Annotated in this window: 53 protein-coding genes (1 of these 53 running past the window's edge); 16 read left to right on the forward strand and 37 right to left on the reverse strand. The window is 72.0% G+C overall.

Annotated features, from left to right (window positions below):
* On the reverse strand, positions 1-200 hold a 200-nt coding region (locus ABZ386_RS37385; protein WP_356505102.1), incomplete at its 3' end, for an ATP-binding cassette domain-containing protein.
* A 12-nt stretch (positions 201-212) separates the two neighbouring features.
* Positions 213-881, reverse strand: a complete 669-nt coding sequence (locus ABZ386_RS37390; protein WP_351347502.1) for a DUF4097 family beta strand repeat-containing protein — start codon at positions 879-881, stop codon at positions 213-215.
* Positions 882-1,108: 227 nt separating this feature from the next.
* Here ABZ386_RS37390 and ABZ386_RS37395 point away from each other — a divergent pair, with 227 nt between their 5' ends.
* The 5 genes from ABZ386_RS37395 to ABZ386_RS37415 all read left to right on the forward strand — a co-directional run bounded on the left by ABZ386_RS37395 (position 1,109) and on the right by ABZ386_RS37415 (position 4,989).
* Positions 1,109-1,855, forward strand: a complete 747-nt coding sequence (locus ABZ386_RS37395; RefSeq protein WP_356618135.1) for a helix-turn-helix domain-containing protein — start codon at positions 1,109-1,111, stop codon at positions 1,853-1,855.
* Positions 1,856-1,981: 126 nt separating this feature from the next.
* Complete coding sequence (locus tag ABZ386_RS37400) at positions 1,982-2,710, forward strand: response regulator transcription factor (RefSeq protein ID WP_351347498.1); 729 nt, start codon at positions 1,982-1,984, stop codon at positions 2,708-2,710.
* A 2-nt stretch (positions 2,711-2,712) separates the two neighbouring features.
* Complete coding sequence (locus ABZ386_RS37405; protein ID WP_356505106.1) at positions 2,713-3,825, forward strand: HAMP domain-containing sensor histidine kinase; 1,113 nt, start codon at positions 2,713-2,715, stop codon at positions 3,823-3,825.
* Between the two features lie 142 nt (positions 3,826-3,967).
* Positions 3,968-4,537 (forward strand): DM13 domain-containing protein, encoded by a 570-nt coding sequence (locus ABZ386_RS37410; RefSeq protein WP_356505108.1) that lies wholly within the window; start codon positions 3,968-3,970, stop codon positions 4,535-4,537.
* Between the two features lie 74 nt (positions 4,538-4,611).
* Positions 4,612-4,989, forward strand: a complete 378-nt coding sequence (locus ABZ386_RS37415) for a VOC family protein (protein ID WP_351347493.1) — start codon at positions 4,612-4,614, stop codon at positions 4,987-4,989.
* Positions 4,990-5,058: 69 nt separating this feature from the next.
* Here the strand turns inward: ABZ386_RS37415 and ABZ386_RS37420 are convergent, their stop codons facing one another.
* The 3 genes from ABZ386_RS37420 to ABZ386_RS37430 all read right to left on the reverse strand — a co-directional run bounded on the left by ABZ386_RS37420 (position 5,059) and on the right by ABZ386_RS37430 (position 8,701).
* Positions 5,059-6,828, reverse strand: coding sequence for a lysyl oxidase family protein (locus tag ABZ386_RS37420; RefSeq protein WP_351347491.1), 1,770 nt, complete (start codon positions 6,826-6,828; stop codon positions 5,059-5,061).
* A 213-nt stretch (positions 6,829-7,041) separates the two neighbouring features.
* The gene (locus ABZ386_RS37425) at positions 7,042-7,836 is read right to left on the reverse strand and encodes a 2-phosphosulfolactate phosphatase (RefSeq protein WP_358968055.1); all 795 of its coding nucleotides are present in this window, start codon (positions 7,834-7,836) and stop codon (positions 7,042-7,044) included.
* An 82-nt stretch (positions 7,837-7,918) separates the two neighbouring features.
* Positions 7,919-8,701 (reverse strand): alpha/beta fold hydrolase, encoded by a 783-nt coding sequence (locus ABZ386_RS37430; protein ID WP_356505114.1) that lies wholly within the window; start codon positions 8,699-8,701, stop codon positions 7,919-7,921.
* A gap of 131 nt (positions 8,702-8,832) precedes the next feature.
* Between ABZ386_RS37430 and ABZ386_RS37435 the strand changes: the two genes are divergently transcribed.
* Positions 8,833-9,486: a TetR/AcrR family transcriptional regulator gene (locus ABZ386_RS37435; RefSeq protein ID WP_351347485.1), complete on the forward strand. Its 654-nt coding sequence runs from the start codon at positions 8,833-8,835 to the stop codon at positions 9,484-9,486.
* A 145-nt stretch (positions 9,487-9,631) separates the two neighbouring features.
* Here ABZ386_RS37435 and ABZ386_RS37440 read toward each other — a convergent pair whose 3' ends face one another.
* Positions 9,632-10,876, reverse strand: coding sequence for an NADH:flavin oxidoreductase/NADH oxidase family protein (locus ABZ386_RS37440; protein ID WP_356505116.1), 1,245 nt, complete (start codon positions 10,874-10,876; stop codon positions 9,632-9,634).
* Between the two features lie 179 nt (positions 10,877-11,055).
* Complete coding sequence (locus tag ABZ386_RS37445) at positions 11,056-12,069, reverse strand: NADP-dependent oxidoreductase (RefSeq protein ID WP_355717451.1); 1,014 nt, start codon at positions 12,067-12,069, stop codon at positions 11,056-11,058.
* Positions 12,070-12,159: 90 nt separating this feature from the next.
* Here ABZ386_RS37445 and ABZ386_RS37450 point away from each other — a divergent pair, with 90 nt between their 5' ends.
* Positions 12,160-12,669 (forward strand): helix-turn-helix domain-containing protein, encoded by a 510-nt coding sequence (locus tag ABZ386_RS37450; RefSeq protein ID WP_358968059.1) that lies wholly within the window; start codon positions 12,160-12,162, stop codon positions 12,667-12,669.
* 113 nt (positions 12,670-12,782) lie between these two features.
* Here ABZ386_RS37450 and ABZ386_RS37455 read toward each other — a convergent pair whose 3' ends face one another.
* From ABZ386_RS37455 to ABZ386_RS37475, 5 genes are all read right to left on the reverse strand, one after another.
* Complete coding sequence (locus ABZ386_RS37455; protein ID WP_358968153.1) at positions 12,783-13,310, reverse strand: TetR/AcrR family transcriptional regulator; 528 nt, start codon at positions 13,308-13,310, stop codon at positions 12,783-12,785.
* 134 nt (positions 13,311-13,444) lie between these two features.
* Positions 13,445-14,506, reverse strand: coding sequence for a helix-turn-helix domain-containing protein (locus ABZ386_RS37460; RefSeq protein ID WP_351347475.1), 1,062 nt, complete (start codon positions 14,504-14,506; stop codon positions 13,445-13,447).
* Between the two features lie 92 nt (positions 14,507-14,598).
* Entirely contained in the window at positions 14,599-15,912 is a 1,314-nt protein-coding gene (locus ABZ386_RS37465; RefSeq protein ID WP_358968062.1) for a hypothetical protein, read from the reverse strand.
* Positions 15,913-16,041: 129 nt separating this feature from the next.
* Entirely contained in the window at positions 16,042-17,550 is a 1,509-nt protein-coding gene (locus ABZ386_RS37470) for an SPFH domain-containing protein (RefSeq protein ID WP_358968065.1), read from the reverse strand.
* A gap of 113 nt (positions 17,551-17,663) precedes the next feature.
* Entirely contained in the window at positions 17,664-18,179 is a 516-nt protein-coding gene (locus ABZ386_RS37475; protein WP_351347469.1) for a hypothetical protein, read from the reverse strand.
* A gap of 336 nt (positions 18,180-18,515) precedes the next feature.
* Here ABZ386_RS37475 and ABZ386_RS37480 point away from each other — a divergent pair, with 336 nt between their 5' ends.
* Entirely contained in the window at positions 18,516-20,438 is a 1,923-nt protein-coding gene (locus tag ABZ386_RS37480) for an NAD-binding protein (protein ID WP_358968156.1), read from the forward strand.
* A gap of 36 nt (positions 20,439-20,474) precedes the next feature.
* Here ABZ386_RS37480 and ABZ386_RS37485 read toward each other — a convergent pair whose 3' ends face one another.
* Positions 20,475-21,587 (reverse strand): SPFH domain-containing protein, encoded by a 1,113-nt coding sequence (locus ABZ386_RS37485; protein WP_355717440.1) that lies wholly within the window; start codon positions 21,585-21,587, stop codon positions 20,475-20,477.
* 29 nt (positions 21,588-21,616) lie between these two features.
* Positions 21,617-22,054: an NfeD family protein gene (locus ABZ386_RS37490; protein ID WP_351347465.1), complete on the reverse strand. Its 438-nt coding sequence runs from the start codon at positions 22,052-22,054 to the stop codon at positions 21,617-21,619.
* Between the two features lie 245 nt (positions 22,055-22,299).
* Here ABZ386_RS37490 and ABZ386_RS37495 point away from each other — a divergent pair, with 245 nt between their 5' ends.
* From ABZ386_RS37495 to ABZ386_RS37505, 3 genes are read left to right on the forward strand one after another with little or no spacing between them, the layout of a single operon-like run.
* Positions 22,300-22,755 carry a hypothetical protein gene (locus ABZ386_RS37495; RefSeq protein WP_351347463.1) on the forward strand — a complete coding sequence of 152 codons (456 nt, stop codon included), beginning with the start codon at positions 22,300-22,302 and terminating at the stop codon, positions 22,753-22,755.
* Between the two features lie 31 nt (positions 22,756-22,786).
* Positions 22,787-23,467 carry a two-component system response regulator CseB gene (gene cseB / locus ABZ386_RS37500; RefSeq protein WP_355724420.1) on the forward strand — a complete coding sequence of 227 codons (681 nt, stop codon included), beginning with the start codon at positions 22,787-22,789 and terminating at the stop codon, positions 23,465-23,467.
* Entirely contained in the window at positions 23,464-24,678 is a 1,215-nt protein-coding gene (locus tag ABZ386_RS37505) for a HAMP domain-containing sensor histidine kinase (protein WP_351347459.1), read from the forward strand. The genes cseB and ABZ386_RS37505 overlap by 4 nt, the downstream gene beginning before the upstream one ends.
* On the opposite strand, the gene ABZ386_RS37510 is transcribed toward ABZ386_RS37505, so the two are convergent.
* From ABZ386_RS37510 to ABZ386_RS37530, 5 genes are all read right to left on the reverse strand, one after another.
* Complete coding sequence (locus tag ABZ386_RS37510; protein ID WP_355724417.1) at positions 24,656-24,940, reverse strand: barstar family protein; 285 nt, start codon at positions 24,938-24,940, stop codon at positions 24,656-24,658. The genes ABZ386_RS37505 and ABZ386_RS37510 overlap by 23 nt on opposite strands.
* A gap of 9 nt (positions 24,941-24,949) precedes the next feature.
* Positions 24,950-25,648, reverse strand: coding sequence for a ribonuclease domain-containing protein (locus tag ABZ386_RS37515; protein ID WP_356505126.1), 699 nt, complete (start codon positions 25,646-25,648; stop codon positions 24,950-24,952).
* A gap of 212 nt (positions 25,649-25,860) precedes the next feature.
* Positions 25,861-27,054 (reverse strand): fructose-specific PTS transporter subunit EIIC, encoded by a 1,194-nt coding sequence (locus ABZ386_RS37520; protein ID WP_358968070.1) that lies wholly within the window; start codon positions 27,052-27,054, stop codon positions 25,861-25,863.
* Between the two features lie 128 nt (positions 27,055-27,182).
* Positions 27,183-28,451 (reverse strand): hypothetical protein, encoded by a 1,269-nt coding sequence (locus ABZ386_RS37525; RefSeq protein WP_351347451.1) that lies wholly within the window; start codon positions 28,449-28,451, stop codon positions 27,183-27,185.
* A gap of 111 nt (positions 28,452-28,562) precedes the next feature.
* Positions 28,563-28,961, reverse strand: a complete 399-nt coding sequence (locus ABZ386_RS37530) for a CorA family divalent cation transporter (RefSeq protein ID WP_351347449.1) — start codon at positions 28,959-28,961, stop codon at positions 28,563-28,565.
* Positions 28,962-29,283: 322 nt separating this feature from the next.
* Between ABZ386_RS37530 and ABZ386_RS37535 the strand changes: the two genes are divergently transcribed.
* Complete coding sequence (locus tag ABZ386_RS37535; protein ID WP_351347447.1) at positions 29,284-30,399, forward strand: winged helix DNA-binding domain-containing protein; 1,116 nt, start codon at positions 29,284-29,286, stop codon at positions 30,397-30,399.
* Positions 30,400-30,502: 103 nt separating this feature from the next.
* On the opposite strand, the gene ABZ386_RS37540 is transcribed toward ABZ386_RS37535, so the two are convergent.
* From ABZ386_RS37540 to ABZ386_RS37550, 3 genes are all read right to left on the reverse strand, one after another.
* Positions 30,503-31,294 carry a serine protease gene (locus ABZ386_RS37540; RefSeq protein ID WP_114256165.1) on the reverse strand — a complete coding sequence of 264 codons (792 nt, stop codon included), beginning with the start codon at positions 31,292-31,294 and terminating at the stop codon, positions 30,503-30,505.
* Between the two features lie 204 nt (positions 31,295-31,498).
* Positions 31,499-34,351 carry an AAA family ATPase gene (locus ABZ386_RS37545; protein WP_351347445.1) on the reverse strand — a complete coding sequence of 951 codons (2,853 nt, stop codon included), beginning with the start codon at positions 34,349-34,351 and terminating at the stop codon, positions 31,499-31,501.
* A gap of 204 nt (positions 34,352-34,555) precedes the next feature.
* Entirely contained in the window at positions 34,556-35,377 is an 822-nt protein-coding gene (locus ABZ386_RS37550; RefSeq protein WP_351347443.1) for a helix-turn-helix transcriptional regulator, read from the reverse strand.
* Between the two features lie 125 nt (positions 35,378-35,502).
* Here ABZ386_RS37550 and ABZ386_RS37555 point away from each other — a divergent pair, with 125 nt between their 5' ends.
* A complete protein-coding gene (locus tag ABZ386_RS37555; protein WP_351347441.1) occupies positions 35,503-37,182 on the forward strand; it encodes an AMP-binding protein in 1,680 nt (559 codons plus the stop codon).
* Positions 37,179-38,771 (forward strand): AMP-binding protein, encoded by a 1,593-nt coding sequence (locus ABZ386_RS37560; RefSeq protein WP_351347439.1) that lies wholly within the window; start codon positions 37,179-37,181, stop codon positions 38,769-38,771. Before ABZ386_RS37555 ends, ABZ386_RS37560 begins: the two co-directional genes overlap by 4 nt.
* 313 nt (positions 38,772-39,084) lie before the next feature.
* On the opposite strand, the gene ABZ386_RS37565 is transcribed toward ABZ386_RS37560, so the two are convergent.
* Together ABZ386_RS37565 and ABZ386_RS37570 are read right to left on the reverse strand one after the other, a co-directional pair.
* Entirely contained in the window at positions 39,085-40,713 is a 1,629-nt protein-coding gene (locus ABZ386_RS37565; RefSeq protein WP_358968072.1) for an MFS transporter, read from the reverse strand.
* Positions 40,714-40,808: 95 nt separating this feature from the next.
* A complete protein-coding gene (locus tag ABZ386_RS37570) occupies positions 40,809-41,831 on the reverse strand; it encodes an NAD(P)/FAD-dependent oxidoreductase (RefSeq protein WP_358968159.1) in 1,023 nt (340 codons plus the stop codon).
* Between the two features lie 200 nt (positions 41,832-42,031).
* On the opposite strand from ABZ386_RS37570, the gene ABZ386_RS37575 reads away from it, so the two are divergent.
* Positions 42,032-42,652: a TetR/AcrR family transcriptional regulator gene (locus tag ABZ386_RS37575; RefSeq protein WP_351347435.1), complete on the forward strand. Its 621-nt coding sequence runs from the start codon at positions 42,032-42,034 to the stop codon at positions 42,650-42,652.
* 166 nt (positions 42,653-42,818) lie between these two features.
* On the opposite strand, the gene ABZ386_RS37580 is transcribed toward ABZ386_RS37575, so the two are convergent.
* Both ABZ386_RS37580 and ABZ386_RS37585 read right to left on the reverse strand, forming a co-directional pair.
* Positions 42,819-43,325, reverse strand: a complete 507-nt coding sequence (locus ABZ386_RS37580) for a GNAT family N-acetyltransferase (RefSeq protein ID WP_351347514.1) — start codon at positions 43,323-43,325, stop codon at positions 42,819-42,821.
* 32 nt (positions 43,326-43,357) lie between these two features.
* Positions 43,358-44,080: a hypothetical protein gene (locus ABZ386_RS37585; RefSeq protein ID WP_358968075.1), complete on the reverse strand. Its 723-nt coding sequence runs from the start codon at positions 44,078-44,080 to the stop codon at positions 43,358-43,360.
* A 210-nt stretch (positions 44,081-44,290) separates the two neighbouring features.
* Between ABZ386_RS37585 and gcl the strand changes: the two genes are divergently transcribed.
* Positions 44,291-46,075, forward strand: coding sequence for a glyoxylate carboligase (gene gcl / locus ABZ386_RS37590; protein WP_358968077.1), 1,785 nt, complete (start codon positions 44,291-44,293; stop codon positions 46,073-46,075).
* A 55-nt stretch (positions 46,076-46,130) separates the two neighbouring features.
* Here gcl and ABZ386_RS37595 read toward each other — a convergent pair whose 3' ends face one another.
* The 11 genes from ABZ386_RS37595 to ABZ386_RS37645 all read right to left on the reverse strand — a co-directional run.
* Positions 46,131-46,748 carry a TIGR04222 domain-containing membrane protein gene (locus tag ABZ386_RS37595; protein WP_358968080.1) on the reverse strand — a complete coding sequence of 206 codons (618 nt, stop codon included), beginning with the start codon at positions 46,746-46,748 and terminating at the stop codon, positions 46,131-46,133.
* Between the two features lie 156 nt (positions 46,749-46,904).
* The gene (locus ABZ386_RS37600; RefSeq protein WP_351347427.1) at positions 46,905-47,141 is read right to left on the reverse strand and encodes a hypothetical protein; all 237 of its coding nucleotides are present in this window, start codon (positions 47,139-47,141) and stop codon (positions 46,905-46,907) included.
* A gap of 314 nt (positions 47,142-47,455) precedes the next feature.
* Positions 47,456-48,913: a catalase gene (locus ABZ386_RS37605; protein WP_358968082.1), complete on the reverse strand. Its 1,458-nt coding sequence runs from the start codon at positions 48,911-48,913 to the stop codon at positions 47,456-47,458.
* Positions 48,914-49,099: 186 nt separating this feature from the next.
* The gene (locus ABZ386_RS37610) at positions 49,100-49,993 is read right to left on the reverse strand and encodes a 2-hydroxy-3-oxopropionate reductase (protein ID WP_114256176.1); all 894 of its coding nucleotides are present in this window, start codon (positions 49,991-49,993) and stop codon (positions 49,100-49,102) included.
* A gap of 25 nt (positions 49,994-50,018) precedes the next feature.
* Complete coding sequence (locus tag ABZ386_RS37615; protein ID WP_351347423.1) at positions 50,019-50,840, reverse strand: TIM barrel protein; 822 nt, start codon at positions 50,838-50,840, stop codon at positions 50,019-50,021.
* Between the two features lie 168 nt (positions 50,841-51,008).
* Positions 51,009-51,827 (reverse strand): hypothetical protein, encoded by an 819-nt coding sequence (locus tag ABZ386_RS37620; RefSeq protein WP_356505146.1) that lies wholly within the window; start codon positions 51,825-51,827, stop codon positions 51,009-51,011.
* A 37-nt stretch (positions 51,828-51,864) separates the two neighbouring features.
* Positions 51,865-52,503 (reverse strand): hypothetical protein, encoded by a 639-nt coding sequence (locus tag ABZ386_RS37625; protein WP_358968085.1) that lies wholly within the window; start codon positions 52,501-52,503, stop codon positions 51,865-51,867.
* Complete coding sequence (locus ABZ386_RS37630) at positions 52,476-53,750, reverse strand: MlaD family protein (RefSeq protein WP_356618119.1); 1,275 nt, start codon at positions 53,748-53,750, stop codon at positions 52,476-52,478. The genes ABZ386_RS37625 and ABZ386_RS37630 overlap by 28 nt, the downstream gene beginning before the upstream one ends.
* Complete coding sequence (locus ABZ386_RS37635) at positions 53,747-55,054, reverse strand: MCE family protein (protein WP_358968088.1); 1,308 nt, start codon at positions 55,052-55,054, stop codon at positions 53,747-53,749. Before ABZ386_RS37635 ends, ABZ386_RS37630 begins: the two co-directional genes overlap by 4 nt.
* Positions 55,051-56,181, reverse strand: coding sequence for an MCE family protein (locus ABZ386_RS37640; RefSeq protein ID WP_358968091.1), 1,131 nt, complete (start codon positions 56,179-56,181; stop codon positions 55,051-55,053). Before ABZ386_RS37640 ends, ABZ386_RS37635 begins: the two co-directional genes overlap by 4 nt.
* Positions 56,178-56,399, reverse strand: partial view of an MCE family protein gene (locus ABZ386_RS37645; protein ID WP_358968093.1) — the final stretch only. Its footprint extends 873 nt past the window's final position; only the last 222 of its 1,095 coding nucleotides appear in the window; its start codon lies off the right edge, out of view; its stop codon occupies positions 56,178-56,180. The genes ABZ386_RS37640 and ABZ386_RS37645 overlap by 4 nt, the downstream gene beginning before the upstream one ends.

Here is a 56,399-nt window from a genome sequence, read left to right on the forward strand (position 1 = left end):
TGGCCCGCGACCCGGGCCTGTCCGGCGTCGGGGGTGATGAGGGTGGAGAGGATCTTCACGGCGGTGGTCTTGCCGGCCCCGTTCGGGCCCAGCAGCGCGAAGACCGTGCCTTCGGGGACGGCGAGGTCGATGCCGTCGAGGACGGTCTGGTCGCCGTAGGACTTGCGCAGCCCGTTCGCCGCGATGCCCGGATTCGTCATGGTGGGTGCTCCTCAGAGGCTGCTGGCGGTGATGTCGCCGTAGGCGGTGGTCGCGCGGATGGTCAGGTCGGCGGTGGCGCCCTCGGCGTTGCGGAGGGTGTTGCGGATCCGGCCGTAGGTGGTGCCGGCGTCCAGGGCGGCGGAGACTCCGGCGGCGGCGCCGACCGACACGTCGCCCGCCTGGGTGGTCAGCACGACCGTGCCGCGCACGGCCTCGGCGATCCGGATGTCGCCCTTCCCGGTGCTGATCTCCGCCGAGCCGCCCAGGCGGCCGACCGAGACGTCACCGGCGACGGTGGTGAGGCGGGCGCCCGCGGTCTCGTCGAGCTTGATCGCGCCGTGCGCGCTCTCGACGGTGACGTCACCGAGCCGTCCGACGCCCCGGAGTTCGGCACTGGCGGCCTTCGCCTCGACCCGGGATCCGGCGGGCAGTTGCACCGTCACATCGAGGGAGCCGGAGGGGCCGAGGTACTGGTTCTTCGCCGAGGCCTCGATCCGCAGGACGCCGTCGGCGTACGAGACCGTGGTCTGCTCCGCCACCTTCACGTCCCGGCTCTTCGAGGCGTCCGCGGGCAGGACCTCGACCGTGGTGTCGGCCCGGTCGGCGGCGATGAACCGGACGCGCCCGGCGGGGATGTCGAGGACGGCGGAGATCGGGGCGGGGGTGTCGAACGTCTGCATGGTGCTCTCCTGACTGCTCGTCGTTTCTGACACCGGAAACGCTACGTTGCGTTCAACAACTAGGCAACAAGCTCGTTGCATGCTTTCAAGGTATTAGCAGGTCACAGCGGCATAATCATTGCAATGATGATGCCGCCTAATGCAACATGCCAACTCCGTTCGTTGCAATGAAATGAAGTCGAACGCTACTCTCGACGAGTCGGGGGGAAGCGCGAAGGGAGATCGTGGTGCCGGGAGGCAGGCTCACACAGCAGGAACGTCAGCAGATCGCCATGGGACTGGCCGACGGACTGGCCTACGCGGAGATCGCCAGACGCCTCGACCGTCCGACGTCGACGATCACGCGTGAGGTGATGCGCAACGGCGGCCCCACGGCCTACCGCGCCGACCTGGCCCACCGTGCCACGGAACGCCGCGCCCACCGGCGCAGGCAGGCCACCCCCCGTGCGGCGGAGGCGCCCCCGCAGCCGCACGGACGTGACGCCGAGGCCGTGCGCGAGTACGAGGAGACGCTGACCACCGTCTTCATGCAGTCCGGCACGCCCAAGATGATGGCCCGGGTGATGGCCTGCCTCTGCATCAGCGACACGGGCAGCCTCACCGCGTCCGAACTCGTCCAGCGCCTCCAGGTCAGCCCGGCGTCCATCTCCAAGGCGGTCGCGTTCCTCGACGGTCAGGGCCTCGTCCGTCGGGAACGCGACGAACGCCGCCGCGAGCGCTACATCGTCGACGACGACGTCTGGTACCAGTCGATGATGGCCAGCGCCCGGGCCATCGCCCAGATCGTCGAGACCGCGCAGCAAGGTGTCGGCATCCTCGGCGCGGGCACGCCGGCCGGCGCGCGCCTCGAGAACATCGCCCGGTTCCTCGACTTCGTCTCCGAGAGCACCGCCCGCGCCGCCGACCAGGCCCGCGACATCCTCCACTCCAAGCCCGCGACGACCACGGGCGGCGCCGCCGAGCTCAGGCAGTGACGAAGCGCAACTCCGGGCGCTCCCACGCGGGCGAAAGCCGTCAGAGACCATTACTCGCGGGAGGTGTCGGAGGCCGGGGACGTCCTGGGGCGTCGCACCTCGGCGCGGGGGTGCCAGGCTGGAGGCATGCAGCAGCCGTACGAGCCCCTCAGGACGCCGGACACCTCCCCCCGCGTCCTGGTCGTCGACGACGATCCGACCGTCGCCGAGATCGTCGCCGGGTACCTGGACCGCGCCGGTTACGCCGTCGACCGCGCCGACGACGGCCCCACCGCCCTCACCCGCGCCGCGGCGCACCGGCCGGACCTGGTCGTGCTCGACCTGATGCTGCCCGGCATGGACGGCCTGGAGGTGTGCCGCCGGATCCGCGGCCAGGGCCCCGTGCCGGTCATCATGCTCACCGCCCGCGGTGACGAGGAGGACCGCATCCTCGGCCTGGAGGTCGGCGCCGACGACTACGTCACCAAGCCCTTCAGCCCCCGCGAGCTGGTCCTGCGCGTGGAGTCGGTCCTGCGCCGCAGCAGGCCCGCCGTCACCGGACGGCACCGGCTGGGCGCGGCCGGCCTCACCGTCGACCCGGAGGGCCGCCGCGCCACCAAGCACGACACCGAACTCGCCCTCACCCTCCGCGAGTTCGACCTGCTGTCCTTCTTCCTGCGGCACCCGGGGCGGGCGTTCAGCCGCGAGGACCTGATGCGCGAGGTGTGGGGCTGGGACTTCGGCGACCTGTCGACCGTCACGGTCCACGTCCGCCGCCTGCGCGGCAAGGTCGAGGACGACCCGGCCCGGCCCCGCCTGATCCAGACCGTGTGGGGCGTGGGCTACCGCTTCGACCCGACGGGAAGGGAGGACTGACCGTGCGCGACACCCTCCTCATCGCCCTGTACGCCTTCGCCGGTGCCGCCGCCACCGGCCTGGCCGGAGCGGGCGTACTGCGCCTGATCCGGCGCCGCTCGCTCACCGCCTCGCTCACCGTCGTCGCGGCGGTCGGGGTCGTCGCCATGCTCGCGGGCACGCTCGCCGTCGCCTGGGCGATGTTCCTCTCCCCGCACGACCTGACCGTCGTCACGACGGTCGTCGCGATGGCGGCCGTGGTCTCCCTGGCCACCGCGCTGCTGCTGGGCCGCTGGGTCGTCGCCCGCAGCCGCGCCCTCGCCCTGGCCGCGCGCTCCTTCGGCGACGGCGGTGACTTCGCCGCCCCCGACGGCCCGACGACCGCCGAACTGGAGTCGCTGAGCCGCGAGTTGGCGGCCACCAGCGCCCGACTCGCCGAATCCCGTGAGCGGGAACGCGCGCTGGAGACCTCCCGGCGCGAACTCGTCGCCTGGATCTCGCACGACCTGCGCACCCCGCTGGCCGGTCTGCGCGCCATGTCGGAGGCCCTGGAGGACGGTGTCGCCGCCGACCCCGACCGCTATCTGCGGCAGATCCGCACCGAGGTCGAACGCCTCAACGACATGGTCGGGGACCTCTTCGAACTCTCCCGCATCCACGCCGGCACGCTGTCCCTCGCGCCCACCCGGATGTCCCTGTACGACCTCGTCGGCGACGCGCTGGCGGGAGCCGATCCGCTCGCCCGGGAGCACGGGGTGCGGCTGGTGGGGGACCGGATCGAGCCGGTGCCGGTGGAGGTGGACGGCAGGGAGATGAGCCGCGTCCTGGGCAACCTGCTGGTCAACGCGATCCGCCGGACCCCGGCCGACGGCACGGTCGCCATCGCCGCCGAGCGGTCCGCCGAGGGCGTGGTGCTGTCGGTGACGGACGGCTGCGGCGGCATCCCCGAGGAGGACCTGCCGCGCGTCTTCGACACCGGCTGGCGCGGCACACACGCCCGGACGCCCCCGGCCGGGGCGGGCCTGGGCCTCGCCATCGTCCGGGGGATCGTGGAGGCACACCAGGGCCGGGCCACCGTGCGCAACATCCCCGGCGGCTGCCGCTTCGAGGTGGTACTGCCCGCCGCCGCGTCCTGACAGAGCCCGGGGCGGACAACGCCGAGCACCGCTGACCGGTCACCGGCGGACGTAAGGGTTTCGTCATCGGCCGGACGGCCCACGACACCGGCCGAGCCCGTTGAATGGGAGGGAGACGAAGAACTACCGGGAGGCGGGCGGTATGGGACGGGGACGAGCGGTGCGGATCGGGCCATGGCTGGTGGGCGTGCTCGTGCTGGTGGTCGCCGGAGCCGGCTTCGGGCTGTACTGGTTCCAGCCGTGGAAGCTGTGGCAGGACGAGACGGTGCGGGAAGCGCTGCCCGGGGCCGCGGCCTCCTCGACGCCGCCTGCGGGGACCCCGCCCGACGCCTCCTCCGCTCCGTCCCCGGCCGTGCCGGTGACGGTGGCGACCGGCGAGCTGATCAGCCACGAGCACGCGACGTCCGGCACCGTGAAGCTCGTACGGCTGGCCGACGGCAGCCATGTGGTGCGCCTGGAGGGGCTCGACACCAGCAACGGCCCCGACCTGCGCGTCTGGCTCACCGACGCGCCGGTCAAGGAGGGACGCGCCGGCTGGCACGTGTTCGACGACGGTGAGTACACCAGCCTCGGCGGGCTCAAGGGCAACAAGGGCAGTCAGAACTACACCGTGCCCGACGACGTCGACGTGACCCGGTACAGCAGCGTCAGCATCTGGTGCGACCGCTTCGACGTCTCCTTCGGCGCCGCGAAACTGGCCGCCCCCGCTTGAGGCGGGACCCACGTGTGCTGCCCCGAGGCACTGAATACGTGGCGGGCGTCCGGAGCCGCGCATAAGGTGATCGAATGCTGAAGTTCACCGATGTCATCCTTGACTGCCCCGACCCCTGGAAGCTGGCCGGGTTCTACGCCGAGCTGCTGGGCTGGGAGATCAACACCGACATCAGCACGGAGGACTGGGTCAACCTGCGCAACGACGGCGTAGAGCTGTCGTTCCAGCGGGTGGCGGACTACCAGCCGCCCAGCTGGCCGGGCCAGGAGCATCCGCAGCAGTTCCACCTCGACTTCGAAGTGGACGAGTTCGAGCCCGAGCACCGCCGGGTGACCGAGCTGGGTGCCACCTTCCAGAAGAGCTTCGTCGGCGAGAACGGCTACGGCTGGCAGGTCTACACCGACCCGGCCGGACACCCGTTCTGCCTGTGCCGCAACCCTTCCCAGTCCTAGCGCGACGGGGCGCTGGTGTCCCCGCCCCGGTCTCGGGCGGGGACACGGTCTCTCAGTCGCGCGGTGGGGTCAGTTGGCGTCGACCAGGTCGTGCGCCGGCACGGTGACCGTCCGCTTGCCCGGCTCGCCGCCGAGCACGATCTTCCGCAGGGCGCTGTTGTTGTCGACGTCGGTTTCCTGCAGCCGCTTGTCGGGGTTGGCCAGCACCTGGATGTAGTAGGTGCCGTTGGGCACGTCGGTGATGTCGAACGACTGGCCCGGCAGGTCCTGGGTGTAGGTGTCACCGGATCCGACGTCCAGCACCTCGCGCACGGAGATCGAGTTCTCCTCACCGCAGGCGGTGGACAGGTCGGTGTTGTTCGGGTGCCAGTTGGCGTTCTTCACCGTGTAGTCGATCGCGTCGGTGTTGGCCAGGCAGAACGCTTCCTTGCCGCTGCGCACGGCCTCCTTCTTGTCGGCCTTCAGCAGCCGGTAACTGGCGAAGTCGGTGAAGTGCCAGTGCTCGTGCCCCGGGCGCGGGTCCCACTCCATGGTGCCGGTCGGGGTGTAGCCGACCTGCTTGCCCTTGGCGTCGTAGAAGTACTGGAAGGCGTCCATCTTGTCCTTGCCGGGCGAGCGGAACCCGTCCACCACGAGCTGCGCCGGGCCGGCGTTCCAGACGTTGGCGCTGAACGCCAGGTAGTCCTTGCCGGGGATGTCCTCGGCGCCGTCGGTGACGGTGATGCCGTAGGCCGGCAGCGAGCGCAGGTCCGGCTTGGGGACGTCCGGGACGGAGGGCTTGCCGGTGGGCCGCTTCGACGGCGGTGCGAGAGCGGGCGCCTGACGCGAGCCGTCGGTCTGGCCGCCGCTGTCCCCGGCTCGCGGAGACGGTGCGGACTTCAGCTGCTTCTTCTTCAGCGCCCACGGCAGGGCCGGCGGCGCGGCCTTCAGCGGACCGTGGCCCACGTTGTACGAGGGACCCGCACCGCTCGTCACCGGCGCGGCCGCCTCGGCGGGGGACGGGGCATGCCCCGGGGCGTGACCGGCGTGGGCGGTCGGCGCCTGGTGACCGGCACCGTGCCCGGCGTGTCCGGCGTGCTCGCCGGCCTTCGCGGAGCGGGGCGCCGCCCCGGTGGAGCGCTCTTCGTCCTCGTAGCTTCGTTCCACCACGGTCACCTTGACCGTGGCCTTCTTGTCGGCGATGCCGAACAGGTCGCGGTACTTCTTGGCGACACCGACCTCGGCCGTGTACGTACCGGCCGGCAGCTGGACCGGCTCGGTGTAGGAGCCCCCGTAGGTGTTGGCCGCCCACCCCTTCTCGACGCCCCACACGGAGCCCAGGGTGAAGGGGTTGGTGGGGCAGCTCTCCGGATACTTGGAGGTGGAGGGCGCGTCGGGCCGCACGCGGCCGCTGGCGTTGTTCGGGCAGAAGCTCTCACTGCGGGTGAGGACCTTGTTGCCGGCTTCATCGGTGAAGGTGATCTCCGAGAAGCCGGGCAGCCCGGAGAAGTCCTTCACGGTGCCCGTGGGCAGCTTCTTCGTCTTGGTCTTGCCGCCCTGGAACACGGTCTGGGTGACGGTCACCGGGTCCTTGTAGGACTTCCGGGTCACCTTGAGCTCCAGCGGCGTCCCCTCGGCGATGAGGTAGGTGCCGAGGTCCAAGTACACACCCGGGTCCTCCTTCCAGGTGGTGAGCGTCACCGAGGTGGTCGCCGCGACGAGGCTCAGCTCGGGGCCGGTCGCGGCCTTCGCGGGCTCCTGCGCCGCGGCCACGATGCCGGCCGTAACGGCCGTCACGGCGACGGCCGTGGTGCCGGCGAGCAGCGTACGCCGCAGCCGGGCGGTGCGTCTTGTGGTCATGGATCCCTCGTCCTCCGGTGCTGTGAGAAGGAAGCAGGCGGCACGGCGCGTCCGCGAGGTCCGGGCCGGGGCCGTCACGTGAGGGGCACTTGCTCCGCCCGCGCTGTGAGAGGAACGGACCGGTTGCGCGGTTGTCCGAACGAGGAAAAGGGGGTGGAGGGTTGGCCGAATGCCGTCGTGGTGACGAGATCCGGCTGTCGGCGCGGGCACTCCTCACCCGGCTGAACCGGTCCTCGGTCGCGAACCCGTCCCGTCGGTGCTGTGGTTGAAGGCTCCGTCTGTCAGGACGGGCACGATCGCGCTGGCGTCGAGTTCGGTCGCGATGAGCACATCATCGGCGAACCCGCTCCGGACCAGTTCAAGGCCCGAAGAACAGGCAGCCACGGCATCCGCGACATCGAGAGTCCGGGTGAAGCATGCCTGTGCGGCGACCGCCTCGGGGGACAGCGGGCCAACGCCTCGCGACGTCAGTTCGTCGATGATCGCCCCGGCACCCAGCAAGTCCTCCACGGCAGGTCGCAGGCTTCCGTCCGGCCACCGCTCACCGGCAGCGATCACCGCGAGGGGACGTTCCACCGTTCCGTAGCCGCGCCGGGCCAGCCACCGCCCGACAGCTGTGGCATTACGCAGACAGCCCGCCACCACCGCGGAATCGCCTGCCGCCGCGGCGATGGCTGATCCGTTCGGTGAGGGCAGCACGAGGCGGGGAGTGAACGGGGCTTGCCGCAGTCGTGCCGGCGACAGCGACCACGGTGAAGCCGAAGTGACGGCGCGCCGCCCGACGGCCAGCGCCGCTGTCTTGTTCCGGGCGAAGGTGGACGCCGACTCGTCACGCCAGGCATAGGGAAAGACCTGGGTGCCTGCCTCGACGGCGACGGTCACGGATGTCGTGAAGGACAGCACGTCGACCACCACCAGGCACGCGACATCCGGCGCCAACTGTCGGGCACCGGTGGGGCCCCACTCGAATCGGACTCCGTACTCCTGCTGCAGGAACCAGTCGCTCATGGTGGTCGAGTGTCCACCTGCTGACGCTCGACCGCTCGGGGATCGAGGCGCAGCACCTGGGCGAGGGCTGGTACGTGGACCTTCAGCCGCGTGCGAGGAAGTCGCTGATGAGCTTCAGCCACTCCTCGGGGCGTTCGACGAAGGGCAGGTGTCCGGTCGGGAGTTCCGCGATCTCGGCGTCGGGGATGGCGGCGGCGAGCTGCCGCTGCAGGGCCGGGGAGATGAGCGGGTCGGCGGTGGTGACGACGACGAGCGTGGGGACGGCTATGCCGGCGAGGTCGGCGCGGACGTCGACCCTCCGCACCAGATCGACGTGGTCGCCGGTGCCGGAGGGGAGGGTGAGCGCGACCTGTTCCGCGGCGGCCTGGACCTGGGCGGGGGCGAGGAGGTTCAGGGCTGCTTCGCTCAGCGTCATCAGGTTCAGGTACTCCGCGAGAACGCTGTGCTGACCGGATTCGAACAGCTGTTGCCAGATGGATGCGACCAGGTCGGTACGGGTGTCGGTGTGCGCGAAGGTGGCGCTCAGCACGAGTGAGGTGACGCGCTCGGGGTGACGCGTGGCGAGGCGGATCGCGACGGGTCCCCCGAGTGAGAACCCGCTGACCGCGAACGTGTCGAGCCCCTCGGCATCGGCCGCCGCGACCAGCTGTCCGGCCAGCTCGTCGATGTCGAGGGGGCTCTGGGTTTTCGGCGTGGCGCCGGTGCCGGGGTAGTCGACTCCGACGACGGTGTGCCGTGCGGCGAGTCCCTCCATGATCGGCCCGTAGTTGGCCTCGATGCCGCCGCCCGCGCCGTGGGCCAGGAGGAGGCCGGGGCCGGTGCCGCGGACGGTGCGAGCGAAGGCGGCGGAGCTGGAAGCGGTCATCAGGAGTTCCTTCCGTGACGCCGGCCGGCTCTGTCCGGCCGACTTGCTTTAGCGATCGCTAAAGTTGCGAGGCCGTCGACGATAGCAGAGTGGCTTTAGCGGTCGCTACAGATTCGCGGTAGGCTGCGGTCATGAGCAGCGGAAACACCCCGGCCAAGGCCGCGCCCAGGCGGAGCCGGCGCGCCTTCGACCGCGACAAGGCCCTGGCCGTCGCGCTGCGGGAGTTCTGGACGCACGGTTACGAGACGACGTCCGTCGCCTCGCTCACCGAGGCGATGGGGATCAACCCGCCGAGCCTGTACGCCGCCTTCGGCGACAAGCGCCAACTGTTCGACGAGGCGGTCCAGCTGTACATGCGCCGCCACGGAGCCCGTCTGGAGCAGGGCGCGGACGCCCGCTCCGCCCTCGCCACGCTGCTGCGGAGCCTGGCCGCCGACTACACCGACCCCAGTCACCCGCCGGGCTGCCTCATCATCACCGGGGCGACCAACTGCGCGCCCGGCTCGCAGGACGTGAAGGCCAAGCTGCGGGCCATGCGTGAGGAGACGAAGGCTTCGATCGCCGCCCGCATCCGCGCCGACATCGACGCGGGGCTGCTCGCCGCCGACGTGGACGCCGACGGGTTGGCCGCCTTCTATGCGGCGGTCGTCCAGGGGATGAACCAGCAGGCGTGCGACGGAGCAGGGCGAGAGACGCTGGAGCGGGTGGTCGACGCGGCAATGGCGGCCTGGCCGGGCACGCCGGCCCGGTCAGGACCGGCATCGGTGCCCTCACCCACCGAATGACCACCTGATTCCCGCCGGTGGCCCCGCGCGGAGAACCCGCCCGCGCTCCTCGGTCCGGTTACGACGTCCCCTGGGCCATGTCCCCCGAAGACGTGGCCTCGGCACCTGGATGTCGCCCGTCCAGCCGGGTGAGCCTCGGCGGGCGTCAAGCACCGCGCTTGCGGCCGAAGGATGTTCTGCCGTTGCGCCGCACCATGGAGACGGTGGTGGCCAGACGCCCGCGCCGCAGGTCGGGTTCGAGCCCGGCTCCCAGTCGGTGCAGCTGATCGGCGTGCCAGTTGAGGTCGAGGACGCCGTCGAGTGTCTTGAGGTCGGCGATCTTGCCCAGTACGCGGCGCATCCCGTAGCGCATCCGGTGTGCGACGACCGCTTCGGCCCGCCCCGTGAGGATCACGTCGGCGGCGTCGGGCGTAGTGACGGCGGGGCGCCCGATGCCGACGACGTCGCATTCGCCCTCGGCGACGGCGTCCGCCATCGCGCCACGCGAGCGGAAGCCGCCCGTCACCGCCAACGGGATGTCGCCCACCAGACCGCGCACGGTGCGGGCGTACTCCAGGAAGTAGGCCTCGCGGGCACGCGTCGACGCCACCGAGACGCCCGTCATCGCCGGCGACTCGTAGTTGCCGCCGCTCACTTCGATCAGGTCGAGTCCCTCCTCGGCCAGAGCCGCGACGACCGCGCGGGACTCCGTCTCCGTGAAGCCGCCGCGTTGGAAGTCGGCCGAGTTGAGCTTGACGGAGACGGCGAAGTGCGGTGACACCCGTGCCCGTATGCGACGGACGATCTCCAGGACGAAGCGCATCCGCCGCTCGGCATCGCCGCCCCACTGGTCGTCACGCCGGTTCGACAGCGGGGACAGGAACTGGTTGATCAGGTAGCCGTGAGCTCCGTGGACCTGGACTCCGGCGAAGCCCGCCGCTTCGCACACTTCGGCCGCGGTCGCGAACCGCTCGATGATGTTCTCGATCTGCGCGGACGTCAGCTCGCGGGGCTTGGCGGCGCCGGGAAGTGCGAGCGGTATCGGGCTGGGCGCGACCGGCGTGTGCCCGAGTGCGAGCGGATTGGCCTGGCGTCCCGGGTGGTTGAGCTGCACCCAGGTCGGAATGCCGGCCTCCTTGGTCGTCGCCGCCCAGCGGGTGAGCAGGGCGAGGTCGCGGTCGTCCTCGATGACGACGTTGCCCGGCTCCCCGAGTTGGCCGCGGTCGACCATGACGTTGCCGGTGATGATCAGTCCGTACCCGCCCTTGCTCCACGTCCGGTAGAGCTGTTCGAGGCGAGGGCCCGGGGCGTTGCGCTTGTCGGCGAGCCCTTCGCTCAACGCGGCCTTCATGATCCGATTCGGCAGCACCTGGCCGTTGGGCAGGGTCAGGTGGTCGTGAAGAGAGGTCATGGGGGACATCTTTCGATCAGGCGGGTGTGTGGCACAGACAGGCGTGTGCGGGCCGGCGCTTGTGGCTGACTGGCATCGGCCGGCTCGGCTCGGTGCGGTGAACGGACGTGCCTGCGGGCACGCCTGATCGGCGCATCTCATCTGACCGTGCGGACGGAGGGTGTGCGGCCGGCTTGGTCTCAGCCGTTCTCGGGCGCCATCGAGACGACGACCTTGCCGGCCTTGGTGCGGCCCTGCTCGACGTACGCCATCGCCTCGAGCGTCTGGTCGAAGGGGAAGGTGCTGTCGATGACCGGGCGGAGCTTCCCGCTGTCGTAGAGGGCGCCGAGTTCGCGCAGCTGGGAGCCGTTGGCCTGCATGAAGAAGAACTCGTAGCGCACGCCCAGCGCCTTGGCCCGCTTGCGGATCTTGCGGCTGAGGGTGTTCATGACCACGCTCATGACGGAGGGGGCGCCGAGCTGCTCGGCGAAACCGGCGTCGGGCGGGCCGACGACACTGACGGCCAGGCCGCCGGGCTTCAGCACGGTGAGCGACTTCTCGAGGTTCGCCCCGCCCACGGAGTCGAGCACCAGGTCGTAGTCCGAGAGCACCGTGGAGAAGTCCTCTTGGGTGTAGTCGACGACGACGTCGGCGCCGAGGCTCCTGACCAACTCCTCGGACCTGCTGTTCGCGGTCGTCGCCACCGTGGCGCCGAGGTGCTTGGCGAGTTGGATGACCGTCGACCCGAGGCCGCCGGCGCCGGCGTGGACGAGCACCTTCTGCCCCGGCTTCACGTGCGCCCGCTCGACGAGGACCTGCCAGGCGGCCAGGGCCACCAGCGGCACCGCCGCTGCCTCCTGAAGCGTGAGGGAGGCCGGCTTGGGCGCGACATCGTCCGCGTCGATCGCGATGAACTCCGCGAAGCTTCCGATCCGTAGGTCGCGCGGCCGGGCGTAGACCTCGTCGCCGACCTCGAAGCCGCGTACGGCGGAGCCGACTCGCGTCACGACACCGGCCACGTCGTGGCCGAGCACGAACGGGCGCTTGTACTTCAGGAGCTGCTTGAACTCCCCGTTGCGGACCATCTTGTCCAGCGGGTTGATGCTGGCGGCGCGCACTCTGACCAGGACGTCGCGCTCTCCGACGGTGGGCTCGGGTACCTCTGCGGCGCGGGCGCCGTCCTTGCCGTACTTCTCGACGACGAATGCCTTCATGCCGGCCGCCTTGTCTGCGTGGGTGTCTCGGTGGTGACGCTAGTAGCTGAGTATAGGAAAGTAAACCCAGGTGGGGCTAGAATCGCCCTCATGGATGCGAGGACCGAAGCTCTGCAGGACGCCGGCGTGGACCCCCGTCTCGACCGGGACACGTCGAACTGCTCGATCGCCCGGACTCTGGAGGTCGTGGGCGAGAAGTGGACGATCCTGATCCTGCGCGAGGTCTGGTACGGCTCGTCCCGCTTCAACGAGTTCGAACGCGTCCTCGGCTGCCCTCGCAATCTCCTCGCGGCGCGGCTTCGGATGCTCGTGGAGGAAGGGATCCTGGCCACCGAGACCTACAAGGAGCCGGGGGCGCGGAGCCGGCCCAAGTACGTGATCACACCCAAGGGCATGGATCTGGTCCCGGCCGTGATGGGGCTCCTGCAGTGGGGCGACCGCTACCGCGCCGACCCGGAGGGCCCGGCCATGCTGACCCGGCACCGTGGATGCGGCGCGCACGTCGACGCCCAGGTCCGCTGCGGCCGGGGCCACGCCGTACAGCCGCAAGACATCGAGAGCATCCCCGGCCCCGCCTTTCGTCTGAAGCCCGCCGAGTGAACTGAGCACAGTGGCACCAGGAGCTCTTGGGCCTCAGCCTGCCGGGCTGCGCTCGCTCCGTCAGGCCCGGGCCAGGTTGGCCGGGACGCCGCGCCCCGGACCGCTCCGGCGTCTCACGAGAGTGCCCCGTGCAGGAAGACCTCCACCAGCTCCTGCGGGGTCAGGTCGGGCTCGTCGTCCGTGCGCGGCTGGGTGAAGAGCAGCCCGATGAAGAGGGCCGCGATCTGCTCCGGCGGCCGGCGCAGGCCGGCTTTGTCGGGCTCCAGCAGCTCCGCGAGGGCCGCGCGGATACGGGTCGTCGACTCGTTGCGGCCCGCGCCGCGCACCGTGCCGGGGTGCTTGCCGCCGCGATGCCCCAGCGAGCCGAGGATCGCGCCCATCCTGTCCATGTGTGCCTGCAGCGCCTCGGCCGCCTCCGCGAGCCGGCCGGGCAGCGGCTGGGGCACGTCGATCGCCTCGAGCTCGCGGACCGCGTGCTCGGGGGAGAGCGCCTCGGCCATGCAGGCCTGCAGCAGTTCGTCCTTGTCGGTGAAGACGCGGAAGATCGTGCCCTCGCCGATGCCGGCGGCGCGGGCGATCTTCGCGGTCGTCACGGCGGAGCCGTACTCGGTGATCAGCGGGATCGCGGTCTGGATGATCATTTCCCGGCGCTGCTCCGGCGACATGGCGGGGGCGCGGCGGCGGGCGGTCTGGTTTTCCTTGGGTGAGTGAGTCCTCACTCCGCTCAGTCATCCCTGTGGGTCGTCGTGCGGCGGCAAGGGCCGAATCCCTCGGGTCAGACCTCGTTGTCGGGCCAGCCGAGCAGCCGGGCGCCGATCACGGCGGTCTGCAGGGTGTAACGGTGGACGGGGTCGGCCGGGTTGCTGCCGGTGAGCTTGTGGATGCGCTCCAGGCGGTAGGTCAGGGCCCGCACGCTCAGCCGCAGCCGGCGTGCCGCCTCGGCGGCGGTGCACCCGGAGTCGAAATACGCGGTGAGGGTGTCGAGGAGGTGCTGCGCACCGCCCCGTGCTGCCTGAAGCGGGCCGAGGACGCTGCGCACGAGCTCGGCCATGGCCTGCCGGTCGCGGGTGAGGACGGGGTAGACGAGCAGGTCGGCGGAGCGCAGCACGGGTTCCTCCAGGTCCAGGCGGTCCGCGAGGTCGAGGGCGTTGAGGGCCTCCTCGTACGAGTGGACGACACCGCCGGCCCCGGGGTGGGCGCGGCCGATGGCGACCCGGCCGCCGTCGGTGGCCGCGTGGGCCTGTTTCGCGAAGAAGGCCAGGACGTCGTCCTGGTCGCCGGGTGCGATGCAGATCAGCCGGCCGTCCTTGGTGGTGAGCAGGATGTGGCGTTCGCCGAAGCGGGCGACCAGCGCGCTGTCGACGTGCCGGGTCGCCGGGTGGGTGTCGTCGACGGGCGTGCCGCTCTGGGCGACGGCGACCGCGTGGGCGCGGGAGAGGAGCAGGCCGAAGCGTTCGGCGCGCTCGGCCAGGCGGCCCAGGTCGCTGCGGCCGTAGAGCAGGTCGTCGACGAACTCCCGCCGGGCGGCCTCCTCCTGCCGTACGGCGAGTTTCTGCGCTCGCTCGTGTCCTTCGGCGAAGGCGTCGACCGCCTGCTCGACGGCGGCGAGTACGTGGTCGATTCCTGCGGGGGAGAGGGTGGGCGACAGTTCGCGGGCTGCGGACAGGTGCCGGCGGACCAGGGCGCGCAGCCCCAGGCCCGCTTCCGCGGCATGTTCCCCCCTGGCACGCAGGGACTCCAGCTCCTCCCGGGTCAGGCGTCGGCCGGTGGCGCAGACGTCGGCCAGGATCCGGGCGTACCCCTCCAGGTACTCGTCGGGTACCGCTGACCGTGCCACACGCCCTCCTGGGTCTTCACGCCGCCTGTGTTCTCCTGCCGCACAGCGGACCACAGTGACAGACGTCCGGCCGCGCCCGCGCTCCCGGGGCCTCACCGAACGCCGCCCGCACGTTCGGGCCGTCCGTGGCCCGTCAGAGCGGCGAAGCGGTCCCGCTGCCGCTGATCGTCCAGGTCCACGCTCTCGTACGGATACCGAGGCCACAGCGGGCGACCGTCGATCCAGGGGACGACAGTGGGAGCGTCGTCCAGCCAGCCCCGCAGTTCCAGGGTTCCGGCCGGCGGCGGCATGCCTTCCCACGGGTGTCTCGGAGCGCCGGGCGGATTGACCTCGACGCAGGCCTCCGGCAGGTCCCCGGGACCGCCGTGAACGGAGAACAGAACGAGGACCAGCCCGTCGTCGAGGCCCGGCAGCAGGACGTAGCGTTTGGGCACGGGAACCGGTGCTCGGGCAGCACGGTGCAAAGTCCTCACCACGGGCACCGCGCGGAGCGCCAGCCTCCCGGACCGAAGGGCGTTGAACGCCGACAGCGCCCCGACGAACAAGGGGACCGAGTTGCTGTTGAGCCCTCTTCCCCAGAGCCACCAGAGCAGCAGCATCGCGACGGCGAAGGCCGCGCTGACCGCGGTGGGCCGTACCTGCGAGATCTCCAGCAGAACCCGCACCCGCCACCAGGGAACGACGCGGACGTCGGGTTCCCGCCGGTCGCCAGGCCCATCCCTGCCGGGAAGGCGCAGACGGTGGGCGGCCTGGGCCAACGCCGCGTAGGACAGATCCAGGTCCTGCCCCCGAGCTGCCGCGTCAACGGGGAGCTGCGGCGGTGTGGGCCTGCTCAGCAGCCCGTGCCGTACGGCGGCTTCCGCGTCCCTGCGGCGCAGGCGCCTGGACCGCGTGGGACGTACCCGGAGCAGGTGCTCCCCGCCGGGCGGCGCGATGACCCCGCCGGTGCCGGGGTCTCCGGCCCACCACAGCACCCCACCCGGTCCGGGATCGGCCAGGTGATGACGCGGCGCCATCGTGCGGACGGACAGCGGGATCAGGGTGTCCGTCACCGGATGGCGCAGGACCACGCGTGGCGGGCCCTGGCCTGTGGGGATGGAGACCGCCCCGCAGGCCATCCACGGGTGCGCAGCCACGGCGTGCCGCATACGGCGTGAGGTGACGAGTGCCGCCACTCCGACAGCGGCCGCGGCAGGACCGCACACGACACAGAACCCGGCGAGTGCGGGGAGCCAGCCGACGCCGGCCTCGTCGACGCCGGGTCCGAAGGCCAGCCCGATGAGGGCGGCTGTGATCCCCGTCCCGACCCAGCGCCAGGCCCGCCGACGGTGGTCGGCGACTGCCCGCGCGGTCGCGGGGAGCGCGAGCGCGGTCGTCGTGTGCGTGCCGGGGTGTACTTCAGGCATATGGACCCCCCGTGTCTTCGTGCGTCCGCTGGTCGAAAGGTGTCGTGCCGGGCGTGCCCGGCAGGGCATCGGGGGTTCAGGAGCCCGGCGGCTCGATGCCGCAAGGCCCCTGAACCGGTCCTGTCGGCCTCAGCCGATCTGGATCTTCCCGTTGGCCTCGGCAGCCTGCGCCGTGGGCTGCGTTCCGCCGCCGCCTTGTGTGATGCCCTTCAGCAGCTCGGCGAGGTCGAGGAGTTCGACGCCCTGCGCGACGTTGTCGGCGACCGTGCGCGAGAGCTGGCTCGCGCCGTCCGTGGAGATGACGGTCATCTTGTCCACGGCGCTCAGCGGCTCGGACGCCTTGGCCACCACCTGCGGCAGCACCTCCACCAGCATCTGCAGCACAGCGGCGTCGCCGTACTGGGCGAAGGCGTCGGCCTTCTTCTGCATCGCCTCGGCCTCGGCCGCACCCTTGGCGCCGATCGCCGCCGCGTCGGCCTCGCCCTCCAGCCGGACCGCTTCGGCGATGGCCGCGCGCCGGGCCTTCTCGGCCTCGCCCTGCTTGAGCCCTTCGATGGCCTGGGCGTCGGCCAGCGCGCTGCGGCGCTGCTTCTCGCCCTCACCGGTCAGCCGGGCCCGCTCGGCCTCCGCCTGCGCGGCCGCGATGCCAGCGGCCTTTTCCGCTTCGGCCTGCTTGACCCGCGCCACGCGCTTGGCCTCGGCCTCCTGCTCGGCGGCGTAGCGCTGGGCATCGGCCGGCTTGCGGACCTGGGTGTCGAGCTGGCGGTCGGTCAGCGCGGCCTGCCGCTCGGCGACCTTCTCCTGCTGGGTGAGGATCTCCTGCTGCCGGGCCGCCTCCGCGAGCGGTCCGGCGGCGGCGGCGCGGGCGGCGGCCTCGTCGGTCTCGGCCTTGATCTCGGCCTGCTTGAGGTAGAAGGTCCGCTGGGCGACCGCGATCTCCTCCTCGGCCTTCAGCCGGGCCTGCTCGGCGGCACGTCGGGCGACCGCCTCGGCGATGTCGGCCTCCTGCTTGGCGCGGGCGGCTTCGGGCCGGCCGAGGTCCTCCAGGTAGGAGCCCTCGGTGGTGATGTCCTGGATCTGGAAGGCGTCCAGCACCAGTCCCTGCCCGGACAGACTGGCCTCCGCCTCCTCGGCGACCTGCCCGGCGAACGCGGCACGGTCACGGATGATGTCCTCCACCGACATCCGGCCGACGATCGCCCGCAGGGCGCCCGACAGCACCTCCTGCGTGAAGCCGACGATGCCGTCCTGCTGCATCAGGAACCGCTGTGCGGCGGCCCTGATGGCGTCCTCGCTGCCGCCGACCTTGACGATGGCGACACCCTCCAGGTTGGCCTTCACCCCGCGCAGCGTGACCGCGCCGCGCACGGCCACCGGGATGTGCCGCGAGGACAGGTCCAGGGTGAACTTCTGCTGCACGAACGGCACGACGAAGACCCCGCCGCCGACCACGACCTTCTGGCCGCTGTTGTCGGTGAAGATCCGGCCGGTGTCAGGATCGGTGGCCTTCTTGCCGCGCCGCCCCGTGACGATGAACGCCTCACTCGGGCCGGCGACCTTGTACCGGCTGACGACGACCAGCGCGATCAGCACGAGGAGTACGACGACTCCTCCGACCGCGATGACGACAGAACTCATGGTGTTGTCCCCTCAGCCCTCCCTCAGGACGGCGTTCGGTAAGGGTGTGTGAAAGTGAACGGCGCGACGGCACGGCCGGAACGCCGCCGGAAGGAGTGAGCGGCTCCGCCGGGTCAGCGCTCCACCGGGCGGACGGACACCGCCGACTGCGACAGCGCCTGCTCGACCCAGACCTCGGCTCCCCGCGCCACGGGGACCGGGCTCTTCGCCGAGAGCTTCACCGGCTGTCCGGCCCGGCGCACCAGCACCTCGCCGTAGCCACCGGCGGGGATCGCGGTCACGACCGAGCCGGACGCGCCGACCAGATCGTCGTCACGCGGGGCGGCTCCGGAGGAGTCACCCATCAGCGCCCGGCTCAGGCGGTAGGCGAACCAGCCGGTGAGGACACCGGCCGGCACCCCGATCAGCGTGGCCCCGACCGCGCCCAGCTCGGTGGTGCCCAGGACGATCGCCCCGGAGAAGCCGAGCATGGACACGAACCCGGCGATCGCGGGCAGCGACAGCAGCCCGTCGAGCAGGCCGTCCAGCGCGGCGACCCCGTCGAGCAGCCCCTCGAGCACGCCGTCGAGGACGAACGACAGGGCAAGGAGGACGACCCCCGCAATGCCGAGCCCCAGAAACCAGGCCATCCGCGCGCACCGCCTCTCCTCGCGCTCCCCCGTTGTCGCAAGCATCGTCACACGCGGACGCCGGAGGGGACATTGCCTGGTTCCGGCAATCTTTACGCGTTTTTGATGCCGTGCCCTGAACAGTCGGACGGTCAGCCACGCTGGGGCCCGTCGACGCTCTATGACGCCGTGTCAGGAACCTGTACCGTTCCCAGCGGTGTGCCGGGAAGTCTGGTCGGCGATCTTCACAAGAGAAGGCGGAGCAGGTCTGCGCCGCGTCCCCCACCCGACCCGGAGGAGCCGTACGGCATGCTCACCTTCCCCCAGCCCGCACGAGATGTGCCGCGTCCCGAGCGCATGATCGTCTGCGGTGACGACGCGCTCGCCGAACGACTGGCCGCCGAACTCGCCACGGTGTACCGGGAGCGGGTCACTCTCGTCGTACCGCCCTCACGACGGCCCGGCGCCGGAACCGGCAGGACACGCGCCGCCGCACTGCTCGGCCGGGTGCAGGCCACGATGAACCGCGCCACGGCCCCGGCCGGCTCCGGCGACCCCGCCACGGCCCATGTCGTCGAGGCCGCGGAACTCGACGAAGCCACCCTGGCCGAGGTGGGCGTACGTGAGGCCGCCGCGCTGGCGCTGGTCCATGACGACGACGAGACCAACATCCGCGCCGCGCTGGCCGCCCGCCGCCTCAACCCCCGGCTGCGCCTGGTCATCCGGCTCTACAACCGCAAGCTCGGCCAGCACCTGGAGGACCTCCTCGACCAGGCCGCCACCCTCGCCGTCCCCGGCCTCGACCCCGAAGCCCTGGACACCTCCACCACCGTCCTCTCCGACGCCGACACCGCGGCACCCGCGCTCGCGGCCACCGCCGTCGCGGGCACCAGCAAGGTCGTCCAGGCCGACGGCCTGCTGCTGCGCGCCGTGGAACGACCCCCGCCCGGCCACGGCCGGGTCGCCGATCCCGGCCTGTGCACGCTTGCCCTGCTGTCCTCGACCACCAACGACCCGGCCGGAGCGGACGGTTCGGACACCAGCGGCCGAGAGGCGCCCGTCCTCCTGCCCGACGACGACACGGTCGCGGCCGCCACCGGACACGGCACGGTGGTCCTCGAAACCGTCACGCACACCCCCTCCGGTTCCGCGGCGCGACGGCTGGCAGGGCGCGGACTGCCGTTGGGGTCCCTCTTCTCGCGCCGGCTGCGCTGGTCCCTGGCCGGGCTCGTGACCAGCGTCCTCGGCGTGGCCGTCGCGACCTGGCTGACCGGCGGCGACCGTTCCGGCGGCCCCACCGGCCTGCTGCACGCCTCCTACCTCACGTTGCTCGACCTCTTCGCGATCGGCGACCCCGCGCTCGACGAATCCCCCGCACGCCAGGTGCTTCAGCTCCTCGCCGGCCTGGCCGGTCTGCTGCTGATGCCGGTGCTGCTCGCGGCCGTCCTGGAGGCGCTCGGCACCTTCCGCACCGCCTCCGCGCTGCGCCGGCCACCACGCGGACTGTCCGGGCACGTCGTCCTGCTCGGCCTCGGCAAGGTCGGCACCCGTGTGCTGGCCCGGCTCCGAGAACTCGACATCCCCGTGGTGTGCGTGGAGGAAGACCCCGAAGCGCGCGGTATCCCGCTCGCCCGCCGTCTGCGCGTCCCCACCGTCCTCGGGGACGCCACGCAGGAAGGCGTGCTGGAAGCCGCCAAGATCCACCGCTCGCACTCCCTGCTCGCCCTCACGAGCAGCGACACGACGAACCTGGAAGCCGCCCTGTACGCACGCTCCGTCAAACCGGACCTGCGGGCGGCACTGCGGCTGTACGACGACGACTTCGCCACTGTCGTCCACCGCACCCTGCGCACCGCCCACCCACGGGCCCTCACCCGCAGCCGCAGCGTGTCCAGCCTCGCGGCCCCCGCCTTCGCCGGAGCCATGATGGGCCGACAGGTTCTCGGCGCCATACCCGTCGAACGCCGCGTGCTGCTCTTCGCCGCCCTCAACGTAGCCGGACACCCGCACCTGGAGGGACGCACCATCGCCGAGTCCTTCCGCCCCGGGGCCTGGCGCGTCCTGGCCCTCGACACGGCGGAACCGGGCGAGCGCCTGCCCGACCTCGCCGCCACTCCGGCGCACGACGGCGCGAACCGGCCCGGCGGACTCGTGTGGGATCTCCACCCCGGCTACGTCCTGCGGTCCGAAGACCGCGTGGTCCTCGCCGCGTCCCGCCAAGGGTTGGCGGAACTCCTCGGCCGGCATCCGCGGCCCAGGGCGCGAATCACCGACGCCTGACGAGGCATCGGCCTCGCCGACGGCCGAGGGCGGGAGTCAATCGTCGGACGTCTGCCCCCGCCGCGGCACCTGGGGCGACATCGCCGCCGCAGCCTCCGCCTTGGCATCGCTCACCGCTGCGGCGGCCTGCTTCTCAGCCTCGTCAGCAGCCGCGGCGGCGTCGAGTGAGGCCGCCGAGCCCGCACCGAGCTGCGGAACCCGGCTTCCGCGCGACGGGTCGTCCGCGTCGGCGGTGGCCGCTGCTTCCTCCGGTCGCGCAGGTGGAGGAGGAGCCGCCGTCGACTGATCACCGAACGCACTGGTCACGGTCCGAACTGCCTCGGTCAGCTCCCCCGGGATCACCCAGAACGTGTTGTTGTCGCTGCTCGCCAAGTGGGGGAGCGTCTCGAGGTACTTGTAGGCCAGGACCTTCGGGTCGGCATTGTTGCGGTGGACGGCCTGGAAGACGAGCTCCACCGCCTTCGCCTCACCGTCCGCCCGCAAGATCATGGCTTGCTGCGTGCCCTGCGCCTCCAGGATGTCCTTCTGCTTCGTGCCTTCCGCCGTGAGGATCTTGGCCTGCCGCTCCCCTTCGGCGTGCAGGATGGCCGCGCGCTTGTCACGCTCGGCCCGCATCTGCTTCTCCATCGCCTCCTTGATGGTGTGCGGTGGATCGATGGCCTTGATCTCGACGCGGTTGACCCGGATGCCCCACTTGCCGGTGGCATCGTCGAGGACCGCGCGGAGCCGGGAGTTGATCTCCTCACGCGAGGTGAGCGTCTCCTCCAGGTCCATGCTGCCGATGACGTTGCGCAGCGTGGTCACGGTCAGCTGATCGATCGCCTGGAGGTAGTCGGCGACCTCGTAGGCCGCCGCCCGCGGGTCGGTGATCTGGTAGTAGAGCACGGTGTCGATGTTCACCACGAGGTTGTCCTCGGTGATCACCGGCCTGGGGTCGGACGAATAGACCTGTTCGCGCACGTCGAGTTTGGTGTTGATGCGGTCCGCCACCGGCAGAACCAGGTTCAGCCCGGGTTGCAGGGTCCGGCGGTACCGGCCGAACCGTTCGACGTTGTAGCGGCGCGCCTGCGGGACGATCCGCACACTGGAGGCCACGAGGAAGACGACGACGATGGCCGCCACGAGAGTGAGGATGACAACTGGATCCACAGTGCCTCCATCGCTGAGTGTTCAGCCGTTCACGGAAGGAGGGCGCGGGGGTAGACGACGGCCGTGGCGCCATCGATCTCCATGACGTCCACCAGCGCCCCCACCGGGATCACCAGGCTCTCGTCGAGTGCGCGGGCGGACCACTCCTCGCCGGAGAGTTTGATCAGGCCGCGGGTCGCGGTGACCTCCTGCATGACCTCGGCCCGCTTGCCGATCAGCGCATCGCTGCCCTCTCGGGTGAGAGGTTGCTGTGCCATATGCCGCAGCGCGACAGGGCGGACGATGAGGAGGCCCGCTGCCGCTGCTGCCCCGAGAGCCAGGAGCTGGCCGAGCAGGCCGATGCCCACACCGGCGACCACGGCGGCGACCAGTGCGGCGCCCGCCAGCAGCCCGAAGACCAGTGTCAGGGTGAAGAACTCCGCGACACCCAGCGCCGCGGCGGTGATCAGCCAGATGAACCACGGCATTGAATCGCCCTCCTCCAGGGGCCCTCCCCACCAAGCTACCTCCGGGAACGCCGGGCAGAACAGGCACGGGAGAGCCGATCACTGCCGACGGCACGGCAGACGAGACTGAAATCGCGGACGCACGATCCCGGCACATGGTTGCGCAAACCCGCTGTTGTGGATATCACGGACGGATTTAACCGGTCGTTCATGTACGGACATGCACTATTTCAGGCGGAACGACCGACAGCACGGGGGAGACGTGCGTGACTCTTCGGCCTTCGGCGCTGTGCGCGTCGCTCGCTGCTCTGCTGGCCTGCCTGTCCGGGTGCGGCGCGCCCGGTGGGACCCGGGTGGAGGGCCCGGCCACGACCCGCATCCCGTGGACCGGACCGGTGTACGTCCTGAGCTGGGACTCCGAGCCCAGGGAGCGGCCGGACATGATGAGCCTGACCGACTACACGACGCTGGACTGGATGCGGTGGCGCGACTGGGGCTCGCCCCGGGCCACCGCGGCCGGCTACGTGATGGACTTCTCCTGCGGCGCCGACTGCCCCGAACAGGCACCACGGAGCTACGAGGTCAAGGTCGCCCTCAGCGGACTGGTGAGGCGGCAGTACGCGGCGTATTACAGCCACGCGAGCGTCGTCCCCGTCCACGATCCGGCGCCCGACTGGGCGGAGGACGTCAGCAGCGTCCGCCTGCACGTGCCGAAGCCGTGACCACCTTGCCCGCCCCACAGTGAGAGTGAGCATGCACGACATCCTGCTCGTCGAGGACGACGAGATGATCCGCGAGGCCACCCGGCTCACGCTGGAGGAACACGAGTACCACGTCCGTACGGCGGCCGACGGCGTCACCGGGCTCGCCCTGTTCCGGGAGCGCCGGCCCGACGCGGCGGTGCTCGACATCATGCTGCCGGGCCTGAACGGCGTGAGCCTGGCCGGCCGCATCCGCGAGGAGTCCGGGGTGCCGGTGCTGCTGATCTCGGCGCGCAACGACCCGGTGGACGTGGTGATGGGCCTGGAAGCGGGCGCCGACGACTACGTCACCAAGCCGTTCGACGGCTCGGTGCTGGTCGCCCGGATCCGTTCGCTGCTGCGGCGTGCGGCGCCCGCCGGGCCGTCGCCCGAACAGCCGGAGGCGCCGCCGGTCCAGCGCTTCGGCGACGTGGACTTCTGCCCGGTGACCCTGGACGTACGACGGGACGGGCGGCCCCTCGCGCTGACCACGACCGAGTTGAAGCTGCTGCGGGAGTTCACCTCCTCGCCCGGCACGGTGCTCACCCGGGACCTGCTGCTGGAGCGGGTATGGGACTACGCCTGGTCCGGCGACACCCGCGTCGTGGACGTCCATGTGCAGCGGCTGCGCGCGAAGATCGGCCGGGACCGCATCGAGACGGTCCGCGGTTTCGGCTACAAGCTGCGCGCATGAGACGGACGCCCGGCGCGAACGTCGGTACGAAGGTCGCCCTCGCCGTGGCCACCGCGGCCCTCACGGTGGCGTCGGTGATCGGCGTCCTGGTGCACCACATCACCTACGACAGCCAGCTCGACACCGCGCGCAAGGAGTTGGACCGGCAGCTGATGAACGCCGCGTACGACTACGCGGCCGCCCGCAAGTCGCCGGCCCGTATCGACCCGCCCGACCTCCCGGCGCCGGTGGCGAAGGCGGTGCGGGGCGGAGTGCGGGTGACGTATCTGGCGAACGGCAGGCATCCGGTGCTGTGGGCGGCGACCCCGGTCTCGGACCACGAGGTGCTCACGCTGTCCCGGTCCTACGCGCCGGAGACCCGCTCCCTGTCCGACCTGGACCACACCCTGTACGCGGTGGGCGCGAGCGCCACCGTGCTGGTCTCCCTGGCGGGGCTCTTCCTCGGGGTGCGGATGGGCCGCCGGGCCATCGCCGCCGCCCGTACCGCGGAACGCATCGCGAACGGCGACCTCGACGCCCGGGTCCGTCCCGGCGGCCGGGACGAGATCGCGCGGCTGTCCGCCGCCGTCGACACCATGGCGGACGCGCTCGGCGCCCGGCTGGAGGCCGAACGCCGGGTGACCGCGGACATCGCGCACGAGCTGCGCACCCCGGTCGCCGGCATGTCGACCGCGGTCGGACTGCTGCCGGCCGGACCCGCCTCCGATCTCGTCAGGCGCTCGGTGCGGAACCTGCGCGGCCTGGTGGAGGACGTGCTGGAGGTGGCCCGTATGGACGCGCAGGTGGCCACCCTGGAGAACGAGCAGCGGCAGGTCAGCGCGATGGCCCGGCGGGCGGTCGCCGAGTGGGAGGACGTGGTGGTCCGGGTGGTCCGGGACACGGTCGTGACGACCGACCCGCGCCGCGTCGAACGCGTCCTCGCCAACCTGGCCTCCAACGCCCGGCGGCACGGCGCCCCGCCGGTCGAGGTCGAGGTGAACGGCCCGGTGGTGCGGATCCGCGACCACGGCCCCGGCTTCCCGCCCGACGTGCTCACCGTCCTGCACACCTACGGCCCCCAGCGTTTCCGTACGACCGCCCCGGGCACGGGGACCGGGCTCGGCCTGACGATCGCGGTCGGCCAGGCCCGGCTGCTGGGCGCCGGGCTGACCTTCCGCAACCGTCCGGACGGCGGGGCGGAAGCGGTGCTCACGCTGCCTGATCGGTCCTGAGCGCCAAGCCGGACTCCTGGGCGACCGCGTCGACGATCCCCAGGAAGGTGGCCAACTGCCGCGGGTCCTCGTCCACGAGGAGCACGTCGGCGTCCCGGACGAGAACCGTGAGAGGGCCGGCGGCCGCCTCGGTCACGGTGAACAGGCACTCCTCGAAGGCGTCCCAGTTGTGTCCGAACCAGTCCGGGAAACCGAGTGCTTCGGCCCATTCCGCGAAGAGGTCGAGGGTGGTGCGACAACGGTTTCCGCGGATCTCGGTCATGTCGTTCTCCTACCAGCGGCCGAGGTAGTGGAAGGAGCCGTAGTGGTCGAACGTCGCGTACACGTGACCGTTGTGGACATTGCGGACGATGCGCTCCTGGCCCCGGCTGGCGGCGGTTCGGCTCCAGGCGTGGACGTCGTACTCGCGGTAGACGCCGTTCGAGCCGCTCGCGTTGTTCGGCTGGACGTGGTGGGACTCCTCCAGGTGCTGGACCCGGTGCTCACGGTCCTGGAAGACACCGCCGTAGACGATGTAGTGGTGAACCGGGCGCCAGCTGCTTCCGGTCTCGAAGTGGTACCAGCTGCGGGCGTTGGGGTTGGTGTCGCCGGGCCAGCCCTGCCCGGGGAAGCCGTGCTGACCCCGCATGACGAGATGGAAGCGGTCACCCGGGGCGTTGCTGATCCCCTCGATGTTCCAGAAGTTGGCCGCGGCGATCGCGCCGTTCCACTGCTGGTCGGAGATGCCGGCCGGCTGCGGTCCGCGCCACGGCAGCGGGTCCGCGGCCGGCCCGGGGGCGGGGCAGGTCTGGCCCGGGACACTGAAGCAGCTGGGGCCCTCGGCGGCGTGCGCGGCGGTGGACACGCCGACTCCGCCGATGGTGACGCCGAGCAGCAGCGCCGGGATCGCGGCCTTGCGGACGTACGCCTTCAGCCGGGACGACAGGGTGCGCTGGGCGCGCGGGGTCTCCAGGGCCTCGGTCGAGGTCATGGTGGCTCCTTGGATGGTGTCGGAATCCGGCCGGGGCGGTGTTCCCCGGCCGGGCCCTCAGAAGACCGGCCGTTCGTCTCGGTGGCCCGGCGGGCACATCACAGCTGGCCGCCGGAAGCGATGGACGGCCGTTACACGGCCGCGGCCCGCCGACGCGAAAGAGCGGCCCCGACGAAGCGGGGCCGCTCGGCTGCGGCTGTGGTCCGGTGCGGTCAGCCGGCGACGGGCGCCCTCCGGCCGACCTTGACCGCGGGGCTCGCGGCGCTCGGGGCGGGCTGCCCGCCGAGGCTCTTGAGGGCGACGGCGGCCGCCGCGGTGACGGCGGTGCCCGCGGCGACGGCGAGGAACAGAAGCAGCGGCTCGCCCGTCTCACCGAGGGCGAGGAAACCGCCGTAGGGAACGGTGATCGTCGTACCGAGGGTCATGGTCAGGGCGCCGGTGACGGCTCCGCCGGCCATGCCCGCCGGGATCACCCGCAGCGGGTCGGCGAGCGCGAAGGGCACGGCACCCTCGGGGATGCCGGCGGCGCCGAACAGCCAGGCGGCCTTGCCGTAGGACCGCTCGGGCCCGGTGAAGAGCCTGCCGCGGACAAGGGTGGCGAGGCTCATGCCGAGCGAGGGCACCATGCCGGCCGCGACCACGGCGGCCATCATGGTCATGTCGGTGGGGTTGAACTTCGAGGGGTCGGGTCCGCTCACTCCCACGGTGCCGAAGAGGATGGCCGTCCTGCCGATCGCGCCGCCGAGGTCGCAGCAGACCATCACGCCGAGCAGTACGCCGAGCAGGGCGAGGTGGTGGAACTCCAGCCACACCAGTTTCGTGTGCAGCCAGCCGCCCAGGGCGGTCAGTCGCCCCCCGACGAACACGATGATCACCGCGGCGGTGACCAGGGTGGCCACCAGGGGGACCAGCGCGGTCGCGGCGATGTCGCGCAGCGCCGGAGGGGCGGGGATCCGCGTCAGCGCCAGGGTGGTCGCACCCGCGATCAGGCCGGCCAGCAGACCGGTGAGGATGCCGCCCTGGGCGCCCATGGCGGCCATGCCGCCCAGGATGCCGGGGACGAGCGCCGGTCGGCCGGCCATGCCGTAGGCGAGGTGTCCGGCGACGACCACCGGCAGGAAGCTCAGCCCGCTGGCGCCCAGCTTGAGCAGCAGCGCGGCCCAGGTGTGGAGCTGGGTCCAGTCGGCGGCGGCCAGGATCCGGTCGGCCGTGTCGGTGAGTTCGGGACCGCTGATGGCCAGGGCAAGGACGCTCATCGTCGCCGCGATCGCGGTGAAAGGGGCGAACCAGGAGACGTCGGCGGTCCGCCATCGGCCGGTCCTGAAGCCGAAGGGCGGCGCGGGTACGGCGTCCCGCTCCGGGCGGACGGGCTTGCGGGGGTGGGACATCGAGGACATCGGGGACATGGGAGCTCCAGGCAGAGAGGGGGACGCGCCTCCGGGGCGCGCTGAGGGCCGGGGGATGCCGACCGGCTTCGGGGCGCGGGCGGCATCCCGGTGCCCGGGCGGCGAACCCCCGGGCCGGTGTCGGACGGTCACCTCGTGAGGACTTCGACTCCCAGGTCCCGCCTGATGTCCTCGATGTTCACGCCGATCATGTGCTCGGTCGTGCAGTGGCAGGGGCCGCCGCCCAGAATCGTCCCGCCCGAAAGCCCACCGACGATCCAGGCCCCGGATTCGGTGTCGTCCGTCGTGTAGATGGGAGCGCCGGAGTCACCCGGCGCCGCCATCTTCCCGTTGTCGTACGCTGGCCAATTCGTGCCGCCCTGGTCGAAGAGGAAGCCCTTGCCGTCCCTGACGCAGTCGGCGCCTCCCGAATAGCAGACGGAGTAACGGGTGTTGGAGATCGGGTGACCGCAGTGGTTGAACGTTTTGGCACCGCTCACGCAGACCTTCCTCCCGTTCTCGGGCATCTCGGTCCCGTGCACGAACACCGAGGTGCCGCTGCCGGGCGTGCCGCCCACGAACAGGAAAGAGTCGAAGGGCTTGGCCGAGTTGGAGGGTCCGGTGATCAGCTCGGTGTCGATGTTCCGGTTGCGGCGTGTGACCTGTCCGACCAGGTTGCGGCTGTAGTTGTCGTTCTGCGTGCGGCTGTAGACGTGCGCCAGAGCGTCGTAGCAGTGCCCCGCAGTCGTCATGTAGACGTGGCCGGTGGCCGTCTGCTTGACGGCGAACCCGGCCGAGCAGTTCTTGTGCTCGTTGCCGTTGGTCCCGATCAGCGCCGCTCCGCCCCAGAACGGCTGGGAGTCGGCGAACCTGCTCGCCAGGGGTTCGAGGCGGGCGGGCTGCACCTCGAGGGCGCCCGAGTACTCGCTGCGCAACGACTTCGTGACGGACGCCGGGGCGTCCGTCATCACCGTCACCTTGTCGGTCTTGGCGTCGTAGGAGGTGGCCACGCCGTACTTGTCGGCGTCGCTGTGCCACGCGCGGTCCATGACCGTCTTCTGGACCCTGTCCAGGGTGCTCGTGGTGAACTGGCTGGTCCGCACGGCCGTCCGCGTGTCCTGCGGCAGCCGTGCCCGGACCTCCGCCTTCTCCGCGGCGGGGGTGTCGGCGGCCAGCCTCAGCACCGTGCCGGAGTCCGCGACGCCGAGCGCGGAGTGCGTGGCGGCGATCTTGTCGAGCTTCTTCCACTCGTGCTGGCTGAGTTCCACCGGTGTGCCGGCGGAGGTCGCCGAGCCCGTGGACCCGGCAGACGTACCGGTGACGGCCGCCGCCAGGGCGACGGCGGGCGCACCCACCGCCAGCACGCCTGTGACCGTGGCCGTGAGCGCCAGCCTGACCAGGGTGTTTCTCGTACGCACAGCTCCTCGTTTCACTTGAAGGGAGTTGGGACGTGCGTCAGAAGACCAAGGCCGTGTAACAGTGGCCGGGCCGTAGGATCACGGCCGCCGCTCAAGAACGATGGACGGCCGTTACCTTTTCATGCGGCGGCGCACGGCCGACAGGTCCGGCGCCGCGCCGTGGCGGACGGTGATCACGAAGTCGGGGCCGACGAACACGCGCAGTTCGCCGAACTCGACCTCCTCGAGGGCGTCGAGATAGCGGGCGGCCCGCAGCACGACGAACAGCGTCTCGCCGTAGCGCTCCAGCTTCGGGCGCTGGTGGGCCTCCATCGCGTCCTCGACGGCGAGCGGGTGCAGGTCGAACTCCGCGGCAAGGGAGTGGAGTTCGCCGTCCGTGGGGCGGGCCAGGCCGATCCACGCCATGCCGTCGGGCCGCTCGCGCAGCTCGCGGTTGGTGTCGGCCAGGGTGGCGGGGGAGGAGACGCGGACGCCGTCGCGGTAGAGGGCCGCCTCGACGACACTGGCCACCTCGGCCCGGTTCCCGCCGGTCCGGCGGGGCGTCGGCGCCGGGCGGCTGCGGCCCGGAGGACTGTGGTCCGGAAGGCTGTACCGGGGCCAGGGCCCGGCGCCAGACCGATCTGCGGGGGGTGTGGTTCACCGGCCGCGGGGGCCGGGCCGGCTGGTCCTTGTCGGCGGGGCGGGCGCGTCGCTGGGGCATCGGGGGGTGCCTCTCGGTCGAGCGTACGCACGGATGATCACGCAGCGGGACGGAAGCAGCATGAGCGGCGGACGAGAACGCCCCTCGGAGTCGCGGCCAGAAGCTGTCCGCAAGTCCCGCTACCGTCCCCTCATGACGAACACCAAGCGGAGCGTCACGCACCCGGCCCCCCTCCTCGGCACCCGCGCGCTCAACCGCGCCACCCTCGACCGGCAGCTGCTCCTGCGCCCCGCCCGGATGTCCGTCGCGGCGGCCGTCGAGCACCTGGTCGGCCTCCAGGCGCAGAACGTCAAGCCGCCGTACTACGCGCTCGCCGTCCGCCTCGACGGATTCACCCCCGAGGCGCTGTCGCGGCTGATGGCCGACCGGGAGGTGGTCCGTATCGTCACGATGCGTTCCACCATCCACACCCACACCGCGGACGACTGCCTCACCCTGCGTCCGCTGGTGCAGCCCGCCCGGGACCGGGAGCTGGTGAACTTCCGCAAGGGGCTGGCCGGTGTCGACCTGGACCGGCTCGCCGCCCTCGCCCGCGAACTCGTCGAGGCGGAGCCGCGCACCATGAAGCAGTTGCGCGAGGCGCTGCTGCGGGAGTGGCCCGACGCCGACCCGCAGGCCCTGGCCGTCGCCGCGCGGTGCCGGCTGCCGCTGGTGCAGGTCACCCCGCGCGGACTGTGGGGGCGCAGCGGCCAGGTCAGTCTCACGACCGCCGAGCACTGGCTCGGGCGGCCCGCGGAAGCCGCCCCCGAGCCCGACGCGGTCGTCCTGCGCTACCTCGCCGCCTTCGGCCCGGCCTCCGTGCGGGACATGCAGACCTGGGCCGGACTCACCCGGCTGCGCGACGCCTTCGAGCGCCTCCGGCCGCGGCTCGTGACCTTCCGGGACGACAGCGGCACCGAGCTCTTCGACCTCCCGGACGCCCCCCGCCCCGACCCGGACACCCCCGCCCCGCCCCGCTTCCTGCCCGAGTTCGACAACCTGCTGCTCTCCCACGCCGACCGCACCCGCGTCGTCCCGCCCGAGTACCGGGGCCGCTCCTGGCAGGGGAACTTCGTCTACTGCGCGCTCCTCGTCGACGGCTTCCTCGCGGGGCTGTGGCGGCTGGCGGAGGGCGCGCTCGTGATCGAGCCCTTCGGGCGCCTCACCAAGGCCCAGCGCGAGGACGTCACCGCCGAGGGGGAGCGGATGCTGACGGTGATGCACCCGGAGGCGTCGTACGACATCCGCTTCGGCACCGTACGCGGCTGAGCGCGCGGCCCGGACATGGAGAGGGGGCGTTGCGGGCCGCTCGTGGAGGCCCGCAACGCCCCCTGGTATGTCACCTGAGGGGTACTCAGGAGCTAGTGGCGGATCAGGAGTTGACCTGCGTCGTCACCAGGTTCGAGAAGGTGGTCAGCCGGGTGTAGACACCCGGGTAACCGGCCTGGGCGCAGCCCTCGCCCCAGGAAGTGATGCCTGCCAGGACGCCCCCGATGAGCAGGGGGCCGCCGCTGTCGCCCTGGCAGGTGTCCACGCCGCCGGAGGTCTTGCCGGCGCACACCATGTCGCTCTGCACGAAATCGGAGCCGTAGGAGCTCGCGCAACTGGAGTCGGACACGGTCGGTACGGTCGCGGTGCGCAGCTGGTTGGAGGAGCTGCCGCCCGAGGAGGTGGTGCCCCAGCCCAGGATGCGGGCGGTGGTGCCGGCCGCGTACACCGAGGTCTGGGAGGAGGAGACGTACTTCGCGGGCGTGTAGGGCATCGACGTCGACAGCGTCAGCACGGCCACGTCGTCGCCGTTGGTGGCGTCGGTGTAGCTGGGGTGGATCCATATCTTGCTGACTCTGCTGACGGTGCCGTCGGTGCCGTTGCGGTAGGTGCGGCCGCCGACCACGCGGACGCTGCTGGTGGTCTCGCCGACCATGCAGTGCGCGGCGGTGACGACCTTGGTGGGCGAGACCAGCGTGCCGCCGCAGAACTGGCTCTGCGAGGCGTCCGTGATCTGCATGACGAACGGGTACGCGGTCGTCGTGGTCGTGGTTCCGCCGACGATCGGCTGGGGCGCGGCGACGGCCGTGGGGGCGGCGAGCAGCGCGGTCGTGGCGGCGGCAGCGGTGGCCACGGCGACGGCGGCGGCCTTCTTGGCGGCGTTGAGCCCGAACATGGGTCTCCTTGGGGAGTTGCCGGTGGGGGGTCGCGCGGGTGGGTGGTGCACGGGGACCCTGACGCCGTTGTTCGGATCTCCGTGTGCCCGGCGAGCGGCACGCCCCAAAGCTAGAGCCCGGCCCCGAGGGCTCCCAATGAGGGAACCCCCTAAGGGAGTTGGGCAGGGATAACCCTCGGTGGGACCGGGTAAACCCAGGTCGGTTCAGGTCGTGCGGCGGCCCGCGGCCAGCCGGACGATGTCCACCCGCGAGCGGATTCCCAGCTTCCGGTAGACCCGGGTGAGGGTCGCCTCGACGGTCTTGACGCTGATGAACAGGCGGGCCGCGATCTCCCGGTTGGTCGCGCCCTCCATCACGAGCGAGGCGACCTGACGCTCCATCGAGGCGAGTCCCTCCAGCGCGTCACGCGCGACCGGCGCCGCGACCGGGGCCGGCTCCACCGCGGTGGCACCGGCCGTGGCGGCCGCGTCGACCTGCCGCAGCCAGGGCAGCGCCCGGCAGCGCCGGAACAGCCGGGCGGCCTCGTCGTACGACGCCGGTCCCGGCAGGGGGGCGCCGCCCGTGCGCGGGAACGCGGCGGCCTGGGCGCGCAGCCGGGCCAGCGCGAAGGCGGCCCGCGCCTCCTCCAGGCCGTAGCCGAGCCCGCCGAGCCGGTCCCGCACGGACGCCAGCCGGACGGCGGCCGCCTCGTGTTCGCCCCGCGCCGCCCGTACCAGGGCCTCGGCCCGGTCCAGCACGGCGAGCACGCTCTGGCGGCCCAGCCGCAGCGCGTGCGCCCGTGCCCTGTCGATGACGTCCTGCGCCTCGCCCGGTTCGCCGATGCGGACCAGCGCCTCGGCGAGGTCGCCGTGCCAGCGGCCGCGCGCCGGGTCGGTGATGCCGAGGCTCTGCTCCAGCTCCCGCACCCGGCGCAGCGAACGGACCGTGGCCGCCGGGTCCCCGGCCACCAACTGGGCGTAGCCCAGCGCCGCCAGCGCCCGCGACAGGTACATCTGGTCGCCGTCGACCTCGGCGTGGTCCGCCGCCTCACGGGCGAGGGCCAGGGCCCGGTCGACGTCCCCGGCGGAGGCCTCCGCGAGGGAGGTGAGCATGGCGGAGGCGCCCTCGCCGATCCCCGAGTCCCGGGCGAGCCGCAGGCTCTCGCGGGCCAGGTCCAGCGCCCGGCCGCAGTGCCCCGAACGCAGCTCGGTCTCGGCGAGGAAGCGCAGGAAGTGCACCTCGCTCTCGACCATGCCGCGCCGCCGCACCTCGCGCAGCAGCGCGGTGATCGTCGCCCGCGCCTCGGGCAGCTGGTCGCTCATGATCAGCCAGCGGAACCGGGCCGAACCGGCGCCGTTGTGGTGGCAGGCCACGTACGGGTCCTGGGGTTCCCTGAGCGCCCGTTTGACGGTCGCGGGGGCGTCGGGGTGGCCCATCAGGGTCTCGGTGGAGGCCTGGAAGGACAGCGCCATCAGCTCCGTGCGCCGGTCCTTGCCGAGGGCGGCCAGCTCCGCCGCGTGCGCGGCCTCCTGCCGGGCCTCGGCGAAGTCGCCCTCCACGACCAGGCCGCGCCAGGCCAGCTGGTAGTGGACCAGGGCGAGCAGCTGCGGGTCGTCGCCCGCGTCGGCCAGGGCCTGCGGGAAGACGGCGTCGACGTCGCCGAGCGCCTGCCCGGCCGCCTCGATGACCACCATCCAGGCCCGCACGCGCTCCGCCGGCACGGTGGCACGCGTCAGCACGTCGCGGGCGATGTCCCGGGCGAGGTCGGCCTCGCCGGCGGTGATCGCGTCCTCCGCGGCCTGCAACCGCCGCTCGTCCGGGCCCGGCGCGCTGTCCGCCGGGGTGTGCCGGGCGGCGAGCAGCCCGAGCGAGGCGGCCACGGACGGCGCCCCGCGGTCCCGGGCCAGCGCGCCGGCCTCGGCGAGCCGGGCCGCCACCTCCGGGTCGGTCCCGGTGGTGGCCAGGGCCAGGTGCCGGGCCCGCTCGATCGGGTCGGAGGCCGCCGTGGACAGCGCGGCGTGCACGGCCCGCCGCTCCGCCGCCGGCGCCTCCGCGTACAGCGCGGCCGAGATCAGCGGATGCGCGAACCGTACGGCGGGGTCCTCCGCCTCGGTCGCCAGCAGGCCCAGCGCCGCCGCCTGGGCGGTCTCGGCCTCGGCGTGCTCCCGCCCGGCCGCGTGCAGCAGCGCCAGGGTGGGACGCGCGCCGGCGCTGGCCACCAGCAGGGTGCGGCGCGCCTCGTCCGACAGCATCTCCAGCCGGCTCAGCACCAGAGCGCGCAGCGAGGTCGGCACCGGCAGGGGCTCGCCGGGCCGGGGCCGGGCCGGGCTCTCCGCGAGGGCGCGGCCCAGTTCCAGGGCGAAGAGCGGGTTGCCGGCGCTGGTGCGGTGGATGTCGCGGACCGTGGAGCGGGACAGGGGGGTGTAGCCGCGGTGGTCGAGCAGCGCCGAGACCTGGGCACGGGTCAGGGGGCCCAGCCGGACGGCGAGCGTGTCCGGCGGAGACGCGCGTAGATGGCGGTCGTACTCCTGGCCCTCGGTCCGCACCGCGCACAGCATCTGCACGGGCGTGTCGCCCAGCCGGCGGGCGGCGAAGCCGAGCAGTTCGGCACTGGCGGCATCCAGCCACTGCAGGTCGTCGGCGACGACGAGCACCGGCCCCTCGGCGGCCAGCGCCCGCAGCGCCGACAGCACGGCGAGGCGCAGCGCGAGCCCGTCCTGCTGGAGGGTGGACTCGCCGCGGCCGGTGAGCGCCGACTCCAGGGCGGTGCGCTGGGCGGCGGGCAGCCGGCCGGAGACGTCGTCCAGGACCAGGCCGAACAGGTCGGCCAGGGCCAGGAAGGGCAGGTGGGATTCGGACTCGGTGGCCGAGCAGCGCAACACGGTCCGGGCCGCACCGCCGTAATCAGCGGCCAGCGCCCGCAGGACTGTCGACTTTCCTATTCCGGCGGGGCCGTGGAGCAGCACGCTGCCGCCCCGGCCGAGCTGCTCACGTGCCGACGTGAACAGGTCCTCCCGGCCGATGACCAGGTCGGGGCGGCTCCTGGGAGGCTCCTGGAAGTCCCGTCGCACGGTCACCGCATCCCTCCGTGTGTCGTGTCCTGGCCAATATTAGGCAACAGCTCATTGAATTTCGGACGGACGGTGTGGTGAGGGAAATAACAGCGGCCCTCGACGGGCGAATTCATCGGTCTCCCGAAAACGGCGGAACACGGGGTCGGCGCCCGGTCGGGAACGCTTCGGCATATCGAACGGACCGGAATATCAGAAAACATCACAAACCTACGGCAACCATCCCGCCCGACGCGCGGCGACCACGGCCTCGCCCCGGGTCCGGGCCCGTAGCTTCCGCATGGCGGACCGCAGATACCCCTTGACGGTCTCGGGCGTCACCCCCAGCCGCTCGGCGGCGACCGCGTTCGTGGCGCCCGCGGCGACGCACGCCAGCACGTCCACCTCGCGCGGCGCGAGCCGGACCCGGGCCGGGGAACCGGCGCCCTCGGCGCCACCGGCATCGGCCGTCAGCAGCGCGCACGCCTGGAGCAGCTCGGCGCGCAGGCCCGGATCCGCGATCCGCGGGGCCAGCGCCCGCAGCGCCGCGTGCGCCTCCCGCACCTGCTCCCAGCCCGCGCCAGCCTCGGCGGCCAGCGCCCGGGCCTCGTCGCGCACGGCCAGCGCCCGCTCCACGTCCCGCGCCGCCTCCACGGCCGCGTCCAGCATGCGCCCGCCCAGCGGCTGCGCGGTGCGCAGCGCCCCGTACAGCACCCCGCGCACCCGGTGCCGTACGACCACCGGCACGGCCAGTACCGAGCGCAGCCCCTCCACGGCCACCGCGGCGTCGTACTCGTGGCTGATCTGCCGCGACGCCGAGTAGTCCGTCACCACGCACGGCCGGGCGAGCGCCACCGTCTTGCCGCCCAGCCCGGTCCCGGACGTCACGACCAGCGACCGCAGCGCGTGCGTCGCCGTGCCGTCCAGCTCGCTGATGCGCATCCGCTGCCCGGCCTCCAGCAGGCCGCCGAAGGCCACCGGAAGGCCGGTGGCGCGCCGCAGACGCAGCAGCGCGTCCCGTATCTCGACCGTGTCGGACGCGTCTGCTGTCACCTGTTCGCCCCTTCACTACGGCTGCCACGCGGGCGCACCCCCCGTTCGGGGGTAGTGAGACCTGCATCACGGATTACACGATGGCTCAGAGCCGCCCGGCAATGGTCCGGCACCCAGGAGGACAGATGACATCGGCGACGGAGCTGTTCCGCAGCGCGCGGGATTTCCTGCTGGAACACCGCGAGGACTACCCGACGGCCTACGCGGGGTTCCGCTGGCCCCGTCCCGAGTACTTCAACTGGGCGCTCGACTGGTTCGACGAGATCGCCGACGGCAACGCCCGCACGGCCCTGCACATCGTCGAGGAGGACGGCCGCGAGACACAGCTGTCCTTCGGGGAGTTGTCGGTGCGGTCGGCCCAGTTCGCCACCTGGCTGCGCGCCCGGGGCGTGCGCGCCGAGGACCGCATCCTCGTCATGCTCGGCAACCAGGCCGAACTGTGGATCGTCGCGCTCGCGGCGATGAAGCTGCGCGCGGTGGTCATCCCGGCCACCCCGCTGCTCGGCCCCGCCGACCTGCGCGACCGCGTGCAGCGCGGCCGGGTCCGGCATGTCATCGCGCGCCCCGAGGACACGGGCAAGTTCGCCGAGGTCCCCGGCGACTACACGCGTATCGCCGCCTGCGCCGCCGACGCCGTGCCCGACGGCTGGCTGCCGCTGGACGACGCCTACGGCGCCGCCGCCGACTTCACGCCCGACGGCCCGACCCGGGCCGACGACCCGCTGATGCTCTACTTCACCTCGGGCACCACCGCCCGGCCCAAACTCGTCGAGCACACCCACACCTCGTACCCGATCGGCCACCTGTCGACGATGTACTGGATCGGCCTCAAGCCGGGCGACGTACACCTGAACATCTCCTCTCCGGGCTGGGCCAAGCACGCCTGGTCCAACCTCTTCGCCCCCTGGAACGCCGAGGCGACCGTCTTCCTGCACAACTACACGCGTTTCGACGCCGCTCGTCTCATGGCCGAGATGGACCGGGCGGGCGTCACCACCTTCTGCGCCCCGCCGACGGTCTGGCGCATGCTCATCCAGGCCGACCTCACCCAGCTGCGCACCCCGCCCCGCGAGGTCGTCGCCGCCGGCGAGCCGCTCAACCCGGAGGTCATCGAGCAGGTCCGCCGGTCCTGGGGCGTCACCATCCGGGACGGCTTCGGCCAGACCGAGACGGCCGTGCAGGTCGCCAACAGCCCCGGCCAGCTCCTCAAGACCGGCTCGATGGGCCGCCCGAGCCCCGGCTACCGCGTCGAACTCCTCGACCCCGTCTCGGGCGCGCCGGGCGCCACGGAGGGCGAGATCGCCCTCGACCTGTCGGAGCGCCCGGTCGGCCTGATGACCGGCTACCACGGCGACGCGGACCGGACGGCGGAGGCGATGGCGGGCGGCTACTACCGCACCGGGGACGTCGCCTCCCGGGACGAGGACGGATACCTGACCTACATCGGGCGCAGCGACGACGTCTTCAAGGCCTCCGACTACAAGATCAGCCCCTTCGAGCTGGAGAGCGCGCTGCTGGAGCACGAGGCGGTGGCCGAGGCGGCGGTCGTCCCGGCCCCGGACGACCTGCGGCTCGCCGTGCCGAAGGCGTACGTCGTCCTCGCGGACGGCTGGCAGCCCGGCCCCGACACGGCCAAGGTGCTGTTCGAGCACTCCCGGGAGACCCTGGCCCCCTACAAGCGCATCCGCCGGCTGGAGTTCGGCGAGCTGCCCAAGACCGTCTCCGGCAAGATCCGCCGGATCGAACTGCGCGAGGCCACGGCGGCCGGCTCGGACGCCGAGTACCGCGAGGAGGACTTCCGGTGAACTCCTACAGTCACGGAACCGGCGGCACGGCGCTGCTCGGCGACACCATCGGGGCCAACCTGGACCGGGCGGTGGCCACCTGGCCGGACCGCGAGGCGCTGGTGGACGTACCGTCCGGGCGGCGCTGGACGTACGCCGAGTTCGGTGCGGCGGTCGACGAACTCGCCTCCGCCCTGCTGGCGTCCGGTGTCGCCAAGGGCGACCGGGTGGGCATCTGGGCGGTCAACTGCCCCGAGTGGGTGCTCGTCCAGTACGCCACCGCCCGCCTCGGCGCGATCATGGTGAACATCAACCCGGCGTACCGCACCCACGAGGTCGAGTACGTCCTCAAGCAGGCCGGCGTGTCCCTGCTGTTCGCGTCCCTGAGCCACAAGACGAGCGACTACCGGGCGATGGTCGAGGAGGTACGGGGCCGCTGCTCCGAACTGCGCGAGGTCGTCTACTTCGGCGACCCGAGCTGGGACGCACTGCTCGGACGGGCGACCCCGGACCCGGCCTACGAGCCCCTCTCCTGCGACGACCCCATCAACATCCAGTACACGTCGGGCACGACGGGCTTCCCCAAGGGTGCGACCCTCTCGCACCACAACATCCTCAACAACGGCTACTTCGTGGGTGAGTTGATCGCCTACACCGAGCAGGACCGGGTCTGCGTCCCGGTGCCCTTCTACCACTGCTTCGGCATGGTCATGGGCAACCTCGCCGCCACCTCGCACGGCGCCTGCATGGTCATCCCGGCTCCGTCCTTCGACCCGAAGGCGACCCTGGACGCGGTCCAGCAGGAGCGCTGCACCTCGCTCTACGGCGTGCCCACCATGTTCATCGCGGAACTGAACCTGCCGGACTTCGCCTCCTACGACCTCTCCTCCCTGCGCACGGGCATCATGGCGGGTTCGCCCTGCCCGGTGGAGGTGATGAAGCGGGTCGTCGCCGAGATGCACATGGCGGAGGTCTCCATCTGCTACGGCATGACCGAGACGTCCCCGGTCTCCCTCCAGACCCGCAGGGACGACGACCTGGAGCACCGCACGGGCACGGTCGGACGGGTCCTGCCGCACATCGAGGTCAAGATCGTCGACCCGGCGACGGGCGTGACACAACCCCGCGACGTGGCGGGCGAGTTGTGCACCCGCGGCTACAGCGTGATGCTCGGCTACTGGAACGAGCCGGAGAAGACCGCCGAGGCGATCGACGCGGGCCGCTGGATGCACACCGGCGACCTCGCCGTGATGCGCGAGGACGGATACGTCGAGATCGTCGGCCGCATCAAGGACATGATCATCCGCGGCGGGGAGAACATCTACCCCCGCGAGATCGAGGAGTTCCTCTACGCCCACCCCAAGATCCAGGACGTCCAGGTCGTGGGCGTCCCGCACGACCACTACGGCGAGGAGGTCCTGGCCTGCGTCATCGCCCGCGACCCGGACGCCCCGCCGACCCTGGAGGAACTGCGGGCCTTCTGCGAGGGGCGGTTGGCCCACTACAAGATCCCGAGCAGGCTGCAGATCCTCGACTCCTTCCCGATGACGGTGTCCGGGAAGGTGCGCAAGGTGGAGCTGCGGGAGCGGTTCGGGAGCGACCAGGGGTGAACGGCCCCGGCCCCCCCGGGGCCTCCTGGTGCGCCGCGCGGCGGCGTCCGGCGGTGGTGCGACCAGGGCTCGGTCCTGCTGGCACCTTCTGGGTCGCCCCGGAGGAGAGCCCCGGGGCGGCCCGGAGGCCGAGGACGGTGAGGTGTTCCGGCAGAGGATCCGCGTGACTGTGGACCGCGGACCACGCCCGCGCCCTGCGCGTCTCGCGCCGCCGGGCTCTGACCGACGCGCCTGGCGGGCGATCCGGTGGAGGCGGTGCCCGGCGACCCGGCGGACGCGTTCCCGGCGATCCGGTGGACGCCCCGCCGGCGATCTAGCGGGTGGACCCGATGTGCTCCGGCACAGTCGCCTCGCTCGCCGCCGTCCCGGCCCCCGGCGCGGCGCTCTTCCTCGCGAACCCGCGCCGGCCCGGCAGGACCGCGAGGACGATCAGTGTTCCGGCGGCCATGACGATCCCGCCGATGAGGCTGGTCTGGGCGACGCCGTGGGCGAAGGCCTGGTGGACGGCGTCCACGGCGGCCTGGGCCTGCTGGGGCCCGGCGGAGGGGTCCTGCGCGACCCGCTCCGCGACGGCCAGGCCGGCGCCGACCGAGTCCTTGGCGGTCTCCATCGCCTCCGCCGGGAGCCGGTTGCCCACCAGGTCGGTCAGCTCGTCCCGGTAGGCCGTGCCCAGCAGCGAGCCCAGCACCGCGATGCCCAGCGCCCCGCCCAGCTCCAGCGCGGTGTCGTTGACACCGCCGCCGACGCCCAGCTCGGATTCGGGGAAGGAGCCCATGATCGTGTCGGTCGCCGGGGAGATGGCCAGTCCGAGCGCGAGGCCCAGCATCATCAGCGGCGCCAGGAAGTCCCCGTACGTCGACCCCTTGTCGATCTGGGTGAGCAGGAACATGCCCGCCGTGCCGACGGCCATGCCGGTCACGGCCATCACCCTCACCCCCAGCTTCGGGGCGAGCAACCCGGTCACCGCAGACCCGAGGAACACCGCACCGCCCAGCGGCAGCAGCCGTACACCCGTGTCCAGGGCGCCGTAGCCGAGGACGAACTGCAGGAACTGAGTCGCGTAGTAGATCACGGCGAACATACCGAAGAAGAAGAACAGCACCGCGAGCATCGAGCCGCTGAAGGGCCGCAGCGCGAACTTTCGGACGTCCAGCATCGGGTGCGGGTGCCGCAGCTCCCAGGCGACGAAGACGACCAGACCGACACCGGCGACAACGGCGGCGGTGACGGGGCCGACGCCCCAGCCGGAGTGCGGGCCCTCGATGGCGGCGTAGATCAGGGAGCCGACGGTGACGATCGACAGCAGACCACCGACGTAGTCGATCCGGCCCATGCCCTCCGCCTTGGACGGCGGTACCAGGGCGAGCGCGCCGAACACGGCGAGGACGGCGATCGGCACGTTGATCAGGAAGGTCGAGCCCCAGGCGTGGTCCTCGAGCAGCCAGCCGGAAACCAGCGGGCCGACGGCTACCGCCACCCCGGAGGTCGCGGCCCAGGCGGTGATGGCCTTGGCCCGCTCGCTCCGGGGGAAGGTCGCGACCACCAGGGACAGCGTGGCCGGCATCACGACCGCGGCACCGACACCCATGATCGCGCGGGCCGCGATGACCAGCGAGGTCTCGTCGACCATGCTCCCCATCACCGAACCGCCGGCGAAGATCAGCAGGCCCAGCACCAGCGCGCCGCGCCGGCTGTACTTGTCGCCGATCGAGCCCAGCACCAGCATCAGCGCCGCGTACGGAACGGTGTAGCTGTCGACGACCCACTGCAGATCACTGCTGCTCAGGCCCAGGTCGGTGGTCATGTCGGGGGCGGCGACGATCAGCGACGTGTTCGCCATCACCGTGATCAGCAGGCTCAGGCACAGCACGAGCAGCGCCCACCAGCGCCGCGCGTAAGGCCCGGGCATTTTCTCCACGGGGGTGTTCGCAAGGAAGGGCATCAGTAGCTCCTGAGGGGGATGGGGCGGACGAGCGGAATCACTTGGTTGCCCGCGAGGCGAAGCGGGCGACGGGCTGAGATCTCAGGGCTTCGAGATCATCCTGTGGCCCCTTTTGGGCTTCCTTCGCCGATCCCCTGGAGGGCCGCGTCGGTGTCCGCGGTGGCCAGCATCCTGTTGATGTCGGCGCCGGCCAGTGCGCCGGCCGCTGCGGAGGCTCCGACCTGGGCGGTCAGATCGGTGGCGTTGCCGGCCACCCACACACCCGGCACCTCGGTGGTGCCGGCCATGCCCGAGGCGAAACCGCGGCCCATGTTGTTCGGCAGGTCCTGCACCGGCAGGCCCAGACCTTCCAGGCCCCGGGTGCGGGCCTGCATCGGCGCGGCGACCGCGAGGACGCGGCGGGCCACGACCCGGCCGTCGGCCAGGCGCACCCCGGCGAGGGCACCGTCGGCGTCGTTGACGACCTGGGTGACCGGGGTGTCGATGACGCGGATGCCGCGGGCGGCGAAGCGGGCGCGGCTCTCCTCGTCCAGGTCGGCGCCGTGGGTGAAGTACGTCAGGTCCTCGGTCAGCTGACGGAACAGATACGCGTGGCCGATGGAGGCCGCGCCGGTGGCGAGGACGCCGATGGGCTCGTCGCGCACCTCCCAGCCGTGGCAGTACGGGCAGTGCACCACGCTGTGCCCCCAGTGCTCGGCGAGCCCGGGCACCTCCGGCAGTACATCCGTGAGGCCGGTGGCCACCAGGATGCGGCGGGCGGTGATGCTGCGGCCGTCGGCCAGGGTGACGCTGAACCGCAGGTCCCCGTCCGCCGACGGGGCGGCAGGCTCGGCCGAGACCACCTCGCCGGACACGACGCGTCCGCCGTACTGGCGCACCTGCTCCCGGCCCCGCCGAAGGATCTCGGCCGGCGGGGTGCCGTCCAGGGCGAGAAGGCCGTGCACGGCCTCCGCGGGCGCGTTGCGCGGGGAGCCGCTGTCGATCACGACGACCGAGCGGCGGGAGCGGGCGAGGATCAGCGCACCGTTCAGCCCCGCGGCGCCCCCGCCGATCACCACCGCGTCGGCGGTCCCCTCGGCCAGTGCGTCGCCCGCGTACGGAGGAGTCGTCACAGCCACGGCCTCCTGCCTTTCCTTGTCAGTCATGGTTCGGTCAACCCTTCGAGTTCCGGGTGGTGGGAGGGGGCAGCTGTTCAGAACGCCAGGCGTGCACGCAGCCTGTCCGGCGAGCTCAGGGCCGTTGTGTACTGAACTGTCAGAAACCTAGGCAGTTCTGTACTGGGTTGTCAAGAACGGTGGGTCGGTCCTACCTTTTACGTATGGCGAGACCACGAAGCTTCGACCGCGACCACGTCCTCCATGCCGCCGAGCGGCAGTTCCGCACCGCGGGCTACAACGGCACGAGCGTCGACGACATCAGCGCCGCCACCGGTCTGGGCCGCGGCAGCCTCTATGCCGCGTTCGACGGCAAGCACGGCGTGCTGCTGCAGGCGATGGGCAGGTACTCCGCCCGGCTGGGGATGGCGGTGCAGGCGCTCGCCGGACCGGACGAGGGCGCCCTGGAACGACTGCGCGAGTTCTTGTTCCGTGCCGTGGACGGGGTGCCACTCGCCGCCGACGTCCCCCCCGCCCCTGACCGGGCGGCGGCGGCCTGCTTCGCCGCCAAGATGGCCCTGGAACTCGGCACCTCCGACTCCGAGGTGGAACGCCTGGCCAACGACTGCTTCTCCGTGGTCGCGACGGCGGTGGCCGAGTGTGTGCGAGCGGCGCAGCGCAGCGGCGACATCGACCCCGACGCGGATCCCGACGACCTTGCGTACCTTCTGCTGACCATCGTCCGCGGGATCGATGTCGTAGGCGCGTCCGGCCACAGTCCCGCTCGCCTGACCTCGATCGCGGAGAGCGCGTTCGCATTGTTGCCTCGCCCGCGCCACAACTGAGAAGGACAAGGCCGGCCTCGTTGCACAGGCATTGGTCGGCGCGTGCTGTGGTGTTCCGGGGGTATGCCGGGGTGGACACTGCACCCGCTTGCCGGCCGTCTGGTCAGCGCCGGTGCGGAACTGCGCGCCCGGCCCGTGCCTACTGGACGGCGGGGCGGCGGTCGGTTCAGACGGTGGCGCGCATGCCTACCCTGGGCCAGCGGTCCAGGCCGTGTGCGGCCTCACCCGCGCGGATCGCGCGCAGGCCGGGCGTGAGGTCGTGCTCGTCCAGGGTGCGGAAGCCGAGGCGGGCGTAGTAGGGGGCGTTCCACGGGACCTCCGCGAAGGTGGTCAGCGTCAGCGCGGTCAGGCCCTCCTCGCGGGCGTGGCCGGCGGCGTGGGCCAGCAGGGCCCGGCCGACGCCGCGGCGTGCGGCGCGCGGGTGGACCGAGACCTGCTCGATGTGCAGGGCGCCGTCCACGGGTTCGGCGACGAGGTACGCGACAGGGCGGTCCCGTTCGTCCACCGCGACCCAGCAGCGGCCGGCCCCGCGGTAGCGCTCCAGTACGTCGAGCCCCGGCGGCTCGTCGTCGGCGATCTCCGGCATGCCGAGGTCGCGGAAGGGGGCGCCGGCGGCGCGCTCGATGTCCTGGAGGGCGGGGAGTTCGGCGGGGGTCGCCGGGCGGATGCGCAGGGGCATGCGGTGAGTATGGGGCGTGGTGGTGTTCAACGGGCCCGGTTCTCCGTGCCTCCGGCGTGCAGTGTCTCGGCCGGGGCGTTCACCGGGCGCGGTGTCCCGGTGAGGTCGAGGACGAACAGCGGGATTCCCAGGGCGTCGGCGCGGGCCCGGGCGTCGTCCGCGTATCCGGTGAGGGAGAAGTAGAGGCAGTCCGCGGACTCCGTCATGGCCGTCAGCCACAGGCACTCCACGTCCCGCAGGGTCGCCGGACGCACGGCCGGGTCGACCTGCGCGACGACGCCGCGGGCGGCGAGGCCGATGCCGGACGGGGGCCGCTGGTCCGCCCGGCGGACGTTCCGGTAGCCCAGCCAGCGCAGGTACAGCGCGGCCGTGGTGACGGCGTCGAGCGCGGTACGGATCGCCACGGACCGGAAGGGCGGCCGGGCGGCAGCAGGGGGAGTAGAGGGAGCAGGGGGAGAAAGGGTAGGGGCCGGGGCGGCCGAGGGGTCGGCGTTCGTCAGCGGCACCCGCAGCATCACGCCGCACGGGCACCCCACCTCCGGTCGCGGCCACTCCCCGCACCGCCCGCAGGACGCGCACCGCACCGTCACCCAGTCCTCCTGCCAGACCCGGTGCGAGACCGGCACCGCCGCCCCCTGCCGGTCCAGCGGCGGGGCGACGGGCGCGCCGCACACGCACGGGTACGCCGGCGCCGTGTAGCGGTGCTCCCGGCGGCAGGCCGGGCAGCGCACCGGGACGGTCTCGGCCATGGCCACTCCAGCACCGCTTCGCGAACGGACAGCGTGTCCATCGTGCTCCTTCCGGCCCCCGCCTGTCCGCCGGTTGCCCTCTCTTGACGGCCGTCCCCCACCCCACCTACATTAATTCCAGATCGTAGAAAATACTTTCCACAATACGGAAGAAGCTCACCGCGGGGCGCGACGGGAGTGCGAATCCGACAGCCGAAGCAGGAGTACTCGATGGCTCGAATGACCGCTGCCCGCGCGGCAGTTGAGATCCTCAAGCGCGAGGGCGTCACCGACGCGTTCGGTGTCCCGGGCGCGGCGATCAACCCCTTCTACGCGGCGCTCAAAGCCTCCGGCGGCATCGCCCACACCCTCGCCCGGCACGTCGAGGGCGCCTCGCACATGGCCGAGGGCTACACCCGCACCCACCCGGGCAACATCGGCGTCTGCATCGGCACCTCCGGCCCGGCCGGCACCGACATGATCACGGGCCTGTACTCCGCGACCGGCGACTCCATCCCGATCCTGTGCATCACGGGCCAGGCCCCGACCGCCGTGATCCACAAGGAGGACTTCCAGGCCGTCGACATCGCCTCCATCGCCAAGCCGGTCACCAAGATGGCCGTGACCGTGCTGGAGGCCGCGCAGGTCCCGGGCGTCTTCCAGCAGGCGTTCCACCTGATGCGCTCCGGCCGCCCCGGCCCGGTCCTGATCGACCTGCCGATCGACGTGCAGCTCACGGAGATCGAGTTCGACCCGGAGACGTACGAGCCGCTCCCGGTCTACAAGCCCGCCGCGACCCTCGCCCAGATCGAGAAGGCGATCGGGATGCTGAACGCCGCCGAGCGGCCGCTGATCGTCGCCGGCGGCGGCATCATCAACGCCGACGCCAGCGAACTGCTCGTCGAATTCGCCGAGTTGACCGGCACCCCCGTCGTCCCCACCCTCATGGGCTGGGGCGTCCTCCCCGACGACCACGAGCTGAACGCCGGCATGGTCGGCCTGCAGACCTCGCACCGCTACGGCAACGCGACCTTCCTGGAGTCCGACTTCGTCCTCGGCATCGGCAACCGCTGGGCCAACCGCCACACCGGCAAACTCGACGTCTACACGGCCGGGCGCACGTTCGTCCACGTCGACATCGAGCCCACCCAGATCGGCCGGATCTTCGCCCCCGACTACGGCATCGCCTCCGACGCCAAGGCCGCCCTGGAGCTGTTCGTCGAGGTGGCGCGCGAGCTGAAGGCGGCGGGCCGGCTGCCCGACCGCTCCGCCTGGGCCGCCGCCGCGCAGGAGAAGAAGGCCACCCTCCAGCGCCGTACGCACTTCGACGACATCCCGATCAAGCCGCAGCGCGTCTACGAGGAGATGAACAAGGCCTTCGGCCCGGAGACCCGGTACGTCTCCACCATCGGCCTCTCGCAGATCGCCGGCGCCCAGATGCTGCACGTCTACCGGCCCCGGCACTGGATCAACTGCGGCCAGGCCGGCCCGCTCGGCTGGACCGTCCCGGCCGCGCTCGGCGTCGCCAAGGCCGACCCGGAGGCGTCCGTCGTCGCGCTCTCCGGCGACTACGACTTCCAGTTCATGATCGAGGAACTGGCCGTCGGCGCCCAGCACCGGATCCCGTACGTCCACGTCCTCGTGAACAACGCCTACCTGGGGCTGATCCGCCAGGCGCAGCGGGCCTTCGACATCGACTTCCAGGTCAAGCTGGAGTTCGAGAACATCAACACGCCCGAACTCGGCGTCTACGGCGTCGACCACGTCAAGGTCGCCGAGGGCCTCGGCTGCAAGGCGATCCGGGTGACCGACCCGGCCGAATTGGGCGCCGCGTTCGAGCAGGCCAAGAAGCTCGCCGCCCAGTACCGGGTCCCGGTCGTCGTCGAGGCGATCCTGGAGCGCGTCACCAACATCGCCATGTCGACGACCAACGACATCGGCAACGTCGTGGAGTTCGAGGAGCTCGCCACCGAGCCCGGCCACGCGCCGACCTCGATCAGGACGCTGAAGGTCTGACGCGTACGCGGCTGAGGGGCGGTCCGTCTTCCGGGACGGGCCGCCCCTCACGCGTTCAGTTTCCGCCGCCTCCGCATCCGCCTCCGCCGCAGTAGGCGTGGCCCGCACTTCCGCCTCCGCCTCCGTACGGACCTCGCGAGTGCTTGAGGAGGCTCTTGCCGCCCACCTCGGCCCGGCGGACCAGGCCAGCCCGCAGGGCGAACCGCGGCACCAGCAGCCGTAGCGCCGCCTCGCCGTGCAGGGCGACGGCGAGCAGCCGGTCGTGGTCGCTCAGGCCGCGTCGGCTCGCGGGCAGCGGATGGCGCTGCCGCAGCTCCCGCACGTGGCGGCGGGCAGCGCGCGTGGGTCCGAGCAGCGGGTAGCGCAGCAGGCCCGCCTCCGCGAGGGGGATGCGCATCAGGGCCACCGCGAGCCGGACCTCCGGGTCCTTCACCAAGGTCCGCGGGTCGGCGGGCTCGCGCAGGGCCGTGCGCACCGCCTCCGCCAGGGGAGACGGCGGCCGCTCCCCGGCCACGGCGTCCGCGACACCCCTCCGCATCGTCCCCGGCAGGTCGGCCTCCACCAGGCCCCGCAGATACAGGTCCACCACGGCGACGGTGACGGCGGCCCGCGGGCCGTCCCCCAGCAGTGCGATCTCGTGCGGCTCCAGCCGGACCGCCGTACCGTCGCCCATGGCTTCACCCCCGTACCGGGGCCCGCCGCCCCCGTGCCGGCGGGCCCCGTGTGTCGAGAATGTGCCCGGCCCCGGGGGCGGTTGAAGCCCCCGGGGCCGGGTTCAGAGGTTCATTTGAGGGTGCCGTACGGGGCGTACGACCGCTGCCGTACGCGCTCAGGTCGTGTGGTGCTCCGACAGCCCGGGCCAGTCGTCCGGGCCGCCGCCCTGCCACTCGACGAGGTCGTTCTCCTCGACGTCCGTGACGTAGAGGTCGGCCAGCCGCAGGATCTCCGCCACGTCGTCGACGTGCGTGGCGATGCCCAGGGGTTCGTCGCCAAGTGTGACCCGGCGCGAGCCGTCCAGGGCTGGAGCGTGGACCACGACGTGCGGGTGCTCGGTGGGATGTGCCATGCCTTCAGGCTGCTGCGGATGGAACCGTTCCGCACCCTGAGCGGGCTGGCCGTCCGGCGGCGCGAGGCTGGGCGCGACAGGACATTCGCGCCGCCGGACGGGGTCTGGGGGGGAGGAGGGGTGGGTACTGGGACCGCGGCGGGTGTGACGGAACCGGAGCGGGCTTCCCTCGGGTCGAGAAACCGGTCCCGGCGCCTTCACCACCGCACTGGCTCACACGCCGCCGCGGTCCGCGCAGCCCTGCCCGCGTCCGTGCCCGGGGCGACCACCCCTCATCCGGGTCGGTCCCGGGCGGTCGGACGCGGGCAGGGAGTTCAGTCCTCGCGCAGGGCGCGGACCGCCTCCTCCACGCGCCGCCCGTAGTCGGGGTCGGCGGCGTGGAAGTGCGCGAGGTTCTTCTCGATCACGTCGTCGCGGGAGACCTGGGAGAGGCCGCCGGCGATGTTCGCGACCAGGCGGGACTTCTCCTCGGCGGACATCAGCCGGTACAGCTCGCCCGCCTGGAAGAAGTCGTCGTCCTTGGTGTGGGCGGGGGCCGCGTGGGTGCCCGTGTGGCCGTGCACCGCGAGCGGCGCCGACAGCGGGCGGCCGGTCTCCACCGGGCCGTCGTAGGAGTTCGGCTCGTAGTTCTTCGTGTGCCGGCCCTGGGCGTTGGACGCCATGAAGCCGTCCCGGCCGTAGTTCTGGGCGGTCGTGGCCCGGGGCGCGTTGACGGCCAGCTGCGTGTGGTTGACGCCCAGGCGGTAGCGGTGGGCGTCCGCGTAGGCGAACAGGCGGCCCTGGAGCATCTTGTCGGGCGAGGGGCCGATGCCCGGCACGAAGTTGTTCGGGGAGAACGCGGCCTGCTCGACCTCGGCGAAGACGTTGTCCGGGTTGCGGTCGAGGACCAGCCGGCCCACGCGCCGCAGCGGATGGTCGGCGTGCGGCCAGACCTTGGTCAGGTCGAACGGGTTGAAGCGGTAGCCGGCCGCCTCGGACGCCGGCATGAGCTGCACGTACAGGGTCCAGGACGGGTGCACGCCCCGCTCGATGGCCTGGAGCAGGTCCGTCTGGTGGGAGTTCGGGTCCTTGCCGGCGATCTCCGCGGCCTGCTCGCTGCTCAGGCAGCGGATGCCCTGGTTGGTCTTGAAGTGGTACTTGACGAAGAAGGCCTCGCCCGCGCTGTTCGTCCACTGGTAGGTGTGCGAGCCGTAGCCGTTCATGTGCCGGTACGAGGCCGGGATGCCGCGGTCGCCCATCAGCCAGGTCACCTGGTGCGTGGCCTCGGGGGAGTGCGCCCAGAAGTCCCAGACGTTGTCCGGCTCCTGACGGCCCGTGAACGGGTCGCGCTTCTGCGAGTGGATGAAGTCGGGGAACTTGATCGGGTCCTTGATGAAGAACACCGGCGTGTTGTTCCCGACCAGGTCGTAATTGCCCTCCTCGGTGTAGAACTTCACCGCGAAACCGCGCGGGTCGCGCACCGCGTCCGCGCCGCCGAGCGAGTCGGCCACGGTGGAGAAGCGGACGAACACCTCGGTGCGCCTGCCGACGGAGCTCAGGAAGTCGGCGTGCGTGAAGTCCGTGACGTCCTCGGTGACTTCGAAGTGGCCGTACGCGCCCGAGCCGCGGGCGTGCACCACGCGCTCCGGGATGCGCTCGCGGTTGAAGCGCGCGAGCTTCTCCAGCAGATGCTGGTCCTGGAGCAGGAGCGGGCCGCCGACGCCGGCGGTGGCGGAGTTCTGGTTGTCGGCGACGGGGGCGCCGGACTCGGTGGTGAGCACGCGCTGCGACATCGTGACCTTCCGTACGAGAGGGCAGCGGAAAAGTGTTTCCGCTTTGTGGAGCCTAGGGTCGGGGCGATCGGGGCGTCAACAGTTTGTTGAATCGGTGGGTATGGCTGGGCCGGGCGGTGCCGCCCCTCTGGGCGCGACAGGACAGGTGTCAGCGGCGGCACCGCCCGGGGTTTCGGGGTGCGGGCCTCAGACCTGGGCGCCGGACAGCCGCTCCACGGCCCGCAGCAGCGCCGAGTGGTCGAGGCCGCCGTCGCCCTGGGCGCGCAGGGAGGCGACCAGCTGGGCGACCACGGCGCCGACGGGCAGGGCCGCTCCGACGGTGCGGGCGGCGTCCGTGACGATGCCCATGTCCTTGTGGTGCAGGTCGATGCGGAAGCCCGGCTTGAAGTCGCGGTTCAGGAAGTTGTCCTTCTTCCGCGTCAGCACGGTGGAGCCCGCGAGTCCGCCGTTGAGGACGTCCAGGGCCGCCTTCAGGTCCACGCCGGACTTCTCCAGGAAGACCACGGCCTCGGCGCACGCCTGGATGTTCACGGCGACGATCAGCTGGTTGGCGGCCTTCACGGTCTGGCCGGAGCCGTGCGGTCCGCACAGCACGATCGTCTTCCCCAGCGCCTCGAAGATCGGCTCGGCCTGGTCGAAGTCGGCCTGCTCGCCGCCGACCATGATGGACAGCACGGCCTCGATCGCACCGGCCTCACCGCCGGACACCGGGGCGTCCAGCACGCGGATGCCCTTGTCCTTGGCGGCCTTCGCCAGGTCGACCGAGGTCTGCGGGGTGATCGAGGACATGTCGATCAGCAGCGCGCCCGGCCGCGCGTTCTCCAGGATGCCGTCGGGGCCGTAGGCGATGGCCTCGACCTGCGGGGAGGCCGGGACCATCGTGATGACGACGTCGGCGTCCCGCACGGCCTCGGCGATCGACCCGGCCACCGTGCCGCCGGCGGCGGCCAGCCGGTCCAGCTTCTCCTGCTCCAGCGTGAAGCCGGTGACGTCGTAACCCGCCTTGATCAGGTTCTCGGACATGGGGGAGCCCATGATGCCGAGGCCGATCCAGGCGATCTTGGGGAGGGAGTTGCTCATGATGGGGTGCCTTTCGGTACGGGGGTCAGCGGGGCAGCCAGTCGAAGGCCTCGGCGCTCGGGCGGTCGCCCGGCTTGTACTCGAGGCCGACCCAGCCGTCGTAACCCGCCTTCGCCAGCTGGTCGAGGAGGTCTTCGAGGGGCAGCGAGCCCGTGCCCGGCGCGCCGCGGCCCGGGTTGTCGGCGATCTGGACGTGGCCGGTCTTCGCGGCGTACCGCTCGATCACCGCGGGCAGGTCCTCACCGTTCATGGACAGGTGGTAGAGGTCCATGAGGAAGCGGGCGTTGCCCAGCCCCGTCGCCTCGTTGACCTTGTCGACGACTCCCACGGCCGCCGGGGCCGACACCAGCGGGTACAGCGGTGACTCGGGCTTGTTCAGCGCCTCGATCAGCAGGACCGCGCCGATCCGGTCGGCCGCCCGCGCCGCCAGGACCAGGTTCTCCAGCGCGAGGGCGTCCTGCTCGGCCGGGTCCACGCCCTCGACGCGGTTGCCGTACAGGGCGTTGAGCGCCGTGCAGCCCAGGGAGGCCGCGAAGTCGGCGGCCACGTCGATGTTGGCGCGGAACCGCTCCGACTCCTCGCCGGGGACCGACAGGGCGCCGCGGTCCGGGCCCGGGAGCTGCCCGGCGTAGAAGTTCAGGCCGGTGAGCTGTACGCCCGCGTCCTCGATCGCCCGCTTGAGGGCGTCGAGCTCGGACTGCTCGGGGGTGGGTGTGTCGGTCCAGGGCCACCACAGCTCGACCGCGGTGAAGCCGGCCGCGGCGGCGGCCGCCGGGCGCTCCAGGAGCGGGAGTTCCGTGAAGAGGATCGACAGGTTGACGTTGAAGCGCTGGTCTGCGAATCCCATCGGGGGTGGCGCTCCCTTCCTGGTGGCTCAGCAATTCCGAAGTAATTCCACATTGCGGAATCATGTTTCTGCTTAATGGAAGATTGCCTGTGGCTGGGAAGGGCTGTCAAGAGCACACGCGAAAAAGCGCCCCCGCGCGGGGGCGCGGGGGCGCAGCGGCAGGGGAGGTCACAGCGCGTCGACGGCGCTCACCTTCCAGCCCTCGGAGGTGCGGGTCAGTGTCATGCGCACCCGATTCAGGTCCACCCGGGAGCCCGTGACCTGGGTGCTCCGGGTGACCTGGTTGACGAAGAGCAGGACGACGGCCCGGTCCGCCGAGGCCGACACGACGGAGGCCGCCGGGTCGCCGCCGCCCGCCGGTTCCGCGACCGTCGCCTTCACCACCCCGTGGTACTTCCGCGCGGTCGGCCCGACCACCGCCTTGGTCGTCCGGCGGTACTCCTCGGCGAACTTCCCGGTCAGCTGGGCGCGCGCCCGGGCGAAGTCGCGCTCCAGATGCCGGTAGTCGTACGACAGGACGACCGGTGCCGCCGTCCGGGCCGCCGCGAGGGCCTGCTGCCGGGCCTGCCCGGCCTGCCGTCCGTCCAGGTACTGCCGCCCGAGCACGGCGCCCGCGACGAGACCGGCCAGGAGCAGGAGGGCGAGGGCGAGGGGGAGCGGCCTCCGCCACCGGCGCCGTGTTCCCGCACCCGCGTGGGGCACGTCGGCGGGCCCGACAGATTCAGCCGATTCGGTGGGCTCGGTCGGTTCGGCCGCCGCCACGGCCTCGGCGAACTCGGGCGACGGCTCGGGCGGGTCGTCCCAGCCGTCGCCCGGCGCCTCGACGAGCAGGGTGCGCCCGGACGGCTGCCGCTCCGGCGCCACGCGCTCGGTACGTTCCGTCTGCTCCCCGCGCTGCGTGCGCTTGGCCGCCGCGCGGGCGGCCGCGGTCAGGGTGCGGCGGGCGGGGGAGCCGGCGCCGCGGCCTCGGGTGGTCGGGTTCGCCACGATCTGTCTCCTCGGGGCCTCGATGCGGGACGGGTGGTCAGCCGACGAACTCGACGTCGGAGGTCAGCCAGCGGCCGCCCTCCAGGACGAGGTCGAGCTGCAGCCGGTACGTGCGCGCCTCCCCCTTGGGCACGGCGGTGTTGGTCACCTTGCTGTCGGCGACCACCAGGACCCTGGCCGTCCGCGCGTCGGACCGCACCAGGCCCGCCTCTAGGACCTGGCCCTCGGACACCGACCTGTTCTGCGCGACGAGTTCGGTCAGCTCCTGGGTCTGCGCGGCGAACTGCTTCTTGAAGTCGCCGGTGGCGCCCTTCAGCACGTTGCCGCTGTCGCGGTCGTAGTGCCGGTAGTCGAGCGAGGTGAAGTTCAGCGCCGACTGCCGGGCCGCCGCCAGGATGTCCTGGCGGCGCTGCTCGGCCGCGCGCTGCTCGTGCACCTGGAAGCCCAGCCAGAGGGCCGACACGGTGGTCACGACCGTCGCCGCCGCGAGCCCCGCCGACAGCGCCCGCCGGCGCCCGGCCGGCGCGGCGCGGTCCCCGGCCTGCCCAGCCGTGGGGCGGCGGGTGTCCGCCCGCCCGGCGATCAGCCGCCGCAGCGGTCGCACGGCCCGCGTGAGCGGGCCGCCGGTCAGCGGGCGCAGGCCCCCGCTCATGCCATCGGTCCGACGAGCAGCCATTGCCACGAGTCCTTTCCGAACACGGTCTGTTCGCCGCCCGTCGAGCCGATCTCGACGGGCGTTCCGTCCGGGCCGGTGGCGGTTCCGGTCTCCGGGTCGTACGGGGCGACGTACGCCGCCCGGTCGGCGCCGCCGGAACGGCCGGAGGCGCCGGGGGCGTTCTGGGCGCCGCGCACCGAGGTGTCGCTGCCGCGCGGGGCGGTGCAGCGGGCGTCGGTGTTCGCCGGGCGCGTGCTGGTGTCGGCGGGGTCGCGCCGCCGTGTGTCGTACCCCTGGGTGCAGGCCGGCGGTTCGTCGGCGCCCAGGACCAGGCCGAAGTGGGTGGTCCCGTCGCCCGGGATGACGGTGTGGCTACCCGCGACCACCACCGGGAAGGTGACCAGGGCCTGCTCCACGCCGGGCAGCCGGGCCAGCGTGACCTGGCCGCCGCTGACGAGGTTGGCCAGCAGCACCGGCAGGTCCGGCCGGAGCGACTTCAGCAGCGAGTTGACCTCCGTTCCGGCGGGCGGCGTGTTGCCGATCAGCCGGCGCAGGTCCCCGTCGCTCGACTTCAACTGCGCGGTGAGCGCGGCCAGGTCGCGGGAGAACGACTTGATGGACGAGCCCTGGTCGGCCTGCGTCCTGAGGACCCTGCGCGAGTCCTCGATGAGCGAGATCGTCTCCGGGAGCGAGTCGGACGCCGACTCGACGAGCGCGTTGCCCGAGTCCACCAGCCGGCTCAGCCGAGGCCCCGTTCCCGCGAAGGCCTCGCCCAGCTCGTCCACGGTGATCCGCAGGTCGTCCTTCCCGACGGAGTTCACCAGCCGGTCCAGGCTGACGACCATGTCCGTGACGGGCAGCGGGACACGGGTGCGGTCGCGCGGGATCGTACTGCCGTCCAGCAGGTACGGGCCGTCCGTGCGGCGCGGTTGCAGGTCGACGTACTGCTCGCCCACCGCCGAGCGGTTCGCCACCACCGCCAGCGTGTCCGAGGGGATGCGCGGAGCGCCGTCCTCGATGTCGAGGGCCACCGACACACCGGAGCCGGACAGCCGCAGCTCGCCCACGCGGCCCACCGGCACGCCCCGGTAGGTGACCTCCGCGCCGGAGAAGATGCCGCCGGAGTCGGCGAAGTCGGCCCGCACGGTGTAGCCCCGATCGAGCAGGCCGTCGACCAGGCCGGTGTACTCGGCGCCGACGTACGACACGCCGACGGCGGTGACGGTGGCGAAGGCGAGCAGCTGGGCCTTGACCGTACGCGTGATCACGGCTGTATCCCCTTCAGCAGCAGCTCCGCCAGATCGAGGTCGATCCCCGGCGGGAGGCGGTGGGAGCCGGCCGGTGGGCCGTAGGCCGCGGTGCACACCGGCGGGCACAGCGGACCGCCGTCCGAGGGGGACGAGGGCGCGACGGGCGGGTCCGGCAGGTCGGGGGTGTCCGGCACGGTCGGTGCCGGGACCGGGGGCACGTCCGGCAGCTCGGGCAGCTCGGGCAGCTCCGGCGCGTCGGGCAGGCCCGGGGCCTTCGGCCCGCCGGAGTCACCGCCCCCGGGCTCGTCGGTGAGGTTGCCGTAGATGCCCGCCAGGTCCAGGTCGGCGGTCACCCTGAGGTTCACGTAGTCGCCCTTGACGGCGTCCACCGCGTTGCGCGGGAACGGGTAGGTCGTCAGCAGTTCGAGGGAGTTGGGCAGGTCGTCGCCCGCCTTGTTCAGCTGCTGCAGGATCGGGCGGAGCCGCTTCAGGTTCGCGACCGTGTCGTCCCGCGAGGCGTTGACCACCTTGGTGCCCGTCTTCCCGAGCTCGGACAGGGCGGTGAGCATCTTCGTCAGGTCGCGCCGCTGGTCGGCGAGGACCTTCAGCGCGGGCGGCATGGTGTCGACGGCCGTGGCGATGGTCCTCTTCTCCTTCGCGAGGCGCTCGGCCAGCCGGTCGATGCCCTTGAGCGCGCGCATGATGTCCGCGCGCTGGTCGTCCAGCCCGCCGATGAACGTGTTCAGCTCCTTGAGCAGTGACCTGACCCGGTTCTCACGGCCCTCCAGGGCCTTGTTCAGTTCCACGGTGATCGTCTTGAGCTGGGCGACGCCGCCGCCGTTGAGGAGGGCGGAGAGGGCGGACAGCACTTCCTCGACCTCCGCGTTGCGGCCGCTGCGGGACAGCGGGATCAGGTCGCCGTCGCCGAGCCGGCCCACGGGGGCGGTGCCCGGCGGGGCGGACAGCGCCACGTACTTCTCGCCGAGCATGCTGGTCTGCCGCAGCTCGGCGACCGCGTTGCCGGGCAGCTTCACGTGGTCGGCGACCCGCAGCCGGACCCGGGCGTGCCAGCCGTCCAGCTCGACCTTCTCGACGGCACCCACCGTGACCTCGTCGACCTTGACCGCGGACTGCGGCACCAGGTCCAGGACGTCCCGGAACTCGACCGTGACGTGGTAGGCACGGCCGTCCGCGGCGGCGCCGCCGGGCAGCGGCACGTCGTACCAGCCGTTGAACCCGCAGCCGGTCAGCAGCAGCGCACCGGCCGCCGTCCAGGCGACCAGCCGGCTCCTGCGCGGCAGGTTCATGTGCGGCAGGTTCATGCGCGGCCCTCCAGGATTCCGCCGAGGCTCCGGTCGACCGTCCCGGTACTCGGCACCGCCGGGGACTTCGGCACCTCGGGCAGGGAGTCGAAGAGCTTTTGCAGCTCGGCGCAGTCGGGGTTCTTGCCGCCCTCGTCTCCGGTGGTCCTCAGCAGGGAGCACACCAGCGCGGCCGGGTCCTGCGGATGCTGCGGGTTGTTGCGGGTGTCGAGGGTGCCGGCGGCCGGGTTGTAGGCGTTCTGGAGGTTGGACAGCCCGGTGGGTGACACCTCCAACAGCTCCTCCAGAGCGGCCCGTTGGGTGACGAGCACCTTGGTGACCCTGCTCAGGCCCTTGACGTCCGCGGCCAGTGTCTTCTTGTTCTTCTTCACGAAGTCGGCCACGTCACCGAGCGCCTTGGCCAGGTACTTCAGCGCCGCCGCGAGGTCCTCGCGCTCCCCGGCCAGCTGCCCGGCCACCTCGGCGAGACTCTTGTTGAACGACCGCACGTCCTGGTCGTCGGCGGCCAGCGCGGCCGTGAAGACCTGGAGGTTGCGCACGGTGCCGAACAGGTCGCCGCGGCCGTCGGACAGCGTGGTGACCGCCCGGGAGAGGTCCTCCACCGTCCGGTTCAGGTGCTTGCCCTGCCCTTCGAGGTTGTCCGCGCTCACGCCCAGCAGCCGCGCCAGGGAGCCGTCCTGGTTCGCGCCCTTCGGGCCGAGCGCCTCGGACGTGGTGTGCAGGCTGTCGAAGATCCGGTCCAGCTCGACCGGGACGGCGGTGCGCGACTCGGGGATGACGGCGCCGTCCCGCAGCACCGGGCCCGTGCGGTACACCGGCAGCAGCTGCACGTAACGGTCGCTGACCACCGAGGAGTTGATGATCGCGGCCTGCGCGTCGGCGGGCACCCTGCGGTCCTTGTCGTACTCCAGCTCGACGCGCACCCGGCCGCCCTCGGGCGTGATGCTCCGGACCTCGCCGATGCGGACGCCGAGGACGCGCACGTCCGAGCCGGGGTAGATGCCGACGGTGCGCGGGAAGTACGCCGTGACCCGGACCGGGTCGGACTGCGGCCACAGCGCGACGGCGAGCGCGGCGGCCACCGCGAGCGCGGTGAGCAGCGCGACGGCCTTGAGACGTCCGGTCATCGGGTGCCTCCCGTGCGCGGCACCACCGGAGCGGCCACCAGGTTCTGGACGTAGGAGTCGAACCAGCGGCCGTTGCCGAGGGTGTTGCTGAAGACCCGCACGTATGGGGCGAGCAGCCGCACGCTGCGGTCCAGGCTCTTCTGGTTGCGTTCGAGCATCGCGACGAACGTGTTCAGGCCCTTCAGGGCGGGCCCGATCTCCTTCCGGTTGTCCTCGAC

The organism is Streptomyces sp. NPDC006140 (genome assembly GCF_040628815.1).
Lineage (GTDB): Bacteria > Actinomycetota > Actinomycetes > Streptomycetales > Streptomycetaceae > Streptomyces.

Coding starts and splice junctions, on each gene's coding strand:
- ABZ386_RS37390 (WP_351347502.1), bottom strand. CDS start 881: ATGCAGACGTTCGACACCCCCGCCCCGATCTCCGCCGTCCTCGACATC.
- ABZ386_RS37400 (WP_351347498.1), top strand. CDS start 1,982: ATGCAGCAGCCGTACGAGCCCCTCAGGACGCCGGACACCTCCCCCCGC.
- ABZ386_RS37410 (WP_356505108.1), top strand. CDS start 3,968: ATGGGACGGGGACGAGCGGTGCGGATCGGGCCATGGCTGGTGGGCGTG.
- ABZ386_RS37415 (WP_351347493.1), top strand. CDS start 4,612: ATGCTGAAGTTCACCGATGTCATCCTTGACTGCCCCGACCCCTGGAAG.
- ABZ386_RS37420 (WP_351347491.1), bottom strand. CDS start 6,828: ATGACCACAAGACGCACCGCCCGGCTGCGGCGTACGCTGCTCGCCGGC.
- ABZ386_RS37425 (WP_358968055.1), bottom strand. CDS start 7,836: ATGAGCGACTGGTTCCTGCAGCAGGAGTACGGAGTCCGATTCGAGTGG.
- ABZ386_RS37430 (WP_356505114.1), bottom strand. CDS start 8,701: ATGACCGCTTCCAGCTCCGCCGCCTTCGCTCGCACCGTCCGCGGCACC.
- ABZ386_RS37435 (WP_351347485.1), top strand. CDS start 8,833: ATGAGCAGCGGAAACACCCCGGCCAAGGCCGCGCCCAGGCGGAGCCGG.
- ABZ386_RS37440 (WP_356505116.1), bottom strand. CDS start 10,876: ATGACCTCTCTTCACGACCACCTGACCCTGCCCAACGGCCAGGTGCTG.
- ABZ386_RS37445 (WP_355717451.1), bottom strand. CDS start 12,069: ATGAAGGCATTCGTCGTCGAGAAGTACGGCAAGGACGGCGCCCGCGCC.
- ABZ386_RS37450 (WP_358968059.1), top strand. CDS start 12,160: ATGGATGCGAGGACCGAAGCTCTGCAGGACGCCGGCGTGGACCCCCGT.
- ABZ386_RS37455 (WP_358968153.1), bottom strand. CDS start 13,310: ATGATCATCCAGACCGCGATCCCGCTGATCACCGAGTACGGCTCCGCC.
- ABZ386_RS37465 (WP_358968062.1), bottom strand. CDS start 15,912: ATGCCTGAAGTACACCCCGGCACGCACACGACGACCGCGCTCGCGCTC.
- ABZ386_RS37470 (WP_358968065.1), bottom strand. CDS start 17,550: ATGAGTTCTGTCGTCATCGCGGTCGGAGGAGTCGTCGTACTCCTCGTG.
- ABZ386_RS37475 (WP_351347469.1), bottom strand. CDS start 18,179: ATGGCCTGGTTTCTGGGGCTCGGCATTGCGGGGGTCGTCCTCCTTGCC.
- ABZ386_RS37480 (WP_358968156.1), top strand. CDS start 18,516: ATGATCGTCTGCGGTGACGACGCGCTCGCCGAACGACTGGCCGCCGAA.
- ABZ386_RS37490 (WP_351347465.1), bottom strand. CDS start 22,054: ATGCCGTGGTTCATCTGGCTGATCACCGCCGCGGCGCTGGGTGTCGCG.
- cseB (WP_355724420.1), top strand. CDS start 22,787: ATGCACGACATCCTGCTCGTCGAGGACGACGAGATGATCCGCGAGGCC.
- ABZ386_RS37505 (WP_351347459.1), top strand. CDS start 23,464: ATGAGACGGACGCCCGGCGCGAACGTCGGTACGAAGGTCGCCCTCGCC.
- ABZ386_RS37510 (WP_355724417.1), bottom strand. CDS start 24,940: ATGACCGAGATCCGCGGAAACCGTTGTCGCACCACCCTCGACCTCTTC.
- ABZ386_RS37515 (WP_356505126.1), bottom strand. CDS start 25,648: ATGACCTCGACCGAGGCCCTGGAGACCCCGCGCGCCCAGCGCACCCTG.
- ABZ386_RS37520 (WP_358968070.1), bottom strand. CDS start 27,054: ATGTCCCCGATGTCCTCGATGTCCCACCCCCGCAAGCCCGTCCGCCCG.
- ABZ386_RS37535 (WP_351347447.1), top strand. CDS start 29,284: ATGACGAACACCAAGCGGAGCGTCACGCACCCGGCCCCCCTCCTCGGC.
- ABZ386_RS37540 (WP_114256165.1), bottom strand. CDS start 31,294: ATGTTCGGGCTCAACGCCGCCAAGAAGGCCGCCGCCGTCGCCGTGGCC.
- ABZ386_RS37555 (WP_351347441.1), top strand. CDS start 35,503: ATGACATCGGCGACGGAGCTGTTCCGCAGCGCGCGGGATTTCCTGCTG.
- ABZ386_RS37565 (WP_358968072.1), bottom strand. CDS start 40,713: ATGCCCTTCCTTGCGAACACCCCCGTGGAGAAAATGCCCGGGCCTTAC.
- ABZ386_RS37575 (WP_351347435.1), top strand. CDS start 42,032: ATGGCGAGACCACGAAGCTTCGACCGCGACCACGTCCTCCATGCCGCC.
- ABZ386_RS37585 (WP_358968075.1), bottom strand. CDS start 44,080: ATGGCCGAGACCGTCCCGGTGCGCTGCCCGGCCTGCCGCCGGGAGCAC.
- gcl (WP_358968077.1), top strand. CDS start 44,291: ATGGCTCGAATGACCGCTGCCCGCGCGGCAGTTGAGATCCTCAAGCGC.
- ABZ386_RS37595 (WP_358968080.1), bottom strand. CDS start 46,748: ATGGGCGACGGTACGGCGGTCCGGCTGGAGCCGCACGAGATCGCACTG.
- ABZ386_RS37600 (WP_351347427.1), bottom strand. CDS start 47,141: ATGGCACATCCCACCGAGCACCCGCACGTCGTGGTCCACGCTCCAGCC.
- ABZ386_RS37605 (WP_358968082.1), bottom strand. CDS start 48,913: ATGTCGCAGCGCGTGCTCACCACCGAGTCCGGCGCCCCCGTCGCCGAC.
- ABZ386_RS37610 (WP_114256176.1), bottom strand. CDS start 49,993: ATGAGCAACTCCCTCCCCAAGATCGCCTGGATCGGCCTCGGCATCATG.
- ABZ386_RS37615 (WP_351347423.1), bottom strand. CDS start 50,840: ATGGGATTCGCAGACCAGCGCTTCAACGTCAACCTGTCGATCCTCTTC.
- ABZ386_RS37625 (WP_358968085.1), bottom strand. CDS start 52,503: ATGGCTGCTCGTCGGACCGATGGCATGAGCGGGGGCCTGCGCCCGCTG.
- ABZ386_RS37635 (WP_358968088.1), bottom strand. CDS start 55,054: ATGAACCTGCCGCACATGAACCTGCCGCGCAGGAGCCGGCTGGTCGCC.
- ABZ386_RS37640 (WP_358968091.1), bottom strand. CDS start 56,181: ATGACCGGACGTCTCAAGGCCGTCGCGCTGCTCACCGCGCTCGCGGTG.